General features: G+C 71.2%; 44 protein-coding genes, 2 tRNA genes and 1 pseudogene. 33 read left to right on the top strand and 14 right to left on the bottom strand.

Annotated elements, in window-relative coordinates:
* Positions 1 to 462: 462 nt before the first annotated feature.
* Positions 463 to 3,039: an aminopeptidase N gene (gene pepN, locus ACZ597_RS33485; protein ID WP_471338754.1), complete on the bottom strand. Its 2,577-nt coding sequence runs from the start codon at positions 3,037 to 3,039 to the stop codon at positions 463 to 465.
* Between the two features lie 138 nt (positions 3,040 to 3,177).
* On the opposite strand from pepN (ACZ597_RS33485), the gene ACZ597_RS33480 reads away from it, so the two are divergent.
* Positions 3,178 to 3,681: a DUF1203 domain-containing protein gene (locus ACZ597_RS33480; protein WP_471338752.1), complete on the top strand. Its 504-nt coding sequence runs from the start codon at positions 3,178 to 3,180 to the stop codon at positions 3,679 to 3,681.
* 54 nt (positions 3,682 to 3,735) lie between these two features.
* On the opposite strand, the gene ACZ597_RS33475 is transcribed toward ACZ597_RS33480, so the two are convergent.
* A complete protein-coding gene (locus tag ACZ597_RS33475; RefSeq protein WP_471338750.1) occupies positions 3,736 to 4,764 on the bottom strand; it encodes an aspartate-semialdehyde dehydrogenase in 1,029 nt (342 codons plus the stop codon).
* A 261-nt stretch (positions 4,765 to 5,025) separates the two neighbouring features.
* Between ACZ597_RS33475 and ACZ597_RS33470 the strand changes: the two genes are divergently transcribed.
* Positions 5,026 to 6,516 carry a M28 family metallopeptidase gene (locus tag ACZ597_RS33470; protein WP_471338748.1) on the top strand — a complete coding sequence of 497 codons (1,491 nt, stop codon included), beginning with the start codon at positions 5,026 to 5,028 and terminating at the stop codon, positions 6,514 to 6,516.
* A 79-nt stretch (positions 6,517 to 6,595) separates the two neighbouring features.
* On the opposite strand, the gene ACZ597_RS33465 is transcribed toward ACZ597_RS33470, so the two are convergent.
* Positions 6,596 to 9,931, bottom strand: coding sequence for a S8 family serine peptidase (locus tag ACZ597_RS33465; RefSeq protein ID WP_471338746.1), 3,336 nt, complete (start codon positions 9,929 to 9,931; stop codon positions 6,596 to 6,598).
* A gap of 274 nt (positions 9,932 to 10,205) precedes the next feature.
* Positions 10,206 to 10,772 carry a CGNR zinc finger domain-containing protein gene (locus tag ACZ597_RS33460; RefSeq protein ID WP_471338744.1) on the bottom strand — a complete coding sequence of 189 codons (567 nt, stop codon included), beginning with the start codon at positions 10,770 to 10,772 and terminating at the stop codon, positions 10,206 to 10,208.
* 143 nt (positions 10,773 to 10,915) lie between these two features.
* Here ACZ597_RS33460 and ACZ597_RS33455 point away from each other — a divergent pair, with 143 nt between their 5' ends.
* Positions 10,916 to 11,380, top strand: a complete 465-nt coding sequence (locus tag ACZ597_RS33455) for a VOC family protein (RefSeq protein WP_471338741.1) — start codon at positions 10,916 to 10,918, stop codon at positions 11,378 to 11,380.
* A gap of 23 nt (positions 11,381 to 11,403) precedes the next feature.
* Positions 11,404 to 12,300, top strand: coding sequence for a pyridoxamine 5'-phosphate oxidase family protein (locus ACZ597_RS33450; protein WP_471338739.1), 897 nt, complete (start codon positions 11,404 to 11,406; stop codon positions 12,298 to 12,300).
* Here the strand turns inward: ACZ597_RS33450 and ACZ597_RS33445 are convergent.
* Both ACZ597_RS33445 and pepN (ACZ597_RS33440) read right to left on the bottom strand, forming a co-directional pair.
* Positions 12,276 to 13,238 (bottom strand): hypothetical protein, encoded by a 963-nt coding sequence (locus tag ACZ597_RS33445; RefSeq protein ID WP_471338737.1) that lies wholly within the window; start codon positions 13,236 to 13,238, stop codon positions 12,276 to 12,278. The two genes, ACZ597_RS33450 and ACZ597_RS33445, sit on opposite strands and share 25 nt — an antisense overlap.
* Before the next feature lie 260 nt (positions 13,239 to 13,498).
* The gene (pepN, locus tag ACZ597_RS33440) at positions 13,499 to 16,054 is read right to left on the bottom strand and encodes an aminopeptidase N (RefSeq protein WP_471338735.1); all 2,556 of its coding nucleotides are present in this window, start codon (positions 16,052 to 16,054) and stop codon (positions 13,499 to 13,501) included.
* 125 nt (positions 16,055 to 16,179) lie between these two features.
* Here pepN (ACZ597_RS33440) and ACZ597_RS33435 point away from each other — a divergent pair, with 125 nt between their 5' ends.
* A complete protein-coding gene (locus ACZ597_RS33435) occupies positions 16,180 to 16,827 on the top strand; it encodes a mycothiol-dependent nitroreductase Rv2466c family protein (RefSeq protein ID WP_471338733.1) in 648 nt (215 codons plus the stop codon).
* A gap of 127 nt (positions 16,828 to 16,954) precedes the next feature.
* On the opposite strand, the gene ACZ597_RS33430 is transcribed toward ACZ597_RS33435, so the two are convergent.
* The 3 genes from ACZ597_RS33430 to ACZ597_RS33420 all read right to left on the bottom strand — a co-directional run bounded on the left by ACZ597_RS33430 (position 16,955) and on the right by ACZ597_RS33420 (position 20,729).
* Entirely contained in the window at positions 16,955 to 17,611 is a 657-nt protein-coding gene (locus ACZ597_RS33430) for a superoxide dismutase (RefSeq protein ID WP_405980679.1), read from the bottom strand.
* Positions 17,612 to 17,780: 169 nt separating this feature from the next.
* Positions 17,781 to 19,196 (bottom strand): amino acid permease, encoded by a 1,416-nt coding sequence (locus ACZ597_RS33425; protein ID WP_471338730.1) that lies wholly within the window; start codon positions 19,194 to 19,196, stop codon positions 17,781 to 17,783.
* Positions 19,197 to 19,340: 144 nt separating this feature from the next.
* A complete protein-coding gene (locus tag ACZ597_RS33420) occupies positions 19,341 to 20,729 on the bottom strand; it encodes an amino acid permease (RefSeq protein WP_471338728.1) in 1,389 nt (462 codons plus the stop codon).
* A gap of 313 nt (positions 20,730 to 21,042) precedes the next feature.
* On the opposite strand from ACZ597_RS33420, the gene ACZ597_RS33415 reads away from it, so the two are divergent.
* Positions 21,043 to 21,627, top strand: coding sequence for a biotin transporter BioY (locus tag ACZ597_RS33415; RefSeq protein WP_471338726.1), 585 nt, complete (start codon positions 21,043 to 21,045; stop codon positions 21,625 to 21,627).
* A gap of 86 nt (positions 21,628 to 21,713) precedes the next feature.
* Here the strand turns inward: ACZ597_RS33415 and ACZ597_RS33410 are convergent, their stop codons facing one another.
* Positions 21,714 to 23,180 (bottom strand): amino acid permease, encoded by a 1,467-nt coding sequence (locus ACZ597_RS33410; RefSeq protein ID WP_471338724.1) that lies wholly within the window; start codon positions 23,178 to 23,180, stop codon positions 21,714 to 21,716.
* A 220-nt stretch (positions 23,181 to 23,400) separates the two neighbouring features.
* Between ACZ597_RS33410 and ACZ597_RS33405 the strand changes: the two genes are divergently transcribed.
* Positions 23,401 to 23,889, top strand: coding sequence for a ribose-5-phosphate isomerase (locus tag ACZ597_RS33405; RefSeq protein ID WP_471338722.1), 489 nt, complete (start codon positions 23,401 to 23,403; stop codon positions 23,887 to 23,889).
* A 56-nt stretch (positions 23,890 to 23,945) separates the two neighbouring features.
* Positions 23,946 to 24,752: an Fpg/Nei family DNA glycosylase gene (locus ACZ597_RS33400; protein WP_471338720.1), complete on the top strand. Its 807-nt coding sequence runs from the start codon at positions 23,946 to 23,948 to the stop codon at positions 24,750 to 24,752.
* Positions 24,753 to 24,813: 61 nt separating this feature from the next.
* Here ACZ597_RS33400 and ACZ597_RS33395 read toward each other — a convergent pair whose 3' ends face one another.
* Complete coding sequence (locus ACZ597_RS33395; protein WP_471338718.1) at positions 24,814 to 26,055, bottom strand: GNAT family N-acetyltransferase; 1,242 nt, start codon at positions 26,053 to 26,055, stop codon at positions 24,814 to 24,816.
* A 117-nt stretch (positions 26,056 to 26,172) separates the two neighbouring features.
* Between ACZ597_RS33395 and ACZ597_RS33390 the strand changes: the two genes are divergently transcribed.
* The 5 genes from ACZ597_RS33390 (at position 26,173) to ACZ597_RS33370 (ending at position 30,494) form a co-directional block, all read left to right on the top strand.
* The gene (locus tag ACZ597_RS33390) at positions 26,173 to 27,315 is read left to right on the top strand and encodes a SpoIIE family protein phosphatase (protein ID WP_471338715.1); all 1,143 of its coding nucleotides are present in this window, start codon (positions 26,173 to 26,175) and stop codon (positions 27,313 to 27,315) included.
* 118 nt (positions 27,316 to 27,433) lie between these two features.
* Positions 27,434 to 28,222: an ABC transporter ATP-binding protein gene (locus ACZ597_RS33385; RefSeq protein ID WP_471338713.1), complete on the top strand. Its 789-nt coding sequence runs from the start codon at positions 27,434 to 27,436 to the stop codon at positions 28,220 to 28,222.
* A 75-nt stretch (positions 28,223 to 28,297) separates the two neighbouring features.
* Positions 28,298 to 29,683: a pyridoxal phosphate-dependent decarboxylase family protein gene (locus tag ACZ597_RS33380; RefSeq protein ID WP_471338711.1), complete on the top strand. Its 1,386-nt coding sequence runs from the start codon at positions 28,298 to 28,300 to the stop codon at positions 29,681 to 29,683.
* Positions 29,680 to 30,135: an HD domain-containing protein gene (locus ACZ597_RS33375; protein WP_471338709.1), complete on the top strand. Its 456-nt coding sequence runs from the start codon at positions 29,680 to 29,682 to the stop codon at positions 30,133 to 30,135. Before ACZ597_RS33380 ends, ACZ597_RS33375 begins: the two co-directional genes overlap by 4 nt.
* A 164-nt stretch (positions 30,136 to 30,299) precedes the next feature.
* Entirely contained in the window at positions 30,300 to 30,494 is a 195-nt protein-coding gene (locus ACZ597_RS33370; RefSeq protein WP_079426944.1) for a hypothetical protein, read from the top strand.
* Positions 30,495 to 30,590: 96 nt separating this feature from the next.
* Here ACZ597_RS33370 and ACZ597_RS33365 read toward each other — a convergent pair.
* Positions 30,591 to 30,661: transfer RNA gene (locus ACZ597_RS33365), tRNA-Gly, on the bottom strand.
* A gap of 178 nt (positions 30,662 to 30,839) precedes the next feature.
* Between ACZ597_RS33365 and ACZ597_RS33360 the strand changes: the two genes are divergently transcribed.
* The 5 genes from ACZ597_RS33360 (at position 30,840) to clpX (ending at position 35,586) form a co-directional block, all read left to right on the top strand.
* Positions 30,840 to 30,916: transfer RNA gene (locus ACZ597_RS33360), tRNA-Pro, on the top strand.
* A 188-nt stretch (positions 30,917 to 31,104) separates the two neighbouring features.
* A complete protein-coding gene (gene tig / locus ACZ597_RS33355; protein ID WP_471338707.1) occupies positions 31,105 to 32,484 on the top strand; it encodes a trigger factor in 1,380 nt (459 codons plus the stop codon).
* Positions 32,485 to 32,770: 286 nt separating this feature from the next.
* Entirely contained in the window at positions 32,771 to 33,388 is a 618-nt protein-coding gene (locus tag ACZ597_RS33350; protein ID WP_362467257.1) for an ATP-dependent Clp protease proteolytic subunit, read from the top strand.
* 103 nt (positions 33,389 to 33,491) lie between these two features.
* Positions 33,492 to 34,145, top strand: a complete 654-nt coding sequence (locus tag ACZ597_RS33345) for an ATP-dependent Clp protease proteolytic subunit (RefSeq protein WP_362467265.1) — start codon at positions 33,492 to 33,494, stop codon at positions 34,143 to 34,145.
* 154 nt (positions 34,146 to 34,299) lie between these two features.
* Positions 34,300 to 35,586, top strand: coding sequence for an ATP-dependent Clp protease ATP-binding subunit ClpX (gene clpX, locus ACZ597_RS33340; RefSeq protein ID WP_007264060.1), 1,287 nt, complete (start codon positions 34,300 to 34,302; stop codon positions 35,584 to 35,586).
* Positions 35,587 to 35,654: 68 nt separating this feature from the next.
* On the opposite strand, the gene ACZ597_RS33335 is transcribed toward clpX, so the two are convergent.
* Positions 35,655 to 36,701 (bottom strand): hypothetical protein, encoded by a 1,047-nt coding sequence (locus ACZ597_RS33335; protein WP_471338705.1) that lies wholly within the window; start codon positions 36,699 to 36,701, stop codon positions 35,655 to 35,657.
* 360 nt (positions 36,702 to 37,061) lie between these two features.
* Between ACZ597_RS33335 and ACZ597_RS33330 the strand changes: the two genes are divergently transcribed.
* Entirely contained in the window at positions 37,062 to 39,683 is a 2,622-nt protein-coding gene (locus tag ACZ597_RS33330) for a valine--tRNA ligase (protein WP_471338702.1), read from the top strand.
* A gap of 370 nt (positions 39,684 to 40,053) precedes the next feature.
* Complete coding sequence (locus ACZ597_RS33325; protein ID WP_471338700.1) at positions 40,054 to 41,202, top strand: sensor histidine kinase; 1,149 nt, start codon at positions 40,054 to 40,056, stop codon at positions 41,200 to 41,202.
* Here the strand turns inward: ACZ597_RS33325 and ACZ597_RS33320 are convergent, their stop codons facing one another.
* Positions 41,203 to 42,252 (bottom strand): rod shape-determining protein, encoded by a 1,050-nt coding sequence (locus ACZ597_RS33320; protein ID WP_471338698.1) that lies wholly within the window; start codon positions 42,250 to 42,252, stop codon positions 41,203 to 41,205.
* A 117-nt stretch (positions 42,253 to 42,369) separates the two neighbouring features.
* On the opposite strand from ACZ597_RS33320, the gene folC reads away from it, so the two are divergent.
* The 13 genes and pseudogenes from folC to ACZ597_RS33255 all read left to right on the top strand — a co-directional run.
* Positions 42,370 to 43,896, top strand: a complete 1,527-nt coding sequence (gene folC / locus ACZ597_RS33315) for a bifunctional tetrahydrofolate synthase/dihydrofolate synthase (RefSeq protein ID WP_471338696.1) — start codon at positions 42,370 to 42,372, stop codon at positions 43,894 to 43,896.
* A 7-nt stretch (positions 43,897 to 43,903) separates the two neighbouring features.
* Positions 43,904 to 44,263, top strand: coding sequence for a DUF4233 domain-containing protein (locus ACZ597_RS33310; RefSeq protein ID WP_471338694.1), 360 nt, complete (start codon positions 43,904 to 43,906; stop codon positions 44,261 to 44,263).
* A 64-nt stretch (positions 44,264 to 44,327) separates the two neighbouring features.
* Positions 44,328 to 44,738 (top strand): nucleoside-diphosphate kinase, encoded by a 411-nt coding sequence (ndk, locus tag ACZ597_RS33305; RefSeq protein ID WP_405980701.1) that lies wholly within the window; start codon positions 44,328 to 44,330, stop codon positions 44,736 to 44,738.
* 316 nt (positions 44,739 to 45,054) lie between these two features.
* Positions 45,055 to 46,074, top strand: a complete 1,020-nt coding sequence (locus tag ACZ597_RS33300; protein ID WP_030008578.1) for a rod shape-determining protein — start codon at positions 45,055 to 45,057, stop codon at positions 46,072 to 46,074.
* A gap of 167 nt (positions 46,075 to 46,241) precedes the next feature.
* Positions 46,242 to 47,192, top strand: coding sequence for a rod shape-determining protein MreC (gene mreC / locus ACZ597_RS33295; protein ID WP_471338692.1), 951 nt, complete (start codon positions 46,242 to 46,244; stop codon positions 47,190 to 47,192).
* 3 nt (positions 47,193 to 47,195) lie between these two features.
* Positions 47,196 to 47,891 carry a rod shape-determining protein MreD gene (gene mreD / locus ACZ597_RS33290; RefSeq protein ID WP_471338690.1) on the top strand — a complete coding sequence of 232 codons (696 nt, stop codon included), beginning with the start codon at positions 47,196 to 47,198 and terminating at the stop codon, positions 47,889 to 47,891.
* 16 nt (positions 47,892 to 47,907) lie between these two features.
* A complete protein-coding gene (gene mrdA, locus ACZ597_RS33285) occupies positions 47,908 to 50,070 on the top strand; it encodes a penicillin-binding protein 2 (protein ID WP_471338688.1) in 2,163 nt (720 codons plus the stop codon).
* Positions 50,071 to 50,079: 9 nt separating this feature from the next.
* Positions 50,080 to 51,279: a rod shape-determining protein RodA gene (gene rodA, locus ACZ597_RS33280; RefSeq protein WP_471338780.1), complete on the top strand. Its 1,200-nt coding sequence runs from the start codon at positions 50,080 to 50,082 to the stop codon at positions 51,277 to 51,279.
* A 113-nt stretch (positions 51,280 to 51,392) separates the two neighbouring features.
* Positions 51,393 to 52,916: a CYTH and CHAD domain-containing protein gene (locus ACZ597_RS33275; protein WP_471338686.1), complete on the top strand. Its 1,524-nt coding sequence runs from the start codon at positions 51,393 to 51,395 to the stop codon at positions 52,914 to 52,916.
* 72 nt (positions 52,917 to 52,988) lie between these two features.
* Complete coding sequence (locus ACZ597_RS33270; RefSeq protein WP_471338684.1) at positions 52,989 to 54,929, top strand: TIGR03960 family B12-binding radical SAM protein; 1,941 nt, start codon at positions 52,989 to 52,991, stop codon at positions 54,927 to 54,929.
* A gap of 240 nt (positions 54,930 to 55,169) precedes the next feature.
* Positions 55,170 to 56,177: a hypothetical protein gene (locus tag ACZ597_RS33265; RefSeq protein ID WP_471338682.1), complete on the top strand. Its 1,008-nt coding sequence runs from the start codon at positions 55,170 to 55,172 to the stop codon at positions 56,175 to 56,177.
* 109 nt (positions 56,178 to 56,286) lie between these two features.
* Entirely contained in the window at positions 56,287 to 57,066 is a 780-nt protein-coding gene (locus ACZ597_RS33260; RefSeq protein ID WP_471338680.1) for a TIGR03936 family radical SAM-associated protein, read from the top strand.
* Between the two features lie 234 nt (positions 57,067 to 57,300).
* Positions 57,301 to 57,671, top strand: a pseudogene (locus ACZ597_RS33255) (hypothetical protein); the annotation flags it as partial.

Raw genomic sequence — 57,671 nt, 5'->3', positions numbered from 1 at the left:
GCGCCCCCGGCTCGGAATCGCCGCGATGTGGGCCCGGATGCCCGGCGGGCCGGGGCGCGGCCCCTCGCCTCATCTCTGACAGGGCCGCTCCTGCTCCTCCTGCCCCGTGACCGTTCCTTTGGGGGCTTCCCGGCAGTCTTTCGGCTTTCCGGGGCGGGTCGGTCGGTCAAGGGTCGCCGAAGGCGATCACGAAGTGACGCGACGAAGGAGCGCCCTTGAGGGACCGGCCGACACGGAACGACGATGGGACTGACGGGAAACCCCCAAACGGCTGTGAGACCGCCCGAGGGGATACCGCCCCCCGGCCACCCACCCGCACCCGGGGGCGGGTGGGCAACTGCCGACCCGCCCCACGGGGTCGAGGGGGAGATAGCGGGCCCGCACCGCAAGCCCCGTACAGCACAGCCCCCGTCCCCCGCCCCCCAGCGGGGACGGGGGACGGGGCCGTGGCGCGACGGGCCGTCAGGCCCCCGCGGCCGCCGCGTCCGCGGACTGGGCCTTCAGGGCGCGCTCGACGCCCGAGCGGGACTCCGAGACCAGGCGGCGCAGGGCGGCGTTCGGCTCGGCCGAGGCCAGCCACGCGTCCGTCGCGTCCAGGGTCTCCTGCGAGACCTGGAGCGACGGGTACAGGCCCACCGCGATCTGCTGCGCGATCTCGTGGCTCCGGCTCTCCCAGATGTCCTTGACCACCGCGAAGTACTTCTCCGCGTACGGCGCGAGCAGCTCCCGCTGGTCGGTCTGGACGAAGCCGCCGATCACGGCCTCCTGGACCGCGTTCGGCAGGTCGGCCGACTCCACCACCGAGGCCCAGGCCTCCGCCTTGGCCTCCGCCGTCGGCCGCGCGGCCCGCGCCGTCGCCGCGTGGCGCTCGCCCGCGGCGGTCGCGTCCCGCTCCAGCTCCGCCGCGATGACCGCCTCGTCGGCGATGCCCGTGGCCGCCAGGCGCTCCAGGAACGCCCACCGCAGCTCGGTGTCCACGACCAGGCCCTCGACCTCCGCCGAGCCGTCGAGCAGCGCCGCCAGGTAGGTCAGCTGCCCCTCGGTGCGGGCCGTCGCCGCGAAGGCGCGCGCCCACGCCAGCTGGTGGTCGCTGCCCGGCTCGGCGCCGCGCAGGTGCTCCAGCGTGGCCTCGGTCCAGACGGTCAGGCCCTGGTCCCGCCACGCCGGGTCGGCGTACAGGTCGACGGCCAGCTTCACCTGGCGGTGCAGGGACTGCACCACACCGATGTCCGACTCCTTGCCGATGCCCGACAGGACCAGCGCCAGGTAGTCGCGCGTCGCGAGCTCGCCGTCACGCGTCATGTCCCACGCCGACGCCCAGCACAGCGCCCGCGGCAGCGACTCGGTGAAGTCGCCCAGGTGAGCGGTGACGTTGGCCAGCGAGATCTCGTCCAGCCGCACCTTCGCGTACGACAGGTCGTCGTCGTTGAGCAGCACGACCGCCGGACGGGCACGTCCCGCGAGCTCCGGCACGGCCGTCAGCTCGCCGTCGATGTCCAGCTCGATCCGGTCCGTGCGGACCAGCTTGCCGTCCTCCAGGTCGTACAGGCCGACCGCGATGCGGTGGGGCCGCAGCACCGGCTCGCCCTTGGCACCCGCCGGCAGGGCCGGGGCCTCCTGGCGCACGGCGAACGAGGTGATGCGCCCCTGCCCGTCCGTCTCGATCTCGGGCCGCAGCACGTTGATGCCGGCCGTCTCCAGCCACGCCTTCGACCAGGCGGTCAGGTCGCGGCCGGAGGTCTCCTCCAGCGCGCCCAGCAGGTCCGACAGGCGCGTGTTGCCGAACGCGTGCGCCTTGAAGTAGGCCTGTACGCCCTTGAAGAAGGCGTCCATGCCCACGTAGGCGACGAGCTGCTTGAGCACCGAGGCGCCCTTGGCGTACGTGATGCCGTCGAAGTTGACCAGGACGTCGTCCAGGTCGCGGATGTCGGCCATGATCGGGTGCGTGGACGGAAGCTGGTCCTGCCGGTACGCCCAGGTCTTCATGGAGTTCGCGAACGTCGTCCACGCGTGCGGCCACTTCGAGCCCTCGGCGTAGGCCTGGCAGGCGATCGAGGTGTACGTGGCGAACGACTCGTTCAGCCACAGGTCGTTCCACCACTCCATGGTGACGAGGTCGCCGAACCACATGTGGGCGAGCTCGTGCAGGATGGTCTCCGCGCGGACCTCGTACGCCGCGTCCGTCACCTTCGACCGGAAGACGTACTGGTCGCGGATGGTGACCGCGCCGGCGTTCTCCATCGCGCCCGCGTTGAACTCCGGAACGAAGAGCTGGTCGTACTTCGCGAAGGGGTAGTCGTACGCGAACTTCTCCTGGAACCAGTCGAAGCCCTGCCGCGTCACGTCGAAGATCGCGTCGGCGTCGAGGAACTCGGCGAGCGAGGGCCGGCAGTAGATGCCGAGCGGCACGGACTGCCCGTCCTGGCCCTCGTACGAGCTGTGCACCGCGTGGTACGGGCCGACGATCAGGGCGGTGATGTACGAGGAGATGCGCGGAGTCGGCTCGAACGCCCACACCCGGTCCTTGGGCTCCGGCGTCGGGGAGTTCGAGATGACCGTCCAGCCCTCCGGAGCCGTGACGGTGAACTGGAACGTTGCCTTCAGGTCGGGCTGCTCGAAGCTGGCGAAGACCCGCCGCGCGTCCGGCACCTCGAACTGGGTGTACAGGTACGCCTGCTGGTCGACCGGGTCGACGAAGCGGTGCAGGCCCTCGCCGGTGTTGGTGTAGGCGCAGTCCGCGACGACACGGAGCTCGTTGGCCCCGGCGGCGAGGTGGTCCAGCGCGATCCGCGAGTCGCGGAAGACGGCGGCCACGTCGAGGGACTTGCCGTTGAGGACGACCTCGTGCACGGCCGGTGCGACCAGGTCGATGAAGGTCCCGGCACCTGCCTCGGCCGACTGGAAGCGCACGGTGGTCACCGACGGGTAGGTGCCGCCCTCCTGTGCGCCGCTGAGATCGAGTTCGATCTCGTACGAGTCGACGGTGAGCAGCTTCGCCCGCTGCTGAGCCTCTTCACGGGTGAGATTCGTGCCAGGCACGCGTTCATCTCCTTTGATGGTGACGTTGCCCCGCCATCCTTCCACGCGGGCCCGGCCGCCGGGCGGGACTAATCCAGAGGCGAACACGAGGTCCGATTTCCGCCAGACCCGGCCGGACCGCCCGCGCACCCTGGACCCATGACCACGCACACGGCCCTCCCCATCCCGCCCGCCGCCCTCACGGCGCTGCGGGCCCGCGACGACGCCGGCCGGCCCTGCCTGCCGTACGAGGACCCCGAGGGCGGCGCCCCGCTGCGCTGCTGCCTGCGCCGCAGCCTGCCGGGCGAGCTGATCGCCCTCGTCTCCTACGCCCCGCTGCGGCGCTGGGCCGCCGGGGCGGGCGTCGACCCGGGCGCGTACGACGAACAGGGCCCGGTGTTCGTCCACGGCTCCGACTGCGCGGGTCCGTCCGCCGGGGGCGCGGCCGGCCACCCCTTCGCGAACGCCGGAGCGCTGCGCGCGGTCCGCCGCTACGACGCGGGCGGCCGCATCCTGGGCGGCCGCTTCCTCACGCTCCCGGAAGCCGCCGACGACGCGGTGGAGCAGGCCCTGTCGGAGGCCTTCGCCGACCCGCACACCGCCCTCGTCCACGTCCGCGCGGTCGAGCACGGCTGCTTCCTCTTCGAGGTCCGCAGGCCCTGACGCGCCGGAGGGGCGGCGCCCGGCGGCGCCGCCCCTCCGTTCACGACACGGGTGTCAGCCGCGCAGCTCCTCGGCGACGAGCTCCGCGATCTGGACGGCGTTCAGCGCGGCGCCCTTGCGGAGGTTGTCGTTGGAGAGGAACAGCGCGAGGCCGTTGTCGACTGTCTCGTCCACGCGGATGCGGCCCACGTACGAGGCGTCCTTGCCGGCGGCCTGGAGCGGGGTGGGGATCTCGGACAGCTCGACGCCCGGGGCGTCCTTCAGCAGCTCGTAGGCGCGCTCGACGCTGATCGGACGCTCGAAGCGGGCGTTGACCTGGAGCGAGTGGCCGGAGAAGACGGGGACGCGCACGCAGGTGCCGGAGACCTTGAGCCCGGGGATCTCCAGGATCTTGCGGGACTCGTTGCGGAGCTTCTGCTCCTCGTCGGTCTCGAAGGAGCCGTCGTCGACGATGGAGCCGGCCAGCGGCAGCACGTTGAAGGCGATGGAGCGCTTGTAGACGCCGGGCTCGGGGAAGTCGACGGCCTCGCCGTCGTGGACCAGCTTGGTCGCCTCGGATGCCACGGCCTTGACCTGGCCGTCGAGCTCGGCCACGCCGGCCACGCCGGAGCCGGAGACGGCCTGGTAGGTGGTGGCGATCAGGGCGGTGAGCCCCGCCTCCTCGTGCAGCGGGCGCAGCACGGGCATGGCGGCCATGGTGGTGCAGTTCGGGTTCGCGATGATGCCCTTGGGGCGGTTCTTGATCGCGTGCGGGTTGACCTCGGAGACCACGAGGGGGACCTCGGGGTCCTTGCGCCAGGCGGAGGAGTTGTCGATCACGACGGCGCCCTGGGAGGCGACCTTCTCGGCGAGGGCCTTGGAGGTGGCGCCGCCTGCGGAGAAGAGCACGATGTCCAGGCCCGAGTAGTCGGCCGTGGAGGCGTCCTCGATGGTGATCTCCCGGCCCTGCCAGTCGATGGTGGAGCCGGCGGAACGGGCCGAGGCGAACAGCCGCAGCTCGTCCACCGGGAACTTCCGCTCGGCGAGGATCCCGCGCATGACTCCGCCGACCTGTCCGGTGGCTCCGACGATTCCGACCCTCACGGTGACTCCTTCAAATACGTGGACGCTGGCGCGCGCGAGGCCATCATGCGTTCGACCCCACGAGGCTTGTCCAATCCATTGTCCGAGGTGCGGACAGTGTCGGAGCCGTGAACTCCCGTGACGAGTGTGTGACGGCCGCGTCAACGGACCCTTCAACGTCCGTTTTGCCTGGTCAAGGCCGGTTAGCTTCCGGTTCAGCCGTGATCGTTATCCGGACGCGGCGCACCAGAAGCCGAAACACCACCCTCGGGGAGATCCACCGTGCCGGACATCCGCCACCGCCACAGCCGCCGCCGGTCCATACCGGCCCTCGCCGCCCTCGCCGCGGCCGCCGTCGCCGCGCCCGTGCTGCTGACCGCCACCCCGGCCGGCGCCCACCCGCGAGAGGGCAGGCTGGCCCAGGAGCTGGTGGAGGAGGTCACCGCGCGCGGGGCCCACCGCCACCTGGCGAAGTTCCAGCAGATCGCCGACGCCAACGGCGGCAACCGCGCCGCCGGCACCCCCGGCCACGCCGCCTCGGCCGCCTACGTCCACGACACCCTGAAGAAGGCCGGGTACGAGGTCTCCTACCAGGACTTCGACATCTACGAGGCGCACACGAAGACGGAGAAGACCACCGTCCTCGGCGACCAGCCGCGCGAGCTGGCCACCGCGGCCTTCACCTTCACCAGGTCCACCCCGGCCGGCGGCCTGGCCGCCCCGCTCGCCCTCGCCCGCGTCGACGAGACCCCCGGCTGCACCGCCGACGACTACCCGGCCGGCGCCTTCACCGGGAAGATCGCCCTGGTCAAGCGGGGTGCCTGCACCTTCGTGGAGAAGCAGCGGGCCGCCGCCGCGGCGGGCGCGATCGGCGTGATCGTCTACAACCACAGCGGCACCGCCCCGGTCCGCGGCGGGTTCTCCTCCCCGGCCGAGGGGATCATCCCCAGCGCGGGCATCACCCTGGCCGACGGCGAGGCGCTGGCCGCGGCAGCCGCCGAGGGCGAGGTGAAGGTGCGCCTGGACCTGGACCAGGAGCACGTGAAGAAGACCACCCGCAACGTGATCGCCGAGACCCGGGGCGGCCGCGCCGACCGCGTGGTGACGGTCGGCGCCCACCTGGACTCGGTCCCCGAGGGCCCCGGCATCAACGACAACGGCTCCGGCTCGGCAGGCCTCCTCGAAGTCGCGCTCAAGCTCGCCGACGAGGGCGCCAACAAGAAGAACAAGGCGCCCGCCAACAAGGTGCGCTTCGCCTGGTGGTCGGCGGAGGAGCTGGGCCTGCTGGGCTCGGAGCACTACGTCGCGCAGCTGTCCGACAAGCAGAAGAAGGACATCGCGCTCTACCTGAACTTCGACATGATCGCCTCGCCGAACCCGGTGCAGTTCGTCTACGACGGCGACGACTCGGACAGGACCGGCGCGGGCGCCGGACCGGCCGGCTCGGCGCAGATCGAGGCGCTGATCAACGGCTTCCTGGACAAGAAGGGCAAGCCGCACGAGGGCAGTGACTTCGACGGCCGCTCCGACTACGGCCCGTTCATCGAGAACGGCATCCCGGCGGGCGGCACCTTCACCGGCGCCGAGGGCGTCAAGACCGCCGAGCAGGCCAAGCGCTACGGCGGCACGGCCGGGGCGGCGTACGATCCGAACTACCACGGGGCGGGCGACGACCTGAAGAACATCGACCTCAAGGCGTTCGACACCAACCTGGACGTGATCGCCCACGCGGTCGGCACGTACGCCGAGTCCCTGCGCACGCTGGGCAAGTAGGCGGCGCGACGGGGGAAACGGGAGGGGCGGTGCTCGGTCGAGCACCGCCCCTCCGTCATGCGTTCAGCAGGTCACACCGTTACGGGATGACCTTGTCGATCTGCACGCTGCCGGTGCCGGCGGCGGTGCCGCGGGCGTTGAGCAGCTGGACCTGGCCGAAGAACTGGCGGCCCTCGGGGGCCGCGCCCGTCACCAGGACGTTCGCCGAGACCTGCGCGGAGGCGCCGGTGGCGAGGTTGACCGCGGCGGCCTCGTCGACCTGGACGGAGCCCAGGGCGGCGGAGAAGTACACGTCGCGGTAGTCGTACGTGGTGGTGCCGGCCGGGATCGCGTAGCCGATGACCTTGATGGTGTAGGTGCCGGCGGCGGGCTTGAGCAGGCTCACGGACTCGTCGGAGTCGCCGTCGGCGGAGGAGCCGACCTTGACGCCGTCCTTGTAGACCTCGAGGTCGAGGTCGGCGGCGGTGTCCGAGGGCTTGTTGATCGCCACGTCCAGGCGGGAGGCGCCCTCACCGACGGTGACCTCGGTGGTCTTGGTCTCGCCGGCGGCGATGGTCGGCTTGTCGACCTTCGCGGAGCCGAGCGGGCCGCCCTGGAGCTTGCCGCCGGAGATGGCGGCGGCGTCGTTCTTCACGGTCCACTGGACCGGCGCCGGGGTGCCCTGCTTGACCTCGGGCAGGACCTTGACGGCCGGGTCGAAGCCCGCGCCGAGGACGGAGACGTCCAGCTTGAACGGGTTGTCGAGCAGCGGCGACGTACGGCGCGACTCGACCTCGATCTCCCAGACGCCCGGCTGCGGGTTCTCGTACGAGCGCAGGTCGGGGCGGCACTGGTTGGCCGGGTTGTCGTAGTTCGGGTAGCACTGGGTGGTCGCGCTGTCCTCGACGCCCGTGCCGTACGGGTGGATCGAGATGAAGCGCGTCTGGCTGCCCGCCGCGAGCCCGCCGAGGGCGACCTCGAGGGTCTTGGCGCCCTGCGGGACGGTCACGAAGTACGACTTGTGGCTGTTGCGCTGCACGGAGGACTTGTCCGAGAGCGTGAAGGACGGCTTCGCCAGCGGGGTGGCGGCGACGACCGTGGCCAGGATCTGCTTGTCGACGCCCTCGGTGGTGGGGTCGTCGAGCTGCAGGATGCCGCTGTGGACGCCGGCCGACTTGACGTTGGCCTCGACCTTGATGGTGACCGGCTTGTTCAGCGGCAGGGTGACGTAGTCGTAGCCGCCACCGCCGACGACCTTGAAGCTGCCGTCGTTGTTGCGCCAGCTGATGTTGTGCCGCGTGCCGTACTTGACGCCGGTGGTGCGGGTGACGACGACGTCGTAGACCTTCTTCTGGCCGACCTTGAGGCCGCCCTCGCGGTCGTAGACGCCGGTGCCGAAGCCCGGGGTCTTCAGGAACTGGTCGAGCGCGGTGTCGACCGGGGCCTTGACCGTGAACTCGTCGGCCTTGGCGCCGCGCTGGATGGACTCCCACGCCTTGGGGATGTCGATGAGACCGGCACCCTGTGCGTGGGCCGGAACGTCGTCGATCTTCTTGGCGGTGCTGGTCAGCGCCACGCGCAGGTTGGCCGGCGGCAGGGCGATCTTCGCCTGCTTGGCGGCCGAGATCAGCAGGGCGCTGGCGCCCGCCGCCTGCGGCGAGGACATCGAGGTGCCCTGGAGCATGCCGTAGCCGGCGGGGAGGTTGTAGCCGGCCTCCTTCACGGGCGCGCCGGGCAGCCAGGTCTGGATGGTGTTGATGGCCGCGCCGGGGGCGGTGATGGTCGGCGTGAACCCGCCGTCCTCACGCGGACCGCGCGAGGAGAAGGGGAACATGTTGTACTTCTTGGTCACGCCGGAGCCGTAGTTGGCGGCCCAGGTCTCCTTGGAGACCGCGGCACCCACGGAGACGACCTTGTCGGCGAGGCCGGGGTCGCCGATGGTGTTGACGCCCGGACCCTCGTTGCCCGCCGAGATGACGAGCTGGACACCGTAGGTGTCGATGAGGTTCTTGTAGAGCTCGGAGCGGGCGTTGTTGCCGTCGTTCAGCGCCGGCAGGCCGCCGATCGACATGTTGACGATGTCGACGCCGCGGTTGACGACGAGGTCGATCATGCCCTCGGTGAGCGCGACGTTGGTGCAGCCGCCGGACCAGGAGCAGGCGCGGGAGGAGACGAGCTTGGCGCCCGGCGCCTGGCCGTTCATCTGGCCGCCGAACAGGCCGTTGGCGGCGGTGATGCCGGCGACGTGCGAGCCGTGCTCGGACTCGATGATGCCGATGTTGACGAAGTCGGCCTTCTTGCCGACCCAGTCCCCGCCGAGCGGGTCCATCGGGACGTCCTTGCGGATCTCGATGGTGAACGGGATCCGCTCCGCGACCTCGGTCGCCGGGTTGTCCGTACCGAACCAGCCGATCTGGAAGCCGTCCTTGTAGGGCTTCATCGGCTCGTTGTTGGTGAAGTCGCCGTCCTGGTCGGTGTCGACGCGGACGGTGCCGGCGGCGGCGTCGTAGAGCATGCCGAACCGGTCGGTGGTGTCCCCGTCCCGGTTGACGTCGCCCTTCATGTCGCCGTTGGCGGTGATCGACTCGCTGAAGCGGCTCCACTGGAAGCTGCCCTCGGGGGCCTTCCAGCTCTGGCCGCCGGCGGTGAAGGCGCCGCCCGCGGAGGTGACCGGGGTGATCTGGGCGCGCCAGGTCCCGTCGTTGTCCGTGATCGGGTCGGTCGCGGTCACCCAGTCGACGATCTTGCGCTCGCCGGTGGTGGTCTTCTGCAGCGCGGGGTGGCTGACGTCGACGCCCGAGTCCATGATGCCGATGGTCACGCCACGGCCGTCGGCCTGCGGGTTCTTCTTGACGAAGTCCACCGAGCCGGTCTCGAACGAGGGGTTGTACGGGTTCTTGGCCGGGGTGTTCTTGTCCGGCGCCGGGTAGGCCTCGGCGGCGGTCTTCTTGGCCGAACCGTCCTTGCTCGCCTCGGGGCGCGGGTCCGGCAGCCGGATCTCGTGCCGCAGGTCCATGCCGTGCACGGACTCCAGCTTGGCGGCCGCCTTCAGCGCGGCCTCCGCCTTGTCGGTCGGCAGGGTGGCGCGTACGTAGCCGAGCTTGTCGTACGTCTGGCCGACAGAGGCGCCCTGGACGGCGTCGAGCTGGTCGGCGACCTGCTTGGTCTGGCCGGGGGCGGTCGCGACCATGACGGTGACGGTCGCGTCACCCTTGGCCTTGGCCTCCTGGAGCAGTTCGGCGTCGGCCGAACCGAGCTTCTGGTCCGCGGACTTGACCGGGGCGGTCGTCCACGGGTCGTCGCCGGCCGCCGCGAAGGCGGGCACCGCGCCGGTGGCGCAGAGGGCGGCCACCAGGCCCGCGGCCGCCGCGACGCGGGCCGCGCGCCTGGTGCCGGGTATGGCCCCGGTGGTGGAGCTGGGGGAGTCGAGGGTCATCAGCATCCCTGGCTAAGTGAAAGATACGGTCCGGATTTCGGTGCCGGATGACCGGTCAGCTTTGCTCAAGTGACAGCTGTTTGGGGAGGGTTGTCATTGACTGAGACCTGACATGGCGGGTTCCCGTCAGTGCGGAGTGTCCGCCACTGGGGACATGCCGGGGCAAGCCGGGGCGACTCGCAGTGCCCGGTGAGTTGATTTATCGACTTTCCGACCGTCTTGCGGGGAAGGATCGGCCTTCCGTCTCAAGACCGGTGTGACAGATTCCGACCGTTCAGCGCTCGCGCGTGCGCGCGTAGTGCCGCGAGGCCTTGGCGCGGTTGCCGCAGGCGGCCATGGAGCACCAGCGCCGGGTGCCGTTGCGCGAGGTGTCGTGGAAGTGCAGTACGCAGGTCTCCGAGGCGCACTTGTGGATCCGGTCGGGCGCGGTGGCCAGCAGGCCGAGGTAGTCGCGGGCGGCCGTCCAGGCCGGACCCCAGGAGGGGTCGGCGAACTCGGCGCGCTCGCCGGGGCCTTCGGCGGTGAGGGTGGCCCGGATCCGCCCGTGCTCCAGTACGGAGTCCACGAGGGAGCGCGCGCTCTCGTCGGTCGGGTCCGCGACCGCGCGGGCGATCGCCTCGCGCGCGGTCAGCAGGTGGACCAGGGTCGACTTGTCGGCGCGGAAGCGGTCGGCCAGGCCGGCGCTCTCCAGCCAGAGGGCCAGCCCCTCCAGCCGGCCCAGCCCGAAGGTCCCCGCGAAGAGGTCGGCGATCTCGCCGTCCAGCATCCAGCGCGTGTTCAGCAGGTCGAGGGAGACCGGCTCTCCGGTCAGCGGGCGCGGGTCCGTGGTCGGTGCCGTCATGTCCGTCTCCTCGCGTCGCTAACCCCTCAAGGGTACGTGACCGGTTGACGGGCTTCGCTCTAACCCTTAATCTCGATTTAGAAGGTTAGATCTTCGGGGCCCGGCATTCCCGGACCCCTGGAACCTCGGGGAAGGGAACCCTCATGTCGACCGCCACCACCACCGGCGCGCTCCGCACCGGCCACGTCGGCCTCAACGTCACCGACCTGGACCGCTCGCTCGCCTTCTACCGCGACGCCCTCGGCTTCGCGCTGCTGGGCGAGGGCAAGGAGGAGGGCCGCCGGTTCGCCTTCCTCGGGCAGGACGGCGAGCTGGTCCTGACCCTCTGGCAGCAGGCGGAGGGTCCGTACCGGCCGCAGGCCGCCGGACTGCACCACCTCGCGTTCTCGGCCGGCGCGATCGAGGAGGTCCGGGCGTACGAGGAGCGGCTGCGCGGCCTCGGCGTCGAGTTCGCGTACGAGGGCGTCGTCGCCCACCGCGAGGGCGCCGCCTCCGGGGGGATCTTCTTCCACGACCCGGACGGCACCCGCCTGGAAATCTCCGTGCCCACCGGGGCGCAGGGCGCTCCCGCCCCCACGGCGGATGCTCCGACCTGCGGCTTCTTCTAGAAACTCAAGGATTGGGGGCCGTCATGGGCCGGTACCACCAGGGCTCGCTGGCCGTCCAGGAACGGGTCGGCGTACGCGAGCTCGCCGAGCACGTCGGCCGCTCCATCGGCGCGGGCGTCCGCGACGTCGCGGCGGCCTTCCTCGCCCAGCAGCCCCACCTCGTCGTCGGCGCCGCAGACGGCGCGGGGCGGCTGTGGGCCTCGCTGCTCACCGGCGCGCCCGGCTTCGTACGGGCCACCGGGCCGGACCGGATCCGGGTCTCGGGGGGCCTCCCGGAGGGCGACCCGCTGGCCGGGGCGCTGGCCGCCGCCGGCACCCGGGTCGGCACGATCTCCCTCGACCCGCGCACCCGGCGCCGGATGCGGCTCAACGGGACCCTCGCCGTGACGCCCGGCGGTTTCGCGGTGGAGGCCGAGCAGGTGTTCTCCAACTGCCCCAAGTACCTGCAGAAGCGGCAGCCGCTGGAGCTGGTGGCCGACGGACCCGGTGTGGTGCGGCGCGGGGACGCGCTCACCGTCGGCCAGGAGCGGGCGGTCCGCGCCGCCGACACCTTCTTCGTGGCCACCACCGCCGAGGCGGACGGGGCCGACGCCAGTCACCGGGGCGGGATGCCGGGCTTCGTGGAGGTGCTCTCGCCGACGGAGCTGCTCTGGCCGGACTACGCGGGCAACGCGATGTTCCTGACCCTGGGCAACCTCGCCGCCGACGAGCGGGCCGGGCTGCTCTTCCCCGACTGGGAGGGCGGCGGGCTGCTCCAGCTGAGCGGGCGGGCCCGGACCGAGTACGGCCCCGGCGGGAGCCGCGCCGTGCGCTTCCGGGTGGAGGCGGTGGTGGAGGCCCTGCATCCCGGGCGGCTGCTCTGGAGCGCCCCGGAGTACTCCCCGGCCAACCCGCCTCACCTCGGCAGTACGACCAGGTAGGCGGCGGGCTCGCGGTCCCCGGACGCCGTCAGGGCGGTCCGGACGACCGCCGCCTGCTGCTCGGGCCAGTCGCGCAGCTTGCGGGGCGTCAGGTACAGGACGGTCACCCCCAGGCGCTCCAGGGTCTCCCGCTTGCGGACCGCCTCCGACCAGTCCTCGTCCTCGCCCTGGCGCGGCGCGCGGGTGTCGATCTCGATGGCGACGGCCTGCTCGGGCCAGTACGCGTCGACCCCGCCGAGGTGCGGGCCGCCGGGCAGCCGCAGGTCCACGTTCCAGACGGGCTCGGGGAGCTCGAAGCCGCGTACGAGCTGGTACAGCCGGTCCTCCGCGATGGCCCGGCCCTCCGCGAGGAGGGACTCGACGGCGTCGACGACGTGCGGCCGGGTCAGCAGCCGGGCCACCGTCAGCTCCCTTACGACGGCGGCCGGTTCGCAGTGTCCGCCGCGCACCGCCTCGCTGAGGATGCGGCGGACGGTGCCGGCGTCGGAGACCTGCGCGACGGCGTCGGCGACGGCCCGCGCCACCGGGGCCACCGGCAGCCCGGTCACCTCCATGGGGCGGGGCGGGGTGTGGGCGCGGACGATGCGGACGTCGCCGGTGGAGCGGAGGCGGCGGGTGTTCGGCACCAGCACGTCGATGTGGGAGAGGGCGAGCAGGGCGGGGGTGGCGGAGAACCGGTAGAGCGCGAGGGCGGCCAGCCCGGTGATCATGACCTCGCCGCCGCCGCGCCGGCCGGCGTACAGCAGGGCGGCGTGCAGCCGCTCCTCGCTGGTCGCGGGGCCGGAGTGGAGCAGGAACACCCCGGGCAGCACCTGCTGCCAGGGCCGCCCGGCTGCCTCGGAGGCGCTGACGCCGTGCTCGCGCAGCTGGGCGAGGGTCAGCACGCGGGGGCGGCTGGCGGTGAGGTGGGCGAGGGGGAGGGGTGCGTTCTGGTTCATGACGCGGTGATTCCCTCAGGCCATGGCCTTGCTAACCCCTGTTACACGCCCGTCGACAAATCCGGACAAGCCGGGGCTAAAGTACGGGCGTTCGAGTGCCGAAAGGGCCCGCTGCGTCTGATCACCCTATGACCTCACAGGTACCGCCGGCCGTGTGACCGGGCGAGGATTCAACCGGCTGACCGAGGTCGGCCGGGAACCACCGCACACGGGGGCGGCAGGGTGCGGGGCCGCCGGGCCCGCACCCTGCCGGACGTGGATCAGCCCGCGGCCGCGTCGCAGGCCTGGCCGCGCAGGGCACGGGCCAGGTCGTCGCGGGACTCCAGCACCAGCCGGCGCAGCGCGGGGGCCGCGTCCGGGCGGGCGGCGAGCCACGCGTCGGTGGCGTCGACCGTGCCCTGCGCGTCCTGGAGCATCGGGTAGAGCCCCTTCACCACGTGGATGCCGATCTGGATCGAGCGCTGCGCCCAGACCCGCTCGATCACCTCGAAGTAGCGCTCCGAGTAGCCCGCCAGCAGCTCGCGCTGCGAGCCCTGCTGCATTCCGTCGATGGTGGCCTCCACCAGCGCGTTCGACAGCGCGTCCGACTCCACCACCGCCGCCCACGCCTGGTCCTTGACCGCCGGGGACGGCCGGGAGGCCAGGCACCGCACCTGGTGCCGCTTGCCCGAAGCCGTGTCGTCCCGGGTCAGCTCGGCCTCCACCGCCGCCTCGTCCGCCGCACCGTGCGCCACCAGCGGCAGCAGGAAGTCCCAGCGCAGCTCCTGGTCGACCTCCAGCCCGTCGATCCGCGCCGTGCCGTCAAGCAGGCCCAGCAGCAGCTGGAAGTCGCCCTCGGTCGCGGCGCTCGCCGCGAAGAACCGGGCCCAGGTCAGCTGGTGCTCCGACCCCGGTTCGGCCAGCCGCAGCTCGTGCAGCGCGCCCGCCGCCAGGTCCCGCCCGGTCTGCTCGCGACGCTCCGCCGGCGTGTAGTGGGTCACCGCGCTCAGCGCCTGCGCGTGCAGCTGCTGGAGCACGCCGACGTCGGTCTCCCGGCCCGCGTGCGCCAGGACCAGCGAGACGAAGTCCCGCGCGGGCATGAGCGCGTCACGCGTCAGGTTCCACAGCGCCGACCAGCACAGCGCCCGGGCGAGGGGGTCCGTCAGGTCGCCCAGGTGCCCGCGCAGCGTCGCCAGCGAGGCCTCGTCGAAGCGGATCTTGCAGTACGTGAGGTCCTCGTCGTTGACCAGGACCAGGTCCGGCCGCTCCAGCCCGGCCAGTTCCGCGACCACCGTCCGGGTGCCCGACACGTCGGCCTCGGCCCGCGCGTAGCGTGCCAGCGACCCGTCCGCCTCCAGCCGGTACAGGCCCACGGCCACCCGGTGCGGACGGAGCTGCTCGCCTTCCTGGACCACCGCCAGCTCCGTCAGCCGCCCGGCCGCGTCGGAGGTCACCACCGGCGCCAGCGCGTTCACGCCCGCCGTCTGGAGCCAGGCCCGCGACCACTCGGCCATGTCCCGCCCGGAGACCTCCCCGAGCACCGACAGGAGGTCGTCCAGGGTGGTGTTCCCGTACGCGTGCGCCTTGAAGTAGCGCCGTGCGCCGTCCAGGAACGCCTCCCGGCCCACGTACGCGACGAGCTGCTTGAGCACCGCTGCGCCCTTGGCGTACGTGATGCCGTCGAAGTTCAGCTTCGCGGCCTCCAGGTCACGGATGTCGGCCGTGATCGGGTGCGTGGACGGCAGCTGGTCGGCCCGGTACGCCCATGCCTTGCGGCTGTTGGCGAAGGTGACCCAGGCCTGGTCGAAACGGGTGGCCTCGACGAGCCCGAAGGAGCCCATGAAGTCCGCGAAGGACTCCTTCAGCCACAGGTCGTCCCACCACTTCATGGTGACCAGGTCGCCGAACCACATGTGCGCCATCTCGTGCAGGATGACGTTCGCGCGCCGCTCGTAGGAGGCCTGCGTGACCTTCCCGCGGAAGATGTACTCCTCGCGGAAGGTCACCATCCCCGGGTTCTCCATCGCGCCGAGGTTGTACTCCGGCACGAAGGCCTGGTCGTACTTCCCGAAGGGGTACGGGTAGTCGAAGATCTCGTGGAAGAGGTCGAAGCCCTGCTTGGTGACGAGGAACACGTCGTCGGCGTCGAAGTGCTTCGCCAGCCCCTTGCGGCACATCGCGCCCAGCGGGATGGTCAGGTCCCCGCGCGTGTAGGTGTCCGTGACGTAGTGGTAGGGCCCCGCCACCACGCAGGTGATGTACGTGGAGATGGGCGCGGTCTCGGCGAAGCGCCGGGTCTGCCCCTCGCGGGACTCCTCGACGCCGTTGCTCCACACCTGCCAGCCCTCGGGCGCCGTCACCTCGAAGCGGTACGGCGCCTTCAGGTCGGGCTGCTCGAAGTTGGCGTAGACGCGGCGGGCGTCCGCCGGTTCGTACTGGGTGTAGAGGTAGACCTCGCCGTCCTCCGGGTCCACGAAGCGGTGCATGCCCTCGCCGGTCCGGCTGTACGCGCAGTTCGCGTCGACGACCAGGACGTTCTCGGAGTCCAGCCCCGCCAGCGCGATCCGCGCCCCGTCGAAGACGGCGGCCGGGTCCAGCGCGCGCCCGTTCAGGGTGACCGAGTTCACGGAGGGGGCGATCAGGTCCGCGAAGGAGGACGCGCCCGGGACGGCGGCCCGGAAGCGCACGGTGGTCACCGAGCGGAAGGTCCGGGGGCCCTCGGCCGGCTCGGCCTCGTCCACCGCGGACGTCAGGTCGAGGACCACCTCGTACCCGTCGACGGACAGCAGCTCGGCCCGCTCGCGGGCCTCGTCGCGGGACAGGTTCTCTCCGGGCACGTTGCACTCCTTCGTGCGTGATCACGGTCTTCGCTCGAATCCTCCCACGGGGAATGCGGGCGGTCCCGGCCTGGTTGGCGGATAGGAACATGCCCCGTGACGCCTTATGTGACTTGAGGAGAGCCATGACCGACACCCAGGTGCGCGAGAAGACGCCGGTCGACTTCTGGTTTGACCCGCTCTGCCCCTGGGCCTGGATGACCTCCCGCTGGATGCTGGAGGTGGAGAAGGTCCGCGACGTGGAAGTCCGCTGGCACGTGATGAGCCTCGCCGTGCTCAACGAGGACAAGCTCGACGAGCTGCCCGAGCGCTACCGCGAGCTGCTCGGCCCCAAGGGCTGGGCCCCGGTGCGCGTGGTGGTCGCCGCCCAGCAGAAGTTCGGCGACGAGGTCACCGGCAAGCTGTACACCGCCCTCGGCACCAAGATCCACAACGAGGACCGCGGCGCGACCCGCGAGGTCATCGCCGACGCCCTGGAGGAGGTCGGCCTGCCGGCCGAGCTGCTCGCCTACGCCGACTCCGACGAGTACGACCAGGTCCTGCGCGACTCCCACAACGACGGCATCGAGCGCGTCGGCCAGGAGGTCGGCACCCCGGTGATCTCGGTGCCCGGCGCCGACGGCGACGAGGTGGCCTTCTTCGGCCCGGTGGTCACGCCCGCCCCGCGCGGCGAGGCCGCCGCCCGCCTGTGGGACGGCACCCTGCTGGTCGCCTCGACCCCCGGCTTCTACGAGATCAAGCGCACCCGCACCAAGGGCCCGTCCTTCGAGTAGTCCGGCCCCGGCCCCGTACGCACAGAAGACCCCCGTGAGTCACGTCCTCACGGGGGTCTTCCGCTGAACACGCCCGCACGCGAAGGCTGAGAAGACGATCACGAGGCGGGCGGGTCTGGGGGTGCGATCAGCCCTTGGCGGGGATCAGCAGCGGGGTGTTCGCCTTGGCGTCGGCGTAGCGCTTGGCCACGTCCTGCCAGTTGACGACGTTCCACATGGCCTCGATGAAGTCCACCTTCTGGTTCTTGTACTGGAGGTAGAAGGCGTGCTCCCAGGCATCGAAGACCAGGATCGGCGTGCTGGCGACGCCCACGTTGCCCTGGTGGTCGTAGACCTGCTCGACGACGAGGCGGCCGCTGACGGGCTCGTACGCGAGGACGCCCCAGCCGGAGCCCTGCGTCGCGGAGGACGCGAAGGTCAGCTGCTTCTTGAACTTGGCGAAGGAGCCGAAGGACTCGGTGATGGCGTCCGCCAGGTCGCCCACGCCGTCGGCCGCGGTCGGCTCGCCGCCGCCCTCGCCGGTCTTCGGGCTGGCCATGTTGTTCCAGTAGATGCTGTGCAGGATGTGGCCGGAGAGGTGGAACGCCAGGTTCTTCTCCAGGCCGTTGAGGGCGCCCCAGTTCTCCTTGTCGCGCGCCTCCTCCAGCTGCTCCAGCGTGGTGTTGGCGCCCGTGACGTAGGCCGCGTGGTGCTTGTCGTGGTGCAGCTCGATGATCTGCGGGTTGATCACCGGCTCCAGGGCCGCGTAGTCGTAAGGAAGCTCAGGAAGCGTGTAGATGGCCATGCGTGTTGTCCGGTCCCCTCGGCGTGTCAATCGCTAATTGCAACTAATGCGCAACTGCACGCTAGCAGTATCTATTCCGGGCCACACGTAAGGGTTGCCTCTGTACGAAGAGAGGCGGACCCCGCGTCGCACACGGGGTCCGCCTCTTGGAGGAAGGGCTGTCGGGCCGTCAGCCGCGCGCCGCCCGGCGCTGCATCGCGTACCCGGTCGCGGCCAGGACCGCGGTCAGCCCGCCGGTGAAGACCACCTGCGTCCGGGTGTCCTCGCCCAGGACCATCAGCACCAGCACGCCGGCGACGCCCGCCAGCGCCACCCAGGTCAGGTACGGGAAGCCCCACATCTTCACGACCAGCTTCTCGGGGGCCTCGCGCTCCAGGCGCCGGCGCAGCACGAACTGCGAGACGGCGATGAAGCCCCAGACGATGAGGATGACCCCGCCGACCATGTTCAGCAGCCAGGCGAACAGGGTGTCCGGGTACCAGTAGGACAGCAGGACGGTGACGAACCCGAAGCCCGCGGAGGCCAGCACCGCCCGGCGCGGCACCCCGCCGGAGACCTTGCCCAGCGCCTTCGGGCCCTGGCCCCGGGCGACCAGGGAGTAGGCCATGCGCGAGGAGCCGTAGATGTTGGCGTTCATGGCGGACAGCAGGGCGATCAGGATCACCACGTTCATGATCTGGCCGGCGGCGGGGATGCCCAGGTGGTCCAGGGTCGCCGCGTACGGGCCGTGCTCGGTGACCGAGGGGTCGTTCCAGGGCAGCAGGGTGACGATCACCAGCATCGAGCCGACGTAGACGATCGCGATCCGCCACATGGTGGTCCTCACGGCCTTGGCCACGCCCTTGACCGGGTCCTCGGACTCGGCGGCCGCGATGGTCACCGTCTCCAGGCCGCCGTACGCGACCACCGAGGCGAGCAGGCCGACCAGCAGGCCGTCGACCCCGTTGGGCAGGAAGCCGCCGTCGTGCAGCAGGTTGCCGGCGCCGGGGGAGGAGGTACCGGGCAGCAGACCGAGGACGGCGAGCACGCCCAGGCCCAGGAAGAGCGCGATGGCGCCGATCTTGAGGGCGGCGAACCAGAACTCGAACTCGCCGAAGCGCGACACCGCGCCCAGGTTGGCGACGGTGAAGACCACCATGAGCACCAGCACCCACATCCACGACGGGGTGCCGGGGAACCAGCCCGCCAGGATGTGCGCCGCGCCGATCGCCTCGATGGCCACGCCCACGACCAGCAGGGTCCAGAACATCCAGCCCGCGGTGAAGCCGGCCCACGGCCCGACGGCCCGCTCGGCGTGCACCGAGAAGGAGCCGGAGGCCGGGTTGGCGGCGGACATCTCGCCGAGCATCCGCATCACGAACATCACGAGCAGCCCCGACACGGCGTACGCCAGCACGATCGAGGGGCCTGCGGCCGCGATGCCGGCGCCGGAGCCGACGAACAGCCCGGCGCCGATGACCCCGCCGAGGGCGATCATCGAAAGGTGGCGCTGCTTGAGGCCGTTGCCGAGGGGGGACCCGGCCTGCGCGGGCGAGGGCGCGGGGGCCCGCCCCTCGGGAGGTGCGGTGGTGGTGCTCTGACTCATGGGGTCAGTCTGCCGAGCGTCCGGTTATCGGACGTTCCTCGTCCATTATCCGGACACCGCTCTCACCGGACGTGACCGCCCGCCCCGGAAACCGGAACAGGCCCGGGACCGAAGTCCCGGGCCTGCCGCCTGCCTGCCGAACGGTCAGGACCGCCGGTCCCGGACCTCCCGGTACCACGCCACGAGCAGCACGAGGGCCGCCGCGCCCGAGGACCACAGCAGCTGCGGCCGCGCCGAGTCGTCGAACAGCATCAGCACCAGCACCGCCGCCATCCCCGCCAGCGCCGCCCACGTCAGGTACGGGAACGCCCACATCGGCAGCGTCAGCCGCTCCGGCATGTCCCGCTCCAGGCGGGGCCGAAGCCGCAGCTGCGAGACCGCGATCAGCGCCCACACGAACAGCAGCACCGCGCCGACCGCGTTGAGCATGTAGAGGAAGACCGTGTCCGGCCACAGCAGGTTCAGCACCACCGACACGAAGCCGAAGGCCACCGAAGCGAGCACCGCCCGCGTCGGCACCCCGCTGGCCGACACCTTCAGCAGCGACTTCGGCGCCTCGCCCCGCTCGGCCAGCGAGAACACCATGCGCGAGCCGCCGTACAGGTTGGCGTTCAGCGCCGACAGCAGCGCCACGAACACCACGATGTTCATGATCTGGCCGGCCGCCGGGATCCCGATGGAGTCCAGGACGGCGACGTACGGGCTCTCGCCCGGCTTCAGCGAGTCCCACGGCAGCAGGCTCACGATGATCAGCATCGAGCCGACGTAGAAGAAGAGGATGCGCCACACCGCGCTGCGCACCGCGCGGGACACGGACCTGGCCGGGTCGTCCGACTCGGCGGCCGCGATCGTGACGACCTCCAGGCCGCCGAAGGCGAAGACCACCGCGAGCATGCCGGCGATGACCCCGCCGACACCGGCCGGGAAGAAGCCGCCCTGCCCGGTCAGGTTGGCCATCCCCACCGGCTCGGTGTCGGGGAGCAGGCCGAAGACCGCCAGGGTGCCCAGGATCAGGAACAGCACGATGGCGCCGACCTTGAGGGCGGCGAACCAGAACTCGAACTCGCCGAAGTTCCGGACGGCGGTCAGGTTGCTGAGGGTGAAGACCACCATGAAGATCAGCACCCACAGCCACTGGTCGACCGCGGGCACCCACCCGTGCGCGATGTTCGCGGCACCGGTCGCCTCCACCGCGAGCACCACCACCAGCAGGAACCAGTACAGCCAGCCCGCCGAGAAGCCTGCCCAGCGCCCGAGGGCCTTCTCCGCGTACACGGAGAAGGAGCCGGAAGCGGGCATCGCGGCGGACATCTCGCCGAGCATCCGCATCACCAGCATCGCGAGCGCGCCGGCCAGCAGGTACGAGCAGATGATCGCGGGCCCGGCGATCCCGATGCCGGCGCCGGAGCCGACGAAGAGGCCGGCGCCGATCACGCCGCCGAGGCCCAGCATGGTCAGGTGGCGCTGCTTGAGACTGTGGCTCAGGGGTTCCGGGGGCAGCTCGGTCCCGGTGACGGACGGGTCTTCACGCATGAGCAGATTCGCACTCTCGGTAGGCAAGCGACGCCGGGGGCTGCGCAAGGGATGGGCGGGACGGGCAGGGTATGCAGGGGGATTGGCGGGAACCTACAGTCTGGCTGGAGTGAACCCCCGGGAGCAAAAAGGATGTGCCGTCGAATGTGCGCCGTGATCGGGATCACTTCACGTCGGGTGTAAGGCTGCATCTTTGTGCGGTCTCCACCAAACCGGACAGTATGGCTTTGTCCCGGTCGGTGGTGGGTCGGCCCTGTGGTGACGGCTAACGTCGCGGTGTCCTGCCCGACCACCCCACCTTCCGGAGCCTCCGATGAGCACCGTTTCCGCCTCCTTCCGGCCCGGCGCCGTCCTCGCCGACCTGCTGCCCGCGAGCCGCGTCAAGGACGCCGCCCTCGTCGTCGGCGGAGCCGCGCTCACGGGCCTGGCCGCGCAGATCTCCGTACAGGTCGACGGCCTGGCCGCCCCGATCACCGGACAGACCTTCGCGGCGCTGCTCATCGGCACCGCGCTCGGCGCCCGCCGCGGCTTCCTGTCGCTCGCGCTCTACACCCTGGCCGGCATGGCCGGCGTGCCGTGGTTCGCGGACGGTGCCTCGGGTGCGGGCGGCGCCACCTTCGGCTACGTCCTCGGCATGCTGCTGGCGTCCGCCCTCGTCGGCGCCCTCGCGCGGCGCGGCGGCGACCGCTCGGTGCTGCGGATGGCGGGCACGATGGTGCTGGGCTCCGCGGTGATCTACGCGGTGGGCGTGCCGTACCTGATGGCCGTCACCGGGATGTCCCTGGACGTCGCCGTCGCCAAGGGCCTGGTCCCGTTCCTCGTCGGCGACGCCCTCAAGGCGGCGCTGGCCATGGGCGCGCTGCCGGCCGCCTGGAAGCTGGCCGGCCACCGCGGCTGAGCACCCACGGCCCTGCCGCCGGTGCCTGCGCAGCAGCCCCGGACCGCGAGCGGGCGGTCCGGGGCTGCTGTCGTGTGCGGGGCCGGTCAGACGGCGTCGGTCACCGCGTCGGCCGCGGGCTCGGCGGCGAGCTCGCCCTTGCGGCGCGAGTTGCGCACCACGCCGACCGCGATCACGATGCCGGCGACGAGCAGGGAGTACAGCACCGTCTGGCGGTTGTCCTTGTCGTAGACCATGTAGCCGAGGACGAAGGTGATCATCGCGGCGGTGGCCCAGGTCAGGTACGGGAAGAGCCACATCTTCACCGTGAGCTTCTCGGGGGCCTCGGCGACGAGGATCTTGCGCATGCGCAGCTGGGTCAGGCAGATGACGAGCCAGACGAAGAGCGCGATCGCACCGGAGGAGTTCAGCAGGAAGCTGAAGACGGTGTCCGGGTTCGTGTAGTTGAAGACGACGGCGACGAAACCGAAGACGGTGGAGCCGAGGATGGCCGCCATCGGCACGCCCCGCTTGTTGACCTTGGCGAAGGCCTTGGGGGCGTCACCGCGCTCGCCCAGCGAGAACGCCATGCGGGAGGCGGTGTAGAGGCCCGAGTTCAGGCAGGACAGCACGGCGGTCAGGACGATCACGTTCATGATCTGGCCGGCGGCCGGGATGCCGATGGAGTCGAGGGCCGCGACGTACGAGCCCTTGTCGACGATCGACTTGTCGTTCCACGGCAGCAGGGTCAGGACGACGAAGATCGACCCCAGGTAGAAGACGCCGATGCGCCAGATGACCGAGTTGGTGGCCTTGGTGACGGCGCGGCGCGGGTCCTCGGACTCGCCGGCGGCCAGGGTGACGATCTCGCTGCCCATGAAGGAGAAGACGACCATCAGCACACCGGTGAGGACCGAGCCCCAGCCGTTGGGCATGAACCCGCCGGTGTCGGTGAGGTGCGCGAAGCCGGCGCCCGGGTTGTCCGAGCCGGGCAGGACGCCGAAGACGGCGAGCATGCCGACGATCACGAAGGCGCCGATGGCGACGACCTTGATGCCCGCGAACCAGAACTCGAACTCGCCGTAGGAGGCGACCGAGCCGAGGTTGGTGGCGGTCAGCACCGCCATGACGATCAGGGACCAGCCCCACTGCGGGATGGCGGGGATCCAGCTTTCGAGGATCACGGCGCCGGCGGTGGCCTCGACGGCCAGGACGACGACCCAGAAGAACCAGTACAGCCAGCCGATGGAGAAGCCGGCCCAGCGGCCCAGAGCGCGGTCGGCGTAGGCGGAGAAGGAGCCGGAGTTGGGGCTCGCGGCGGCCATCTCGCCCAGCATCCGCATCACGAAGACGACCATCGCGCCGACGAGGGCGTACGAGATCAGAATGGCGGGGCCGGCCTTGGCGATGCCGCCGCCGGAGCCGACGAAGAGGCCGGCGCCGATGACACCGCCGATGGCGATCATGGAGAGGTGGCGGTTCTTGAGACCGGCCTTGAGACCGTCGGAGGGCTGGGCGGAACCGGGTTCGCCGGTCGGGTCGCCTGCCTTCTGAAGGGTCGTCGTCGTGCTCATGGACGAATCCTTAGGGTTCTCGGGTGGAGAGTTCCGGCATTCAAACCCGATTTCCCGCCAGTACGGAAGACCTTCCTCCGATAGTTACCCAAGGCCCCCAACCCGGGATCAAGGTCCCGACCCCTCCTGTCTGCGTTCTTTGGGTTTACTTGAGGTTTAGAAGTGATTTATGCGACACCCCTCTGCCCTCTCCGGGGACCGCGCATGCCACACTCGACCCATGCGCGTGTATCTCGGTTCCGACCATGCCGGCTTTGAGCTCAAGAACCACCTCGTGGACTGGCTCAAGAACAACGGCCACGAGCCCGTCGACTGCGGGCCCCACATCTACGACGCCGTCGACGACTACCCGCCGTTCTGCCTGCGCGCCGCGGAGAAGACCGCCGCGGACGCCGACAGCCTCGGCATCGTGATCGGCGGCTCCGGCAACGGCGAGCAGATCGCCGCCAACAAGGTCAAGGGCGTCCGCGCCATCCTCGCCTGGAGCGTGGAGACCGCGAAGCTCGGCCGCGAGCACAACAACGCCAACGTCATCTCCGTCGGCGGCCGGATGCACACCCAGGACGAGGCCACCGGCTTCATCGAGGCCTTCCTGGCGACCCCGTACTCCGACGAGGAGCGCCACACGCGCCGCATCGACATGCTCTCCGCGTACGAGACCACCGGCGAGCTCCCCCCGATCCCGGCCCACCACCCGCAGGACCAGTAGGCCCCCGTGCCGCCGGACCCCCGTCCGGCGGCACGCACCGACGTAGGAGCGCCGCCGTGCCCGAGGGGCATACGATCCACCGCCTCGCCCAGGACCACACCGAGCGCTTCGCCGCCCGCCCGGTACGGGTGAGCAGCCCCCAGGGCCGTTTCGCCGAGAGCGCGGCCCTGCTCGACGGGCGGGAGCTGGAGGGCGCCGAGGCACACGGCAAGCACCTCTTCCTGGAGCTGGGCGACGCCTGGATCCACATCCACCTCGGCCTCTTCGGCAAGCTCGGTTTCGGCCCCGCCCCGGCCCCGCCGGCCACCGACACGGTCCGGCTGCGCCTGCTGAACGAGGACCACTACGCCGACCTGCGCGGCCCCACCGCCTGCGCGCTGATCGGCGAGGGCGAGAAGAAGGCGATACACGACCGCCTCGGCCCCGACCCGCTGCGCCCCGCCGACGATCCCGGCCGCGCCTGGACCCGGATCTCCCGCAGCCGGACCACCATCGCCGCCCTGCTGATGGACCAGAAGATCGTCGCGGGCGTCGGCAACGTCTACCGCGCCGAGGTCCTCTTCCGGCACGGCATCGACCCCTACCGGCTCGGCAGGGACCTCACCCGTGCCGAATGGGACGCGATGTGGGCCGACCTGGTGGTGCTGATGCGCGAGGGCGTCCGCAAGAACCGCATCGACACCGTCCGCGACGAACACCTCCCCGAGGCCATGGGCCGCCCGCCGAGGGTGGACGACCACGGCGGCGAGGTGTACGTCTACCGACGGGCGAACATGCCCTGCCACATCTGCGGGGGCGAGATCCGCACCGCCGACCTCGCCGCCCGCAACCTCTTCTGGTGCCCCGCCTGCCAGCAGCGCTAGCCGCGCGCGGTGTAGGGGGCATCTCCGCCCCGCGCAGCGGCACCGCACGCCGCCGTGCCGGCTAGAAGTTGTGCGGGAGCCAAGGGGCCACGTCGCCGGTGAAGGCCCGCGAGGCCTCCCGCAGCGCCCCCGCCCGCAGCTCGCGCACGCGCCCGGCCGCCGCCAGCGAGGTCAGCGTGACCCCGCCCAGGTACGCCGAGCCCAGCTCCCGCACCGACAGCGCGAGGTCCGCGGCGTCCTCCGAACGCACGCACCGCACCGCCCCACCGCCATCGGCACCGGCGGCCAGCCGCCACCGCCCCGCGTTCCACGGACAGAACGCGTCCTCCACCTCCAGCACCACGTCCACCCGGGCCCCGTACGCCCGCGCCTCCAGCGCCGCCGGCAGGTCCACGAGCCGCAGGTGCAGCGCGTCCCGCTGCTGCGCCCGGACCCGCCGGATGTCGCTGACCAGGTGCAGCAGCGGGTCGTCGACCGGCCGCCGGTACGCCCGTACGCGCCAGGTCAGGTCGATCTCGAAGAGGTAGCGCCACAGCGCCGCGTACACCGCCGGATCCGGCGCGTGCACCTCGCCGACCTCGACCTTGCCGTCCGAGCCGGTCAGCTCCCAGTCGGGCTTGACCCGGTAGCGCGCGTACCCGGTCACCCCGCCGTCCGGGTCCTCGGCCACCACGCACTTCAGCGGCGAGGCCCCGTCCCGGAGCTCCGGCACGTCCAACAGCGCCTGCCGCTCCCAGCCCGGCTGCCGCGCGAGCATGCCCGGGCGGCCCGCGACCAGGCCGGCGTAGACCCGCTCGCAGTCGGCGAGGGCCTTCTCCGGGTCCACGAGCCGCAGCCGCACCGCGTCCGTCCCCGGCGGCACGGAGAGGCGTACCCGGGTGGTGTCGATGTCGACGGCCGTGGAGTACGCGGCGGTGCCGTACCCGAAGCGGCCGTAGATCTCCGGCTCCGAGGCCGTCAGCACGGCGATCGGCTCCTCACCCGTACGGATGCCGTCCAGTTGGCGGCGCATCAGGGACGTGAGCACCCCGCGCCTGCGGTGGGTCGGCGCGACGCCGACCATGGTCACGCCCGAGGCCGGAACCAGGGCCCCGCCCGGCACCGAGAGGCGGAAACCGAAGGCCGACGCGGAGCCGACGCAGTCCTCGCCGTCCCAGACGCCGAGGGAGCGGTCGAGCTCCGTCAGCGACCGGAAGAGCTCCCGGGCCGCTGTCGGCTCGGTCACGCCACCGAACGCCAGTTCCAGATGATCGAACCAGACATCCCACTCATTCCGCTTCAAAACCCTCGTCTCAAGAGCCACGCCGTCATCCTCACTCGGGCCGTCCGCCGCAGTCGAAGGGTTTTCGCCCCGCGAAGTGCCATTGGTCCGGGGGTCCCCCTGCGCAGTCACAGCCAGGATGGATATGGTCCCGAAGCAATGGCCGGAGCGCGCGTGGAAACGTTCATGGCCCGGATGCGCATGCTTTCGCACCGGGCACGCACAGCCCTGCGCAAATCCGCCGTCGACTACTTCCGCGGGGACGCCTCCGACTGGCTCGCCTTCGCCGGCCTCCTCCTGACCGTCCCCGCCATAGCCTGCGGCACCCTGCTGATGCCCGTCTGGTTCTCCCCGTCGGCCCTGGTCCTGCCCATCGTCGCCGGCGGCCTCCTGCTGCGCCCCGCCAGCCTCCTCGGGCTGTACGCCGCCGCCGCGGCCGCCCTGATCGTCGAGGCCCTCGTCCTCGGCCCCTACACCCAGGGCCCCGCCCGGGTCACCCCCGGAACCGTGCTCGTGGTGGCCGCCTGCGGCTTCTTCGGTCTGGTCATCGCCCAGTTCCGCAGCCGCGTCGGCGTGCCCTGGAGACGCGGCGGCACCATGCTCTTCGACCTCCGCGAACGCATCCGGGTCCAGAGCAAGCTGCCCGCCCTGCCCCGCGGCTGGCACCGCGAGATGGCCCTGCGCCCGGCCGGCGGCCAGTCCTTCTCCGGGGACTTCGTCGTCGCCGCCCGCACCAACGGCGGCCGCACCCTGGAAGTCGTACTCACCGACGTCTCCGGCAAGGGAATGGAAGCCGGCTCCCGCGCCCTCCTCCTCTCCGGCGCCTTCGGCGGCCTCCTCGGCGCCCTCCCGCCCCAGCAGTTCCTCCCCGCCGCCAACGGCTACCTGCTCCGCCAGGACTGGGACGAGGGCTTCGCCACCTCCATCCACCTCGTCCTCGACCTGGAGACCGGCGACTACGAACTGCTGTCCGCCGGACACCTCCCCGCCCTCCAGCTCTCGGCGGGCACCGGCCGCTGGCAGGAGGTCGCCGGCGAGGGCCCGCTGCTCGGCGTCTACGACGGCGCCGCATTCGAACCCGCCCGCGGCAACCTGCGGCGCGGCGACGTCCTCATGCTCTTCACCGACGGCCTCGTCGAGACCGCCGACCGCGAGATCAGCGAAGGCATCGACCGCCTCACCGGCGAAGCCGACCGCTATGTCGCCGCCGGCTGGGACGGCGCCGCCTGGCACCTCATCGAGAAGGTCGCCAAGGACGTCAACGACGACCGCGCCCTCCTCCTCATCCGCCGCTCGCCCTGACACCCGGGGTGGGGCTTACCCCACCAGCCGCCCGCCGGGCCGCTCCATGGCCGCCGCCCCACGCCCCTCCGTAGCGTCGGGGACACCAACGGACACCGGTAACGGAAGGCGGCACACCATGGGGCTCAGGCGGACCAGGCGACACGACGCGGAGACCGGACCCGCCGTGGAGCTGAGCGGCGTACGGCGCGTCCACGGACGGGGCGCCGCCGCCGTACACGCCCTGCGCGGCATCGACCTCACCCTGCCGCGCGGCAGCTTCACCGCCGTCATGGGCCCCTCCGGCTCCGGCAAGTCCACCTTCCTCCAGTGCGCCGCCGGACTCGACGCCCCCACCGAGGGCTCCGTCCGGCTCGGCGGCACCGAGATCACCACCATGAACGAGAACGAGCTCACCGAACTGCGCCGCAGCCGCCTCGGCTTCGTCTTCCAGGCCTTCAACCTGCTGCCCTCGCTCACCGTCGAGCAGAACGTCCTGCTCCCGATGAGCCTCGGCGGCGGCCGCCAGGACCGGGCGCGGGCCGCCGAGCTGCTCGCCCGGGTCGGCCTGGACGGCAAGGGCCGGCGCCGCCCCGCCGAACTGTCCGGCGGGCAGCAGCAGCGGGTCGCCATCGCCCGGGCCCTGGTCACCCGGCCCGACGTGGTCTTCGCCGACGAGCCGACCGGAGCCCTCGACACCACCACCGCCGCCCAGGTCCTCGGCCTGCTCCGGGACGCCGTCGACTCCCTCGGCGCCACCGTCGTCATGGTCACCCACGACCCGGCCGCCGCCGCCCACGCCGACCAGGTGCTCTTCCTCGCCGACGGCCTCATCGCCGACCGCCTGCCCCGCACCCCCGCCGCCACGATCGCCGCCCGCATGACCACCCTGGCCGGCCGCCCGGCCCCGTCGTACACGGCGGCCTGACCGCCCCGCCCGTCCGGGCCACTCGGCGCCGATTGGCCCGGTCACCCCCGCCCGGGGACGTCTACCGTGCCGCCCATGGACCCCACGCTCGCCGCCGACCTCGCCCGCCTCCCCGAGCTCCTCGACGCCACCCGCCGCGCCGCCGCCGAGGCCCTCGCGACCCTGGACGACCGCCCCGTCGTACCGCCGCAGGACGCCCCGCCGCCGGCGCCGCTCCCCGGGCACGGCACCGGCACGGAAGCGGCCCTCGCCGAGTTCCGGGCCCGTTGGGAGCCCCGGCTCTCCGCCTCCGCCGGACCCCGCTACCTCGGCTTCGTCACCGGCGGCGCCACCCCCGCCGCCCTCGCCGGGGACTGGCTGACCGCCGCCCACGACCAGAACTCCAACTCCGCCATGGACGGCGCCGGCCAGCACCTCGAACGCGAGACCACCGGCTGGCTCCGCGAGCTCTTCGGCCTCTCCGGCGCCCACACCGGCACCTTCGTCAGCGGCGCCACCATGTCCAACACCGCCGGCCTCGCCATCGCCCGCGAGTGGCTCGGCGAACGCCTCGGCGTCTCCCCGGCCCAGGACGGCGTCGCCGCCCTCGGCCCCGTCCGCGTGCTGTCCGGCGCCCCGCACTCCTCCATCGCCAAGGCCCTGTCCGTCCTCGGCCTCGGCCGCGCCGCCCTCGTCCCGGTGCCCACCCTCCCCGGCCGGGAGGCCGTCGACCCCGCCGCCCTCGACCGGGCCCTCGCCGACGCACCGGGCCCGGCGGTCGTCGTCGCCAACGCAGGCACCGTCAACACCGTCGACTTCGACGACCTGCGGGCCGTCGCGGCCCTCAAGGACCGCCACGACTTCTGGCTCCACACCGACGCCGCATTCGGCGCCTTCGCCGCGCTCACCCCCGGGCACGCCCACCTCGTCGCCGGCCTCGACGCCTCGGACTCCGTCTGCGTCGACCTGCACAAGTGGCTCAACGTCCCCTACGACAGCGCCGTCCAGTTCACCCGCCGCCGCGACCTCCAGGCCCGGGTCTTCGCCAACTCCGCCGCCTACCTCGGCCCCCTCGGCCCCGACCCCGACCTCGTCCACCTCACGCCCGAGAACTCCCACCGGCTGCGGGCCCTCGCCGCCTGGTTCACCCTGCGCGCCTACGGCCGCGAGGGACACCGCGAGATCGTCGAAAGGGACATCGCCTGCGCCCGCTCCCTCGGCGAACGCCTCGACCGCGACCCGGCCTTCCGGCTGCTGGCCCCGGTCCGCCTCAACGTCGTCTGCTTCACCCTCGCCGCAGCCCCCACCCCCGAGCGGCTGACCGCCCTGCGCGAGGCCGTCGGCGCCGACGTCTTCGTCACGCCCACCGTCCTCGGGGGAACCGCCGGCCTGCGCGCCGCGTTCTCCAACTGGCGCACCACGCCGGCGGACGTGGACCGGGCCGCCGAGGCCCTGCGCACGGCAGCGAAGGAGATCGCATGACGGACCGCTCCCTGACCCTCGCCGAGGTGGAGGCCCTCGCCCGCTCCGCGCACGAGGGCCAGACCGACAAGGCCGGACGGCCCTACGCCGAGCACCTGGCGGCCGTGGCCGAAGGCGTCCGCCTGCGCGGCGGCAGCCCCGCCCAGCAGGCCGCGGCCTGGCTCCACGACTCGGTGGAGGACGACGCGCTCAGCCCGGCGCAGCTCGCGGCCGCCGCCCTCCCGCAGGAGGTCAAGGACATGGTCCTGGCCCTCACCAAACGCCGCGGGGAACCGGTCGGGGAGTACGCGGCCCGCATCCTCGCCACCCCCGGCGCCCTCCTCGTGAAGGAGGCCGACATCGCACACAACGCGGACCCCGTACGCCTGTCCGTGCTGGACGCGCCCACCCGCGACCGGCTGACCGCGAAGTACGCCCACGTCCGCTCCCTCCTCGGCATCACCGCACCCTGACGCCCGAAATGTGCCGGGTACGCGCCCGCTTGGCGGGAATGCCGTGATGGCTATTCGTCACGGGACGGATAGCGGGGGCCGGTTGGTGGGAGGATGGTGCATGTGGGGCGTGCAAAGCCGCGCGCGCCGGGCCGGCCAGGGGACGACCGAAGGTGTGATCAGTAGTGGCCATTTCGCTGTCAGTGGTGGTTCTGTTGGCGATCATCCTGGTGATCCTGATCCGCGGCAAGCACATGAAGGCCGGTCCCGCGATCGTCGCGGTCCTCTTCGGCTTCTTCCTCGCGTCCAGCTCCATCGCCCCGGACGTCAACCGCTTCCTGAACTCCCTCGCGGACACCATCGCGGGCATCAAACTCTGAGCGGGAGCCGTGCGCGGAAGCGGCGCGGCGGCCACGCGGAAACGACTCGGGGCCAGGTCCTGGAGAAGATCTCCGGCCTGGCCCCGAGCCATGAAGAGCGGGTGACGGGAATCGAACCCGCGTAGCTAGTTTGGAAGACTAGGGCTCTACCATTGAGCTACACCCGCAACACGCGCGCCGCAGGTCCGGGGACCGCGGCACGGACAGCATCCTAGCGGGTCGCGCGGGGGGAGTGCACACCGCTTTTCCCGCCGTGTCCCGGCCCGCCCCGCACGCGCGTGCGCCCGCCGGGTAAACCGGGGACGTCGGAGGGTCTCCGGGCATGTACCCTACGTGTCGCACCGACGGGGTGTGGCGCAGCTTGGTAGCGCGTCCGCTTTGGGAGCGGAAGGTCGTCGGTTCGAATCCGGCCACCCCGACCACCAGCACCACTCAGTACCGCCCGCCGACAGGGACCCTTCGGCAAGATCGCGTTGTGGGCTGATTGCCGCTTGCGGTTACTATGCAAGCTGCGTGCCCGTGTGTCTGATGCCGGGCCGAATCCGCCGAGGCCGCTGAATCGCAGCGGTCCGGCAGAACCCCAAGCAGTCAGCCACAAGGAGACCGAACCGTGAAGAGCGCCGTGGAGACCCTGAACCCGACTCGGGTTCGGCTCACTGTCGAGGTGCCCTTCGAGGAGCTCAAGGACAGCCTCGACGCGGCGTACAAGAAGATCAACCAGCAGGTCACGGTGAAGGGTTTCCGCAAGGGCAAGATCCCGAACCGCGTCATCGACCAGCGCTTCGGCCGCGGTGCGGTGCTGGAGGAGGCCGTCAACGACGCCCTCCCGAAGTTCTACACCGAGGCCGTCAACGAGGCCGACCTGAACCCGCTGGGCCAGCCCGAGGTCGACATCACGGAGCTGAAGGACAACGAGCTCCTGAAGTTCACCGCCGAGGTGGACGTCCGCCCCGAGATCGAGATCCCGGACTACACGGGCATCGAGGTCGAGGTCGACGCGGTCGAGGTCTCGGACGAGGACGTCGAGAAGTCGGTCGAGCAGCTGCGCGGCCGCTTCGCGTCCACCAAGGACGTCGAGCGCGCCGCCGCCGAGGGTGACGTCGTCACCATCGACCTGGAGGCCAAGGTCGACGGCGAGGTCCTCGCGGACGGCGTCGCCACCGACGTCTCCTACACCATCGGCTCGGGCGAGCTCCTCGACGGCATCGACGAGGCCGTCAAGGGCCTGGAGGCCGGCGGCGAGGCCACCTTCACCTCGCAGCTGAAGGGCGGCTCCGCCGAGGGCAAGGACGCCGAGGTCACCGTCAAGGTCACCAAGGTCTCCGCCCGCGAGCTGCCGGAGCTGGACGACGAGTTCGCCCAGATGGCGAGCGAGTTCGACACCCTCGAGGAGCTCAAGGCGGACAGCCGCAAGCGCCTCGAGAACATGAAGCAGTACGACCAGGCCACGCAGGCCCAGGAGCGCGTCCTGGAGAAGCTGCTGGAGCTCGTCGAGGTCCCGATCCCCGAGAAGCTCCTCGCGGACGAGGTCCAGACCCGCAAGCACAACCTGGAGCACCACCAGCTCGGCCAGATGGGCCTGGACCTCGAGAAGTTCCTCGAGATCCAGGGCAAGACGGTCGAGGAGTTCGACGCCGAGACCTCCGAGCAGGCCGTCAAGGGCATCAAGACCCAGTTCGTCCTCGACGCGCTGGTCAACAAGGAGAAGCTGGGCGTCAACCAGGAGGAACTCACCGAGCACCTCATGCGCCGCGCGCAGTCCTCCGGCATGTCCCCCGACCAGTTCGCCCAGGCCGTCGTCGAGGGCGGCCAGGTCCCGATGCTGGTCGGCGAGGTCGCCCGCGGCAAGGCCCTCGCGGTCGTCGTCGAGGCCGCCAAGGTCGTCGACACCAAGGGCGAGGTCGTCGACCTCTCCGACGACGAGGACGAGACCGAGACGGCCGCCGAGGTCGTCGAGGCCGCCGTCGAGGGTGACGCCGAGGCCAAGTAACACCTCTGGGAGGCGCCCTCGCGGAGCCCCCTGAGCAGTGCCCGGAAGGGCCCGGACGCAGCCGCGTCCGGGCCCTTCCGCGTCCCCTCGCGGGGCGCTCGGGAGCTTGCGCTCCGAGCGAACAGTTCGGGAAGCGGGATGGCGTTGTCCGACCTGCGCGTTAGGGTCCATGAATACGAGGGCACGGGAGTACCCGAAGCCGGCGGGCATCGCCCCCCGGTAGGTCCGCGCCCCAGAACAAGACGCTGAGACGGCAAGCGGCCGTCGGAGACGAGCAGGTGGATACGTGACGAATCTGAAGCCTTACGCCGCGGGTGAGCCGTCCATCGGTGGCGGCCTCGGCGACCATGTCTACAACCGGCTGCTCGGCGAACGCATCATCTTCCTCGGCCAGCAGGTCGACGACGAGATCGCGAACAAGATCACGGCGCAGCTCCTCCTCCTGGCCGCCGAGCCGGAGAAGGACATCTACCTGTACATCAACAGCCCCGGTGGCTCCGTGACGGCGGGCATGGCGGTCTACGACACCATGCAGTACATCCCGAACGACGTCGTCACCATCGGCATGGGAATGGCCGCCTCCATGGGCCAGTTCCTCCTCACCGGCGGCACGCCGGGCAAGCGCTTCGCGCTCCCGAACACCGACATCCTGATGCACCAGGGATCCGCCGGCATCGGCGGCACCGCCTCGGACATCAAGATCCAGGCCCAGTACCTGCTGCGTACCAAGCAGCGCATGGCCGAGATCACCGCGCACCACTCGGGCCAGACCGTGGAGGCGATCATCCGCGACGGCGACCGCGACCGCTGGTTCACGGCGGAGGAGGCCAAGGACTACGGCCTCATCGACGAGATCATCTCCGCCGCGTCCCTGGTCCCGGGCGGCGGCGGCACCGGGGCCTGACCCCGGCCCGGCGCGCGGCGTCCCGTACGAGGACCGTGCGCCCCGCCCGCCCGTGCCAGGCACCCACAGCCCGCAGAACGCCACCAGGACGGTGAACACCCAGATGCAGAACAACTTCTCCGCGAGCGGCCTCTACTCCGGCCCTCAGGTCGACAACCGGTACGTCATCCCGCGCTTCGTCGAGCGCACCTCGCAGGGCGTGCGCGAGTACGACCCGTACGCGAAGCTCTTCGAGGAGCGCGTGATCTTCCTCGGCGTGCAGATCGACGACGCCTCGGCCAACGACGTCATGGCGCAGCTGCTGTGCCTGGAGTCGATGGACCCGGACCGCGACATCTCGATCTACATCAACAGCCCCGGTGGCTCCTTCACCGCGCTGACGGCCATCTACGACACGATGCAGTTCGTGAAGCCGGACATCCAGACGGTCTGCATGGGCCAGGCGGCCTCCGCCGCCGCGGTCCTGCTCGCCGCCGGAACCCCCGGCAAGCGCATGGCCCTCCCGAACGCCCGTGTGCTGATCCACCAGCCCTCCGGCGGCACCGGCCGTGAGCAGCTCTCCGACCTGGAGATCGCGGCCAACGAGATCCTGCGCATGCGCGACCAGCTGGAGAGCATGCTGGCCAAGCACTCGTCGACGCCGATCGAGAAGATCCGCGACGACATCGAGCGCGACAAGATCCTCACGGCCGAGGACGCGCTCGCGTACGGGCTGATCGACCAGATCGTCTCGACCCGCAAGATGAACGCGGTCTGATCCTTGCCGCCACCCGGCGCGGCAGCACCGCGGGATTCCGCGATGTGAACCGCGTCAAGGGGGCCCCGAACGGGGCCCCCGGCAAGGTACCGTCGGATATGAGGCACCAGGAGCGCTGAACCAAAGCGTCTCCCAGGCGAAGGGGAAGCACCTCGTGGCACGCATCGGTGACGGCGGCGACCTGCTCAAGTGCTCGTTCTGCGGAAAGAGCCAGAAGCAGGTGAAGAAGCTCATCGCAGGACCCGGTGTGTACATCTGCGACGAGTGCATCGACCTCTGCAACGAGATCATCGAAGAGGAGCTCGCGGAGACCTCCGAGGTCCGGTGGGAGGAACTCCCCAAGCCCCGTGAGATCTACGAGTTCCTGGAGAGCTACGTCGTCGGCCAGGAGCCGGCGAAGAAGGCGCTCTCGGTAGCGGTCTACAACCACTACAAGCGCGTCCAGGCCGGCGAGAACGGCGGCGCGCAGGGCCGCGACGACGCGATCGAGCTCGCGAAGTCCAACATCCTCCTGCTGGGCCCCACGGGCTCCGGCAAGACCCTGCTGGCCCAGACCCTGGCCCGCATGCTCAACGTCCCGTTCGCCATCGCCGACGCGACGGCGCTGACGGAGGCGGGGTACGTGGGCGAGGACGTCGAGAACATCCTGCTCAAGCTGATCCAGGCGGCCGACTACGACGTCAAGAAGGCCGAGACCGGGATCATCTACATCGACGAGATCGACAAGGTCGCCCGCAAGAGCGAGAACCCGTCGATCACCCGTGACGTGAGCGGCGAGGGCGTGCAGCAGGCCCTCCTGAAGATCCTGGAAGGCACGACGGCCTCGGTGCCCCCGCAGGGCGGCCGCAAGCACCCGCACCAGGAGTTCATCCAGATCGACACGACGAACGTGCTCTTCATCGTGGGCGGCGCCTTCGCCGGCCTGGAGAAGATCATCGAGTCGCGTGCGGGCGCCAAGGGCATCGGCTTCGGGGCGACGATCCGCTCGAAGCGCGAGATCGAGGCGAGCGACCAGTTCCAGGAGGTCATGCCGGAGGACCTGGTGAAGTTCGGGATGATCCCCGAGTTCATCGGCCGCCTGCCCGTCATCACCTCGGTGCACAACCTGGACCGCGAGGCGCTCCTCCAGATCCTGGTGGAGCCGCGCAACGCGCTGGTGAAGCAGTACCAGCGCCTGTTCGAACTCGACGGCGTCGAGCTGGACTTCGAGCGCGAGGCCCTCGAAGCCATCGCGGACCAGGCGATCCTCCGCCAGACGGGCGCGCGCGGCCTGCGCGCCATCATGGAAGAGGTCCTGATGTCGGTGATGTACGAGGTCCCCTCCCGCAAGGACGTGGCCCGCGTGGTCATCACGGCCGACGTGGTCCGCTCCAACGTCAACCCGACGCTGGTCCCCCGCATCGTCCCGAAGGACCAGGGCCCGCACGAGAAGTCGGCGTAGCGGCAAAGGGCATACGAGAAGGGGCGCTCCCCACGGGAGCGCCCCTTCCGCGTACCCGCCGCCCGCGGTTACTTCTTGACGCGGGCGGTGTCGTAGAGCTTCGCGGTGAGGTCGGCGTTCTGCTCCAGGGTGTAGCCGGGCTTGCTCGCGAGGATGGCGGCGGTGTCGCTGGAAATGACCGTGGCCACGGTGCTGTAGTCGGCCCAGGCGCACACCGGGAGGGTCACCTCCTTCGGTCCCTTGGCGTTCGGGCCCTTCGAAGTGGCCTTGATCTCCTGGCACTTCAGGACGGCGCCATCGAACCCCGAGGGGGTGATCTCCTTCGGGCTGCCGATGAGCTGGACGTCCGACTTGCCGTCCTTGGAGAGCCTCAGCTGGAGCGCGGCGAATTGACCGTCGACGGTCTTCTCCGGGTCGGCGATCTCGCCGTAGACGCCGGTGAAGGCGAGGCCCTTGAAGGTGAGCGGGTTCTTCGGGTCGCCGACGAAGTAGTCCATGCCCACTTGCGTGGGGTTCTTGACGCCCGCGGCCTCGATGGCCTGCTTCTCCTGGTCGCTGAGCTCCTTGGCCTGGTACTTCGGGTCCTTCTGGAACTCGCCCACCGCCTGCGGGGCGACCAGCTTGTAGCCCTTCGTCTCGTCGGAGACCGAGCCGCCGGAGCCCAGGAACCACCAGGCGCCGCCCGCGATCACGGCGACGGCCACGGCCACCGCGATGACCGGGCCGGCCTTCGACTTCTTCGGCGGGGCCGGCGGCGGGGGGACGTACGCGGGCTGCGGGTGCTGGGGGGCCTGCTGCGGCTGCTGGTAGCCGTACGCCGGCTGCGGCGGTGGGGGCGGCGGGGTCTGGTAGCCGCCCTGCTGGGGGTACGAGGGATCCGCGGGCTGCTGGGGGTACGAGGGGGCCGCGGGCTGCTGCGGGTAGGACGGGGGTGCGGGCTGCTGCGGGTAGGACGGGGGTGCGGGCTGCTGGGGGTAGGACGGGGGCGGGGGCTGCTGGGGGTAGCCGTAGCCGGGCTGTTGCGGCTGCTGGCCGTACGGGTTCGGGGGCTGCTGGCCGTAGGGGCCCGGCTGCTGCGGCTGCTGGCCGTACGGCCCTGGCTGGTTGAAACTCATCCCGAGTCCCCCTGTGAGGTCTGCTTATCCGTTTCACACATCCTGGCGGAAGCGTCGCCCTCCCAGGGCATCGGGGTACCGGCCGTTACCGAACCACGACCACGCCGGTACTTCCATCGCGGCCCGCAGGGCACGGGTCCGCCCCGCGACGTCCTTGATCGCGACCGGGCCGTTCTCGGCCGGGACGGTGCGCCGCCCCGGCCGCCAGGGTGCCGCAGCGCGTCGCCCCGCCCGCGGGAGTGCCGGAACCCCGGATGACGGCCCCGTCGACACCCATGGCGTGCAGGCCCTGGGTCAACGGGAGTGCCCGCGGTGGAATGGATTCGTGACGGGGGCGGCACCCGCCGTATCCTGTGCCCCGTGACCGAGAACACGCAGACACCCAGTGCCCCCAACTCAGAACTGCCGACCGCGTACGCCCCGGCCGAGGTAGAGGGGAAGCTCTACGAGAGCTGGGTGGAGCGTGGCTACTTCACGGCCGACGCCGCGAGCGAGAAGCCCGCGTACACCATCGTCATCCCGCCGCCGAACGTCACCGGCTCCCTCCACCTGGGCCACGCCTTCCAGCACACCCTCATGGACGCCCTGACCCGCCGCAAGCGCATGCAGGGCTTCGAGTCCCTGTGGCTGCCCGGCATGGACCACGCCGGCATCGCCACCCAGAACAAGGTCGAGCAGCAGCTCGCCGAGGAGGGCAAGTCCCGCCACGACCTGGGCCGCGAGGAGTTCGTCGAGCGCGTCTGGCAGTGGAAGGAAGAGTACGGCGGCAAGATCCTCGGCCAGATGCGCCGCCTCGGCGACGGCGTCGACTGGTCGCGCGAGCGCTTCACCATGGACGAGGGCCTGTCCAAGGCCGTCCAGACCATCTTCAAGAAGCTCTACGACGACGAGCTGATCTACCGCGCCGAGCGCATCATCAACTGGTGCCCCCGCTGTCTGACGGCCATCTCCGACATCGAGGTGGAGTACCAGGAGGACGCCGGCGAGCTGGTCTCCATCAAGTACGGCGAGGGCGAGGACACCCTCGTCGTCGCCACCACCCGCGCCGAGACGATGCTCGGTGACACGGCCATCGCCGTCCACCCGGACGACGAGCGCTACAAGCACCTCGTCGGCAAGCTCATCAAGCTGCCGCTCACCGACCGCTCCATCCCGGTCGTCGCGGACGCGCACGTCGACCCCGAGTTCGGCACCGGCTGCGTCAAGGTGACGCCGGCGCACGACCCGAACGACTTCGCCATCGGGCAGCGCCACAACCTGCCCAACATGACGATCATGGACGAGCACGGCGTCATCACCGTCCACGGCCCCTTCCTCGGCCTGGACCGCTTCGAGGCCCGCTCCGCGGTCGTCGGCGCGCTGCGCCAGCAGGGCCGGATCGTCGCCGAGAAGCGCCCCTACCTGCACTCCGTCGGACACTGCTCGCGCTGCAGCACCACCGTCGAGCCCCGCCTGTCCCTCCAGTGGTGGGTCAAGGTCGAGACCCTCGCCAAGGCCGCGGGCGACGCGGTCCGCGACGACCGGGTCAAGATCCACCCGAAGGAGATGGAGAAGCGGTACTTCGACTGGGTCGACAACCTCAACGACTGGTGCATCTCGCGCCAGCTGTGGTGGGGCCACCGCATCCCGGTCTGGTACGGCCCGGACGGCGAGATCGTCTGCGTCGGCCCCGACGAGGAGCCGCCCACGGGCGAGGGCTGGACCCAGGACACCGACGTCCTGGACACCTGGTTCTCCTCCGGCCTGTGGCCCTTCTCCACCCTGGGCTGGCCGGAGAAGACCCCGGACCTCGCGAAGTTCTACTCCACCGACGTCCTGCTCACCGGCCACGACATCATCTTCTTCTGGGTCGCCCGGATGATGATGTTCGGCCTCTACGCCATGGACGGCGAGGTCCCCTTCAAGACGATCGCGCTGACCGGCCTGGTCCGCGACGAGCGCGGCAAGAAGATGTCGAAGTCCTTCGGCAACGTCGTCGACCCGCTCGACTGGATGGACAAGTACGGCTCCGACGCCGTCCGCTTCACCCTGGCCAAGGGCGCCAACCCCGGCACCGACGTCCCGATCGGCGAGGACTGGGTCCAGGCGTCCAGCAAGTTCGCCAACAAGATCTGGAACGCCACGCGCTTCGCGCTGATGAACGGCGCCACGATCGAGGGCGAGCTGCCGCCGGCCGAGCAGCTGTCGGCCACCGACCGCTGGATCCTCTCCCGCCTGAACAAGACGGTCGCGCAGGTCGACGGCTACTACGAGGACTTCCAGTTCTCGAAGCTCAGCGAGGCGCTCTACCACTTCGCGTGGGACGAGGTCTTCGACTGGTACGTCGAGCTGTCGAAGACGACCTTCTTCGCGGGCGGCGAGCAGGCGAAGGTCTCCAGCCGGGTCCTCGGCGAGGTCATCGACGTCATGCTGCGCCTCCTGCACCCGGTGGTCCCGTTCGTCACCGAGACCCTGTGGACCACGCTGACCGGCGGCGAGTCCCTCGTCATCGCCGACTGGCCCAAGGACAGTGGCTTCCGCGACGAGGCCGCCGAGACCGAGATCGAGAACGTCCAGAACCTCGTCCGTGAGGTCCGCCGCTTCCGCAAGGAGCAGGGCCTCGACGACAAGCAGAAGGTTCCGGCCCGCCTCGACCTGTCCGGTACGGCGCTCGCCGCGCACGAGGCGGCCATCCGCCAGGTGCTGCGCCTCCAGCCGGAGGGCGACGCCTTCAGCGCCTCCGCGACCCTCCCGGTCGCCGGTGCCACGGTGGCCCTCGACCTGTCGGGCACCATCGACGTCGAGGCCGAGCGCAAGCGCCTGACGAAGGACCTGGGCGCCGCCGAGAAGGAGAAGCAGCAGGCCGAGGCGAAGCTGGGCAACGAGGCGTTCATCGCCAAGGCGCCCGACAACGTCGTGGACAAGATCAAGGGCCGTCTCGCCAAGGCCGAGGCGGACATCGCCCGGATCCAGGCGCAGCTGGCCGGCCTGCCCGCCGCGTAGTCGCGTACGGAGTACGAAGGCCCCCGCACCGTTCGGAGACGGTGCGGGGGCCTTCGCGCGCGCTCGGAGGAGGCCGGTCCCGAAGCGGGTCACGACCAGCGCGGCCACCGCGAGGTACAGGGCGGCCGGGACCAGCCAGTGGGGGAGGGCGCGCAGCGGGGAGCCGGGGCGGGCCAGGTGCCGGGTGACGTACCAGAACAGCGGGATCATCACCGACGCCACGGCGGCCGGTGTGGGCGCGGGCGGGGCGAAGGTCGCCGGGAGGAGGGGCTTCGGTCCCCTTTCGGACGATAAGCGGAGTGCCGTATATCACTTCATCCCGTCCCATCCGCCGATCCGATCCCGGGCGCGGACCACGGATGATGGGGAGATGCACGTCAAGCCCGCCCCGTCGGCGTTCCACCGGCTCGTGGCCTCCGGCCGCCGGTTGGCCGAGGGCCGGGGCGCCTCACCGCGGGCGCAGGACGTCCTCACGGCGCTGAGCTGCCTGGCCCTGATGGCGCTGGACCTGCCCGGTCTGGCCGCCGCCGACAACTCCCTCAACGGGGCCGGGGCCGCCGTCGTGCTCACCGTGGGCTGCTCGACGCTGCTGCTGCGGCGCCGGGTGCCGTGGGCGGCGTACCTCACGGCCCTGGTGTTCATCGGCTGGCTGCACGAGCTGACCCTGATCCAGTTCGCGCTGTACTCCGTCGGCCGCTACCGGGGGCGCCGCGCCGCCGTCCTGGCCACCGTCGGGTACGTGGCCTTCGCGGTCTCGGTGTTCTGCGTGCCGGGCTGGCCCGAGCCGAGGGCCGCGACGCTCAGCTCCTTCCTCGGCCTGGTGGTGCCCATCGGGGTGCTCGCCTCGGCCGTCGGGATCGCCGCCTACCGGCACGACCTGGTGCGCGAGCTGGAGGCCAGGCGGGCCGAGTCGGCGGTGCAGAACGCCGTGCAGCAGGAGCGGACCTCCGTCGCCCGCGACGTCCACGACTTCGTGGGGCGGGAGCTGACCCTGCTGACGGTGCGCTCGGAGGTGCTGTCGATGCGGGCGCGGGAGACCCCGTACGCGAAGGATTTCGAGGAGCTGTCGGACACGGCCCGGCGGGCGCACCTGGTGCTCAACGAGATCATCGTGCAGCGCGGGGAGCGGGCCGCGACGCCCGGTGTGGACGGGCTGGCGGCGCTGGCGGAGGAGAGCGGGCGGGCCGGTTCGCCGGTCCGGCTGGCGATGGACCCGCAGGCGCACGCCCTGTCGCCGCTGCGACAGGCGGCGGTGTACCGGGTGGTGCAGGAGTGCCTGACCAACGCGGCCAAGCACGCCCGCGGCGAGACCATCGAGGTGTCGGTCCGGGCGGACGGCCCGCACGTGCGGATCGCCGTCAGCAACGGCCTGCCGGACGGCGCCCCGGGCCGGGCCCCGGTTTCGGCGGGCTCGGGTACGGCGAGCATGGCCGAGCGGGTCCGCAGCCTCGGGGGCACCCTGACGGCGACGCGGACGCCGGACTCGTACGAGGTGGTGGCGGTGCTGCCGCGCGGCTGATCAGGCCTTCGCGGGGGACAGCAGGCCGTTCAGGGTGTCGAGGTCCTCGACGCAGCGGCCGGAGCCGAGGGCCACGCAGTCCAGCGGGTCGTCCGCGACGAACACCGGGATGCCGGTGGCGGAGGCGATGCGCAGGTCCAGGCCGGGCAGCAGGGCGCCGCCGCCGGTGAGGACGATGCCGTGCTCCATGACGTCGCCGGACAGCTCCGGCGGGCAGTCCTCCAGGGTGGTGCGGACGGCGGCGATGATCGCCTCGACGGGCTCGTCGAGGGCGGCCCGGACGTCGGGCGCGGTCAGCTCCAGGGTCTTGGGCATGCCGCCGACCTTCTCCCGGCCGCGCACGGTGAAGGTGCGGGTCTCCAGCTCCGGCCGGTCCGGGACGGGCCAGGCGGAGCCGATGGCGACCTTGACGTCCTCGGCGGTGCGCTCGCCGATGAGCAGCGCGTGTTCCTTGCGCACGTAGTCCATGATCGCGGCGTCCAGCCGGTCCCCGCCGACCCGCAGGGACTGGGAGGTGACGATCCCGCCGAGGGAGATGACGGCGACCTCCGAGGTGCCGCCCCCGATGTCCACCACCATGGAGCCGCGCGCCTCGGCCACCGGCAGGCCCGCCCCGATCGCGGCGGCCATCGGCTCCTCGATGAGGTGGACGGTCTTGGCTCCGGCCCGGGTGGAGGCGTGGATGATGGCCCGCCGCTCGACGGGGGTCACGCCGGACGGCACGCAGATCACCATCCGGGTGCGGGGGCGGCGGCCGGGCACCGCCTTGCGCACGAAGTGCCGGATCATCTCCTCGGCGGCCTCGTAGTCGCAGATCACCCCGCCCTTGAGGGGGCGGATGGCGGTGATGGAACCCGGGGTGCGGCCGATGGTCTCCTTGGCCTCGGCTCCGACGGCCAGGGCGGTGGTGGTGCCGGCCTTGACCGCCACCACGGACGGCTCATTCAGGACGATCCCGTGGCCTCGGGCGTAGACGAGGGTGTTCGCGGTCCCCAGGTCCATCCCTATGTCGCGGCTGGAAGCGGTCGTGGTGGTGCTGGCCTGCGGCATTTGTTCCCCTATCTCCTGCCCGCAAGGCTTGCATAACGATCAGGTCGCTTTCGCGGCCGAAGGTCCCGAAACGGCCGGGCCGAAAGTCCTGCGGGGCCCCGTCCGTAGACTGGACCCGTGAGTGAGCAGCAGCCCGAGAGCCACGACCGCGACCGCGACCGTCCCTTCGACGAGTTCGACCAGATCGTGGCGGAAGAGTCCGACCGCGACCCCGACCTGGCGGTGATCGAGGCCGGCAGCCGTACCCTGCGCGCCCAGGCCGGGCCGCCCTCGGGCGACCCCGTGCCGTCCCGCCCCGAGGACCCCGAGGTGGCGAAGGCGCTGCAGGAGGTGGAGCAGGAGCTCGCCACCCGCTGGGGCGAGACCAAGCTGGAGCCGTCCGTCAGCCGGATCGCCGCGCTGATGGACGTGCTGGGCGAGCCGCAGCACGCGTACCCGTCCATCCACGTCACCGGCACCAACGGCAAGACCAGCACCGCCCGCATGATCGAGGCCCTGCTGAACGCCTTCGACCTGCGCACGGGCCGCTACACCAGCCCGCACGTGCAGTCGGTGACCGAGCGGATCAGCCTCGACGGGGCGCCGATCAGCGCCGAGCGCTTCGTCGAGACCTACCACGACGTGAAGCCGTACGTGGAGATGGTCGACGCGGCCGAGGAGTACCGGCTGTCGTTCTTCGAGGTGCTCACCGGCATGGCGTACGCGGCCTTCGCGGACGCGCCGGTCGACGCCGCCGTGGTCGAGGTCGGCATGGGCGGCAGCTGGGACGCCACCAACGTGATCGACGGGACGGTCGCGGTGATCACCCCGATCAGTCTGGACCACACGGACCGGCTCGGCTCCACGCCGGGCGAGATCGCCCAGGAGAAGGGCGGCATCATCAAGCAGGACGCCACCGTGATCCTGGCGCAGCAGCCGGTGGACGCGGCGCAGGTGCTGCTGAAGAAGGCCGTCGAGGTCGACGCGACGGTCGCCCGCGAGGGCATGGAGTTCGGTGTCGTCTCCCGCGAGGTGGCGGTCGGCGGCCAGATGCTGACCCTGCGCGGGGTGGGCGGCGAGTACGACGGCATCTTCCTGCCGCTGTACGGCGCCCACATGGCGCACAACGCGGCGGTCGCGCTGGCCGCCGTCGAGGCCTTCTTCGGCGTCGGCGGGGAGCACGCGCGGGAGCTGGACGCGGACACGGTGCGGCAGGCCTTCGCCTCGGTGACCTCGCCGGGCCGCATGGAGGTCGTGCGCCGCAGCCCGACGGTGATCCTGGACGCCGCGCACAACCCGGCGGGGGCCCGGGTCACCGCGGAGGCGGTCACCGAGGCCTTCGGCTTCAGCCGGCTGATCGGTGTCGTGGCGGCGAGCGAGGGCAAGGACGTCAAGGGCGTCCTGGAGGCCTTCGAGCCGATCTTCGCGGAGGTCGTGGTCACCGAGAACACCAGCCACCGGGCCATGGGCGCCGACGAGCTGGCGGCGGTGGCGGTCGAGGTCTTCGGGCCGGACCGGGTGCAGGTGGAGCCCCGCCTGGACGACGCGCTGGAGGCGGCCGTCACCCTGGCGGAGGAAGAGGCCGAATACGGTGGGGCCGGGGTCCTGGTGACCGGTTCCGTGATCACGGTGGGCGAGGCCCGCCTGCTGTTCAAGAAGGGCTGAGGGATCGATGCGCACGCTCTGCGCGAGCACGCTGATCGGTGAATTCTTCATCGTCGGCTTCGCGGGCCTGGTGGCCATGAAGAACCCGGACCTGACCCAGGCCCAGGTGTGGACGGTCTGCGGTGTGACGATGCTGGTGTCGTTGCTGCTGTGCGGGATGCTGTCGCGCCCCGGCGCGGTGCAGCTCGGCTGGGCGCTGCAGATCGGACTGATCGCGAGCGGCTTCGTGGTCCCGACGATGTTCTTCCTGGGCGCGGTCTTCGCCGGCCTGTGGTGGTGTTCGGTGCACTACGGCCGCAAGATCGACGCGATCAAGGCGAGCTGGGCGGCCCGGCAGGCGGAAGCCGCCGCTCCTGACGCTGCGTGACGGTTCACCGTTTCGGCCCTGTAGATTCGTCGCACCGCACCCGTTTGCCGCAAGGAGCCATCACATGACCCAGCGCACGCTCGTCATCCTCAAGCCCGACGCCGTCCGTCGCGGGCTGGTCGGCGAGATCATCGGCCGCATCGAGCGGAAGGCCGGCTGGACCATTCCGGCGCTGGAGCTGCGCACGCTGGACGCGGAGACCCTCGAAGCCCACTACGGCGAGCACAAGGGCAAGCCCTTCTACGAGCCCCTGATGGGCTTCATGGCGAGCGGCCCCGTCGTCGTCCTGGTCGTGGAAGGGGAACGCGCGATCGAGGGTGTCCGCCAGCTGGCCGGACCCACCGACCCGATCGCCGCGGCGCCCGGCTCCATCCGGGGCGACTTCGGCACCATCGTGCGCGAGAACCTGATCCACGCCTCGGATTCCGAGGAGTCCGCGGAGCGCGAGCTGAAGCTCTTCTTCCCGGCTCTCTGAGCGTAACGGAGCATTCCCGAGCGCGCTTTTCTGACGTGACATCAGCCAAATAGCGCTCATGACCTGGGGCGACCGAAGTAATTTCGGTCGCCCTTCGGTATTGCCGGAACAGAGCGGGAACGCATGGCAAGGGCACGACGTCACCACTAAGGGGGCGGGTTGCCCGTCCGGCGCCATCGCCGGAGTCCCGTCGCGCGGTACCGGTACTTGCGGCACTACGATGGGGCCTCCACCCACACACCCACCTCGCCGACCTGACAGCAGCCGCTATCAACTGGAAGGCCAGACGCTCCTCATGGGGAACAAGGGGAACAACATGTCGTTCATCGGCCGTGACATGGCGATCGACCTCGGGACCGCCAACACGCTGGTGTACGTGAGGGGCCGGGGAATCGTTCTGAACGAGCCGTCCGTGGTCGCCATCAACACGAACACCGGTGGAATCCTGGCGGTCGGCTCCGAGGCGAAGAAGATGATCGGGCGCACGCCCGGCAACATCGTCGCCGTACGGCCCCTCAAGGACGGCGTGATCGCCGACTTCGAGATCACCGAGCGCATGCTCCGGTACTTCATCCTCAAGATCCACAAGCGTCGCTACCTGGCGCGCCCGCGCGTCGTGGTCTGCGTGCCCTCCGGCATCACCGGAGTGGAGCGGCGCGCCGTCATCGAGGCGTCCACGCAGGCCGGCGCCCGCCAGGTGCACATCATCGAGGAGCCCATGGCCGCCGCCATCGGCTCGGGCCTGCCCGTCCACGAGGCCACCGGCAACATGGTCGTGGACATCGGCGGCGGCACCACCGAGGTCGCCGTCATCTCCCTCGGCGGAATCGTCACGGCGCAGTCCATCCGGGTGGCCGGCGACGAGCTCGACAACGCGATCATCCAGCACATCAAGAAGGAGTACTCGCTCCTCCTCGGCGAGCGCACCGCCGAGCAGATCAAGATCACCATCGGTTCGGCGTACGACCTCGACAAGGACGAGCACACCGAGATCCGCGGCCGCGACCTGGTCTCCGGCCTCCCGAAGACCGTCGTCATCTCCGCCGCCGAGGTGCGCAAGGCCATCGAGGAGCCGGTCAACTCCATCGTCGACGCCGTCAAGACCACCCTCGACAAGTGCCCGCCGGAACTCTCCGGCGACATCATGGACCGCGGCATCGTCCTCACCGGCGGCGGCGCCCTCCTGCGCGGCCTCGACGAGCGGCTGCGCCGCGAGACGGGCATGCCGATCCACATCGCCGAGGACCCCCTCGACTCCGTGGCCCTCGGCTCCGGCAAGTGCGTCGAGGAGTTCGAAGCCCTCCAGCAGGTACTGGACGCCCAGCCCCGGCGGTGATCAAACCCCCTCCAACGGGGCATGCGGAACACAAGGATCCGCCGTACGGGTGCTACCGCGCCCGTGCGGCGGATCGTTGATATACAGGCACAGTCCGGTGCAGCCCCGGCTCCGCCGGAGCGGCTCCGCCGCACGGGTTTTCTACGAGGAAGGCACGGCCGCCGCACGTGAGGGACACACGAGAGAGCCGGCTGCTCCTGGTGCTGCTGATCGCCATCGCGTTCGCATTGATCACGGTGGACATCAGAGCGGGCGAGGAGTCACCGGTCGACGGTGCCCGCAAGGCCGCCGCAGCGGTCTTCGGCCCGGTCGAGAAGGGCGTCGCGACCGCCGTCGACCCCGTCGCCAACGCCATAGGGGCCGTACGCGACTCCGACGAGCGCCACAACCGCATCACCCGCCTCGAACGCGAGAACACCCTCCTGAAGACCAGGATGGGCAGCGACGAACGGGCCAAGAGCCGCATCCGAGAACTCGACGAGATGCTCAAGCGGGCCGGCGCCGGACAGTACGGCATCAAGGGCGCCGAGGTCATCGCCATAGGAGCGGCCCAGGGCTTCTCCTGGACCGTCACCATCGACGCCGGCAGCAAGGACGGCATCGAACGCGACATGACCGTCCTCAACGGCGACGGACTCGTCGGCCGCGTCACCACCGTCGGCCCCGACACCTCCACCGTCCTGCTCGCCAACGACCCCGACTTCACCGTCGGCACCCGCCTGGAGCAGAGCGGCGAACTCGGCTTCGCCACCGGCCAGGGCGACCGCCCCCTGTCCGTCCAGATGCTCAACGGCCGCGCCAGGGTCAGCCCCGGCGACCGCCTGGTCACCTTCGGCTCCCGCGCCAACAAGCCCTTCGTGCCCGGCGTCCCGCTCGGCGAGGTCGTCCGCGTCGACCCCTCCAACGGCGGCCTCACCCGCACCATCCACATCCGCCCCTTCGTCGGATTCTCCCGCCTCGACATCGTCGGCGTGGTCGTCATGCCGCCCCGCGAAGACCCGCGCGACGCCGTCCTGCCCCCCAAGCCCGAACCCCCCAAGCCCACCCCCACGGTCACCGTCACGGTCACGCCCACCCCGAGCGTCTCCGGCCGGCCCGCGGACGAGGAGGAACGCTGAGCCATGCGCTTCAACCGGATCCTGCTCTCCGCCACCCTCGTCGTGGTCGCCCTCGTCATCCAGGTCACCATCCTGGGAAGGCTCCAGCTCCCCGGAGCCGTCCCCGACCTGATGCTGCTCACGGTCGTCGCCCTGTCCCTGGTGTACGGGCCCACCTCCGGCGCCATCCTCGGCTTCGGCGCCGGACTCCTCGCCGACCTGGCCCCGCCCGCCGACCACGCGGCCGGCCGCTACGCCCTCGTCCTGTGCGTCATCGGCTACCTCGTGGGCCTGGCCCGCCCCGACAACGGCCGCTTCCGCTCCGCCTGGGGCCCCATGCTCACCGTCCTCGCCGCCGCCGCCGGATCGATCATGCTCTACGTCGGGGTGGGCGCCCTGGTCGGCGACACCGCCGAACGCCACGTCGGCCTCGGCGGCCTGCTGTTCACCGCCGTCCTCTACGACCTCCTGCTGGCCCCCTTCACCGTGCCGTGGATCATGGCCCTGGCCCGCCGCGCCGAGAACGACCCGATGGCCGTCGAGGCCAACGGCGGACCGCCGCAGGGCGCCGACGTGTCCACCGGCTGGCTCGCCGGCGGCACCGGCCTCAGGATCGGCAGCCAGCGCGGCGGCCTGCGACTGCGCACCGCCCGCGGCCGCGCGAACCGGGCCGGCCGGATAAAGGGCGTCAAAGGCGTGAAGAACGTCAAGAAGCTGTGACGGGGGAGCACCAGGCATGACCAACATTCCCGAGACCGGCCGCACCCCCCGGGTGCAGATCCGGCTCGCCATCATCCAGATCCTCGTCTTCTCGCTGCTCATCACCCTCGGCGGCCGCCTCTGGTACCTCCAGATCCGCAACGGCCACGAGTACGCCGACGAGGCCCGCAGCAACCACGTCCAGCGCGTGGTGCAGCCCGCCGTGCGCGGAGACGTCCTCGACGCCCGCGGCGTCCCCCTCGCCGACAACGAGACCCGCCTGGTCGTCTCCGCGTCCCGCACCGAGCTCATGCGGATAAAGGACCGTGGCAAAGCCGTCCTGACCCGCCTCGCCGGAGTCCTCGACATGAAGCCGCAGGACGTCATGGACAAGATCCGGCTCTGCGACTCCCAGACCCCCAAGCCCTGCTGGAACGGCTCCCCCTACCAGCCGATCCCGGTCACCATGGAGGCCACCACCCAGCAGGCCCTCCAGATCCGCGAACGCCCCGAGGACTTCCCCGGCATCACCGCCGAACCCACCGCCGTACGCCGCTACCCGGCGGTCGGCGGGGGCCGCGCCGCGCAGGTCCTCGGCTACCTCTCGCCCGTCACCGACGACGAGATCCAGAAGGCCAAGGACACCGACTCGCCGCACCTGCGCTCCGACCAGGTCGGCCGCTCGGGCATCGAGCGCACGTACGACAAGGAGCTGCGCGGCAAGGCCCAGGTGACCTCCTACGAGGTCGACAACCTCGGCCGCGTCATGGGCGAGACGAAGTCCGACCCCGGCGTCGCCGGATCCACGCTCGTCACCAGCATCGACGCCCGCGTCCAGGCCGTCGCCGAGTACGAGCTCGCCGAAGCCATGAAGGTCGTCCGCAACGAGACCGACAACATCACCGGCCGCAAGTACGAGGCCGACTCCGGGGCCGTCGTCGTCATGGAGACCAAGACCGGCCGCGTCGTCGCCATGGCCTCCCAGCCCGACTACGACCCCAACGTCTGGGTCGGCGGGATCTCCGGCCAGGACTACGCGAAGTTCACCAGCAAGGACTCCAACTACCCCCTCCTCAACCGGGCCATCCAGGGCCAGGCCCCCGCCGGCTCCATCTTCAAGGTGGTCTCCGCGAGCGCCGCCGTCCGCGCCGGCTACGCCTTCGACGACAAGTACAACTGCAGCGCCTCCTACAACATGGGCGGCCGCAGCTTCGCGAACTTCGAGTCCAAGGGCCACGGCCCCATCACCCTCGGCGAAGCCCTCAAGTTCTCCTGCAACACCGTCTTCTACGCCCTCGGCCACAAGGAATGGCAGCGCGACGGCGGCCTCGAACCCAAGAGCCCCCACGACTGGTTCTACAAGACCGCCCGTGAGTTCGGACTCGGCTCCGAGACCCACATCGACCTGCCCAACGAGGTCACCGGCCGCATCCCCGACCGCCACTGGAAGCAGAGCTTCTGGGAGGCCAACAAGGACTCCTGGTGCAAGCAGGGCAAGAAGGGCGGCACCTACGTCGAGCAGATCGCCTACGAGAGCTGCCTCGAAGGCAACCAGCTCAAGGCCTACGACAGCATCAACTTCGCCATCGGCCAGGGCGACGTCCTCGTCACCCCCATCCAGATGGCCACCGCCTACGCCGCGATCAGCAACGGCGGCACCCTCTACAACCCCACCGTGGGCAAGGCCGTCATCAGCCCCCAGGGCAAGGCCGAGGAGATCAAGCCCCAGTCCCACGGCAAGCTGCCCGTCGACGCCAAGACCATCGCCGACCTCGACAGGGGCCTGCGCATGGTCGTCGAGCCCGGCGGCACCGCCGCCTGGAGGTTCATCGGCTGGCCGCTGGACAAGGTCCCGATGCGGGCCAAGACCGGTACCGCCCAGGTCTACGGCAAGCAGACCACCTCGTGGCTCGCGACCTACACCGACGACTTCACCATCGTGATGACGATCTCCCAGGGCGGCACCGGCTCCGGCGCCTCAGGCCCCGCCGTCCGCAACATCTACAACGCGATGTACGGCTTCACCATGGACGGCAAGGAGACCGGCAAGGCCCTCCTGCCCAAGCCGCAGGCCCAGCTGCCCACCGTCCACCCCGACGGCACCATCGACTCCCCCGAGATCAAGCCGTACGTGCCCCCGTCCCCGGAGGAGCTGGCGCCGCCCGCGCTCGCCGGCCCGCCGCCCCTGCGGCATGACTGAGACGTGATGATGCAGACCGCCAACAACTTCTCCGTATCCCGGTACGCGCCCCAGAAGGGCACGCTCGCCCGGCTGACGGCCCGCGACTCGGTCCTGCGACGGCTCGACTGGCCGATACTGCTGGCGGCGCTCGCCCTGTCCCTGATCGGTGCCCTGCTGGTCTGGTCCGCGACCCGCCACCGGGACACCCTCAACCAGGGCGACCCGCAGTACTTCCTCTGGCGCCACCTGCTCAACACCGGCATCGGCCTCGTACTGATGATCGGGACGGTCCTCCTCGGCCACCGCAACCTCCGCGGCGCCGTCCCGGTCCTCTACGGCCTCTCGCTCGTCCTCGTCACCGCCGTACTCACCCCGCTCGGCGCCACCATCAACGGCGCCCACGCCTGGATCGTCATCGGCGGGGGCTTCTCGCTCCAGCCCTCGGAATTCGTGAAGGTCACGATCATCCTGGTGACGGCGATGCTGCTCGCGGCCCGGGTCGACGCGGGCGACCTCGAACATCCCGAACACCGCACCGTCGTCAAGGCCCTGTGCCTGGCCGCCGCGCCCATGGGCATCGTCATGCTGATGCCCGACCTCGGATCCGTCATGGTCATGGTCGTGATCGTGCTCGGAGTGCTGCTGGCCTCCGGCGCCTCCAACCGGTGGGTGCTCGGCCTGATCGGCACCGGCACCGCCGGAGCGATCCTCATCTGGCAGCTCGGCGTCCTCGACCAGTACCAGATCAACCGCTTCGCCGCCTTCGCCAACCCCGAGCTCGACCCCTCCGGCGCCGGCTACAACACCAACCAGGCCCGCATCGCCATCGGCGGCGGCGGCCTGACCGGCTCCGGCCTCTTCAAGGGCCCGCAGACCACCGGACAGTTCGTCCCCGAACAGCAGACCGACTTCGTGTTCACGGTCGCGGGCGAGGAGCTCGGCTTCGTCGGCGGCATCCTGATCCTCGGCCTCCTCGGCGTCGTCCTGTGGCGCTCCTGCATGATCGCCCGCGCCACCACGGAGCTGTACGGCACCATCGTGGCCGCCGGGATCATCGCCTGGTTCGCCTTCCAGGCCTTCGAGAACATCGGGATGAACCTCGGCATCATGCCCGTCGCCGGCCTGCCCCTGCCCTTCGTCTCCTACGGAGGATCGTCGATGTTCGCCGTCTGGGTGGCCATCGGACTACTCCAGTCGATCAAGGTGCAACGCCCCCTCTCGGCGTAACCCCGCCCCTGGTGCCGCCGGGCAGGGCGGCACCGGGGCCGGAGCCGGGCCGAACCCGGCCGAATCCGCGGACGGCCCGCACGCCGTGAACCGTTCAGGACTAGATTCGATCCATGGCGGACACGAAGCGCGAAATCGAGCGGAAATTCGAGTTCACGAAACCCAAGGCGGAGCGGCGCGGGGTCCCCGACCTCACCGGCACGGCCGGCATCGCCGCCGTGGTCGACCGCGGCGTCGCAGACCTCGACGCCGTCTACTACGACACCCCCGACCAGCGGCTCGCCGCCGACGGCCTCACCCTGCGCCGCCGCACCGGCGGCCACGACGCCGGCTGGCACCTCAAACTCCCCGTCGCCCCCGGCATCCGCGACGAAGTCGCCGCCCCCCTCGCCGACACCGTCCCCGCCCCGCTCGCCGCCCTCCTCCGCTCCCGGGTCCGGAGCAGTCGCCTGGAACCCCAGGTCAGGCTGCTCTCCTCCCGCAGGATCAGCCACCTCCTCGACGCCGACGGCCGACTCCTCGCCGAACTCAGCACCGACGCGGTCACCGCTCAGCACGAGGACACCACCGCCACCTGGACCGAGGTCGAGGTCGAACTCGCCGACGGCACCGACCCGGGCCTCCTCGACGCCGTCGAGGACGCCTTCGGGAAGGCCGGGCTCAAAGTCTCCGACGCCCCCTCCAAACTCGCCCGCGCCCTCGCCGAGACCGGCAACGAGCCCCCCGCCCGCCCCGGTCCCGACCGGGCCGCCGACGGAACCGCCGGCGCGTACGTCCTCGCGTACCTGCGCCGGCAGGTCGACGCCCTGATCACCTACGACCCCGCCGTACGGCGCGGAGAACCCGACTCCGTACACCAGATGCGCGTGGCGTCCCGCCGCCTGCGCAGCGCCTTCAAGACCTACCGCAAGGTCCTCGACCGCGACGTCACCGACCCCATCGGCGAGGAACTGCGCCGGCTCGGCACGGAACTCGGCGTCGACCGCGACCGGGAAGTCCTCCACGACCACTTCCGCACCGCCGTCGCCGACCTCCCCCGCACCCTCCTCGCCGGACCCGTCCGCAAACGCCTCCGCACCTGGAACAGCACCCGCCGCTCCGCGTCCCGCCGCCTCGCCCTCGCAGCCCTCGACAGCCCCCGCCACCTCGCCCTCCTCGACACCCTGGAAGGCCTGCTCGCCGACCCTCCGCTGCTCCCCGGCGCCGGGAAACCCGCCGGCAAGGCCCTGCCGAAGGCGATGCTCCGCGACTACGGCCGACTCGCCTCCCGCATCGACCACGCCCTCTCCCTCGCCCCCGGGGAGGAGACCGACCACGCGCTGCACGACGCCCGCAAGGCCGCCAAACGCGCCCGCTACGCCGGGGAGGCGGCCGAAGCCGCCCTCGGGAAGCCCGCGAAGAAGTTCGCCAAGGCCATGAAGGCCGTCCAGAACCTGCTCGGCGAGCACCAGGACAGCGTCGTCGCCCGCACCGCCCTGCGCGACCTGGCCCACCAGGCCCACGGCGCCGGCGAACCCTCCTTCACCTGGGGCCTGCTCCACGGCCGCGAGGAGGCACGGGCGGAACGCAGCGAACGCGACCTCCCGGCCACCTGGGCCAAGGCCGCCGACCCCGGGCTGCGGGCCGCCCTCAAGTGATCATGGGGGCGGGGGTGTCCGGCCCTCAAGGTACGCTTGAGAGTCGCCCCCTGCCCGCTTCACGAAAGTCGCGTGATGTCCGAGTCGGTCTTCCCACAGCTCGAAGCTCTGCTCCCGCATGTGCAGAAGCCCATCCAGTACGTCGGTGGTGAGCTCAATTCCACCGTGAAGCCGTGGGAGTCCTGTGACGTCCGCTGGGCGCTCATGTACCCGGACGCCTACGAGGTGGGCCTGCCCAACCAGGGCGTCATGATCCTCTACGAAGTACTGAACGAGCGCGAGGGCGTCCTCGCCGAGCGCACGTACTCGGTGTGGCCCGACCTGGAAGCCCTGATGCGCGAGCACCAGGTGCCCCAGTTCACCGTCGACAGCCACCGCCCCGTCTCGGCCTTCGACGTGTTCGGCCTGTCCTTCTCCACGGAGCTGGGCTACACGAACATGCTCACGGCGCTGGACCTCGCGGGCATCCCGCTGGAGTCGAAGAACCGCACCGTCGACCACCCCATCGTGCTCGCCGGCGGCCACGCGGCCTTCAACCCCGAGCCGATCGCGGAGTTCATCGACTGCGCCGTCATCGGCGACGGCGAGCAGGCCGTCCTCGACATGACCGAGATCATCCGCACCTGGAAGGCCGAGGGCCGCCCGGGCGGACGCGAAGAGGTCCTGCTGCGCCTCGCGAAGACCGGCAACGTCTACGTGCCGGGCTTCTACGACGTCGAGTACCTGGAGGACGGCCGCATCGGCCGTGTCGTCCCGAACCGCTCCGGCGTGCCGTGGCGCGTGTCCAAGCACACCGTCATGGACCTCGACGAGTGGCCGTACCCCAAGCAGCCCCTGGTCCCGCTCGCCGAGACCGTCCACGAGCGCATGTCCGTGGAGATCTTCCGCGGCTGTACCCGCGGCTGCCGTTTCTGCCAGGCCGGCATGATCACGCGCCCCGTGCGGGAGCGAAGCATCACCGGCATCGGCGAAATGGTCGAGAAGGGCCTCAAGGCGACGGGCTTCGAGGAGGTCGGCCTCCTCTCCCTGTCCTCCGCGGACCACACGGAGATCGCCGACATCGCCAAGGGCCTCGCGGACCGCTACAGCGACGACAAGGTCGGCCTGTCGCTCCCCTCCACCCGTGTGGACGCGTTCAACGTGGACCTGGCGAACGAGCTGACCCGCAACGGCCGCCGTTCCGGTCTGACCTTCGCCCCCGAGGGCGGCTCCGAGCGCATGCGCAAGGTCATCAACAAGATGGTCTCGGAAGAGGACCTGATCCGCACCGTCTCCACCGCGTACGGCAACGGCTGGCGCCAGGTGAAGCTGTACTTCATGTGCGGCCTGCCGACCGAGACCGATGAGGACGTCCTCCAGATCGGCGACATGGCGGTCAACGTCATCGCCAAGGGCCGCGAGGTCTCCGGCCAGAACGACATCCGCTGCACGGTGTCGATCGGCGGGTTCGTGCCGAAGCCGCACACCCCCTTCCAGTGGGCCCCGCAGCTCTCGGCCGAGGAGACGGACGCCCGCCTCGGCAAGCTCCGCGACAAGATCCGCGGCGACAAGAAGTACGGCCGCTCCATCGGCTTCCGCTACCACGACGGCAAGCCGGGCATCGTCGAGGGCCTCCTCTCGCGCGGTGACCGCCGCATCGGCGACGTCATCCGCGCGGTCTACGAGTCCGGCGGCCGCTTCGACGGCTGGCGCGAGCACTTCTCGTACGACCGCTGGATGCAGGCGGCGGAGAAGACCCTGCCGGCGTACGGCGTGGACGTGGCCTGGTACACGACCCGCGAGCGCACGTACGAGGAGGTCCTGCCCTGGGACCACCTGGACTCGGGCCTGGACAAGGACTGGCTCTGGGAGGACTGGCAGGACGCCCTCGACGAGACCGAGGTCGAGGACTGCCGCTGGACCCCGTGCTTCGACTGCGGCGTGTGCCCGCAGATGCAGACGGAGATCCAGATCGGACCGACGGGCAAGAAGCTGCTCCCGCTGAGCGTGGTGGGCGGCAACCCCAAGTCGTGACGTCGAGTGAATGCCCCTGTCGCAAGACAGGGGCATTCACTGTTTCTTGAGCCCGGCCGTGAATCCGTCCCTGGTGACCACGAGCCGTTGGCGTACGTCATCAGGGACGACGAGCTCTGTGTGGACCTGAGGGGCGCGGCGCTGATGGAGATCGCGGCCCGAGCCCGGCGCACGGGGGCCATCGACTGGCCGGCAGGGCCCCGGCGCAACGGAAGGCGGGGTTCTGGTGTCCTTAGCGGCATGCAGATGGAGAAGGCACAGGCCGCGCCTGGTGGGGAAGGGTGTCTGACCGGGGTGGTCCGGGTGCCCGTGAAGGTCGTCGCCGTGCTCGTGGTGTTGCCGGTGCGGGCCCTGTGGGACCTGCTCGTGGTGGTGGCGCGGGGCGCGCGGCGGCATGTTCTGGCGCCGCTCGGGAACGCCGCCGGGTGGGTTCTTGTGCGGCTGTGGCGGTATCTGCTGCGGCCGCTGCTGCTCGTCCTCTTCTACTGGCCGTGGGTGGGGCTGTGGCGTTATGCCGTCGTGCCCGTCGGAGGGGCCGCCTACACCTGTCTGCTGCGGCCCCTCGGGCTCGGGACCGCGTGGCTGTGCGTGGCCTTCGGGCGGTACGTGCTGGTGCCGGCTGGCACCGGGATCGGGTGGGTGCTGCGGCACCTGGTGGTGGTGCCGACGGGGTGGCTGTACCGGGAGGTGCTGACGCCCGTCGGGCACGGGCTGCGGTGGCTGGTGCGCGGGCTCGGCATGCTGGTGTTCGTGTGGCCCTGGGTCGGCCTGTGGCGGTACGCGGTCGTGCCGGTCGGGCAGGGCCTGGTCTGGGTGTGGCGGCACACGGTCGTGCCGGTCGGGCACGGGCTGGTGTGGGTGGGGCGGCACGTGCTGCTGCCGCCGCTCTCCCTGCTGTGGCGGTACCTGCTCCTGCCGCTGTGGGCGGCCCTCGTCGGCGCCTGGCACATCGCCGGCCGCATCACCCGCGCCCTCGGCCGCGGGCTGCGCCTGCTGTGGCTCGCCTGCGTCGCCCGGCCCGCCGCGTGGGTGTACCGGCGGGTGGCCACGCCCGTCGGGCACGCCGTGCGCGAGGTGTGGCGTACCGCCCGCGCCGCGGTGCGGGAGGCACGGGCCGAGGTCCGTCGCGTGCTGTTCGGGGGGCCGCCGGGGGAACCGGCGAGGTCACGGGCGCGTACTCTGGGTAGTACGACAGCCGCCGACGCGGCACCCGCTCCCGAGATCTCCCCGCGCGAACAGCGGGGGTGAGCCGGTCGGGTCGACAGACCTCAGGGCGGCGCGCGAGCCGCGACGCCCCGCACAAGGAGAAGAACCACTGGGCAAGCGACAGCCCGAAGGCCCGCCTCCCGCACCGGTGGTGCAGCGCATCCGACTGCGCTACACCAAGCGTGGCCGCCTCCGGTTCACCAGCCACCGAGACTTCCAGCGCGCGTTCGAGCGCGCCCTGCGCCGCGCCGAGGTGCCCATGGCGTACTCGGCGGGCTTCACCCCGCACCCCCGCGTCTCGTACGCGAACGCCGCTCCCACCGGGACCGGCAGCGAGGCCGAGTACCTGGAGATCGGCCTCGCCGAGGCCCGTGACCCCGAGAAGCTCCGCGAGCTGCTCGACGAGTCCATGCCGGTCGGCCTCGACATCGTCGACGCCGTCGAGGCCCGTACCTCCGGGCTCGCGGACCGTCTGACTGCCTCCATCTGGGAGCTGCGCCTGGAGGGCGTGGAGCCCGCCGACGCCGCGCGCGCGGTGGAGGTCTTCCTCGCCGCCGAGGCGGTCGAGGTGCAGCGCCGCACCAAGAACGGCATGCGGACCTTCGACACGCGCGGCGCCGTCGTCAGTCTCGAAGCCCTTCCTGCCCAGGCTGATAGGCCGCTGGACAATGCCTGTGCGATACTGCGGCTGGTTGTTCGGCATTTGACACCTGCCGTGCGACCCGACGACGTCCTGTCCGGTCTCCAAGCTGTGGCCGACCTGGCGCCGCCGGTCCCCGCAGCGGTGACCAGGCTGGCGCAGGGGCTCTTCGACGAGGAGTCCGGCACGGTGACCGACCCGCTCGCGCCCGACCGCGAGGCTGTCACGGCCGCCCCACCCACGGCCGCCGTGAACGCCGACGCGAAGGCGCCGGAAGGTCCCGCCGCGTAAGGAACGCCGTCGTCGCGCCGCCCTGGAACTCGGGAGCCACCTGGGTCGGGCAGCGCACTGACCTGAAGACTTCCGCCAGGCCGTACGGACAACACGTACGGAACCGGCGGCCATGGACTACAGCTCCCGTGTGGCGAACGCGCCCCGGAGGCCGGCTCCGCGCACATCGCGCGGAGTCGTGCCGGACCGGACGTCAGCCGCGGCGCCCGGGAGCGTGACGGGAGAACCGCCCGCATGCTCGACAACGAAAACGAGAACACCCCCGCCGCCGACAGTGGCAGCCCCAGCGACAACCTGCCTCCGCGCAGGCGTCGCCGCGCGGCTTCCCGGCCGGCCGGCCCGCCCGGCGGCGCCGTCGCCGAGGCGCCCGTAGAGGCCGCGCCCGCCGCGGCGCCGGCCGTCGAGGAGGCTCCGGCCGCTCCGGCGCCGCGTGCCCGTCGCCGTGCGACCCGTGCCACCGCTGCTCCGGCCGCCGTGGCCGAGGCCGCCGAGGTCGTGGTGGAGTCCGCCTCCGCCCCCGCGCCGGTCGTGGAGGAGGCTCCGGCCGCTCCCGCGCCGCGTGCCCGCCGCCGTGCCACCCGCGCCGTCGCCGCTCCGGCCGCCGT

The organism is Streptomyces sp. NPDC040718 (genome assembly GCF_055593565.1).
This window is presented reverse-complemented; position numbering and strand designations above follow the sequence as displayed.

Coding starts and splice junctions, on each gene's coding strand:
- ACZ597_RS33375 (WP_471338709.1), top strand. CDS start 29,680: ATGACGGACCGCTCCCTGACCCTCGCCGAGGTGGAGGCCCTCGCCCGC.
- mrdA (WP_471338688.1), top strand. CDS start 47,908: ATGACCAACATTCCCGAGACCGGCCGCACCCCCCGGGTGCAGATCCGG.
- ndk (WP_405980701.1), top strand. CDS start 44,328: ATGACCCAGCGCACGCTCGTCATCCTCAAGCCCGACGCCGTCCGTCGC.
- ACZ597_RS33425 (WP_471338730.1), bottom strand. CDS start 19,196: ATGAGTCAGAGCACCACCACCGCACCTCCCGAGGGGCGGGCCCCCGCG.
- ACZ597_RS33435 (WP_471338733.1), top strand. CDS start 16,180: ATGACCGACACCCAGGTGCGCGAGAAGACGCCGGTCGACTTCTGGTTT.
- ACZ597_RS33480 (WP_471338752.1), top strand. CDS start 3,178: ATGACCACGCACACGGCCCTCCCCATCCCGCCCGCCGCCCTCACGGCG.
- ACZ597_RS33345 (WP_362467265.1), top strand. CDS start 33,492: ATGCAGAACAACTTCTCCGCGAGCGGCCTCTACTCCGGCCCTCAGGTC.
- ACZ597_RS33385 (WP_471338713.1), top strand. CDS start 27,434: ATGGGGCTCAGGCGGACCAGGCGACACGACGCGGAGACCGGACCCGCC.
- ACZ597_RS33450 (WP_471338739.1), top strand. CDS start 11,404: ATGGGCCGGTACCACCAGGGCTCGCTGGCCGTCCAGGAACGGGTCGGC.
- ACZ597_RS33410 (WP_471338724.1), bottom strand. CDS start 23,180: ATGAGCACGACGACGACCCTTCAGAAGGCAGGCGACCCGACCGGCGAA.
- ACZ597_RS33465 (WP_471338746.1), bottom strand. CDS start 9,931: ATGACCCTCGACTCCCCCAGCTCCACCACCGGGGCCATACCCGGCACC.
- ACZ597_RS33310 (WP_471338694.1), top strand. CDS start 43,904: ATGCGCACGCTCTGCGCGAGCACGCTGATCGGTGAATTCTTCATCGTC.
- ACZ597_RS33380 (WP_471338711.1), top strand. CDS start 28,298: ATGGACCCCACGCTCGCCGCCGACCTCGCCCGCCTCCCCGAGCTCCTC.
- ACZ597_RS33430 (WP_405980679.1), bottom strand. CDS start 17,611: ATGGCCATCTACACGCTTCCTGAGCTTCCTTACGACTACGCGGCCCTG.
- ACZ597_RS33335 (WP_471338705.1), bottom strand. CDS start 36,701: ATGAGTTTCAACCAGCCAGGGCCGTACGGCCAGCAGCCGCAGCAGCCG.
- mreD (WP_471338690.1), top strand. CDS start 47,196: ATGCGCTTCAACCGGATCCTGCTCTCCGCCACCCTCGTCGTGGTCGCC.
- ACZ597_RS33420 (WP_471338728.1), bottom strand. CDS start 20,729: ATGCGTGAAGACCCGTCCGTCACCGGGACCGAGCTGCCCCCGGAACCC.
- ACZ597_RS33325 (WP_471338700.1), top strand. CDS start 40,054: ATGCACGTCAAGCCCGCCCCGTCGGCGTTCCACCGGCTCGTGGCCTCC.
- ACZ597_RS33460 (WP_471338744.1), bottom strand. CDS start 10,772: ATGACGGCACCGACCACGGACCCGCGCCCGCTGACCGGAGAGCCGGTC.
- ACZ597_RS33390 (WP_471338715.1), top strand. CDS start 26,173: ATGGCCGGAGCGCGCGTGGAAACGTTCATGGCCCGGATGCGCATGCTT.
- ACZ597_RS33445 (WP_471338737.1), bottom strand. CDS start 13,238: ATGAACCAGAACGCACCCCTCCCCCTCGCCCACCTCACCGCCAGCCGC.
- ACZ597_RS33405 (WP_471338722.1), top strand. CDS start 23,401: ATGCGCGTGTATCTCGGTTCCGACCATGCCGGCTTTGAGCTCAAGAAC.
- rodA (WP_471338780.1), top strand. CDS start 50,080: ATGCAGACCGCCAACAACTTCTCCGTATCCCGGTACGCGCCCCAGAAG.
- ACZ597_RS33455 (WP_471338741.1), top strand. CDS start 10,916: ATGTCGACCGCCACCACCACCGGCGCGCTCCGCACCGGCCACGTCGGC.
- ACZ597_RS33275 (WP_471338686.1), top strand. CDS start 51,393: ATGGCGGACACGAAGCGCGAAATCGAGCGGAAATTCGAGTTCACGAAA.
- ACZ597_RS33300 (WP_030008578.1), top strand. CDS start 45,055: ATGTCGTTCATCGGCCGTGACATGGCGATCGACCTCGGGACCGCCAAC.
- ACZ597_RS33320 (WP_471338698.1), bottom strand. CDS start 42,252: ATGCCGCAGGCCAGCACCACCACGACCGCTTCCAGCCGCGACATAGGG.
- ACZ597_RS33265 (WP_471338682.1), top strand. CDS start 55,170: ATGCAGATGGAGAAGGCACAGGCCGCGCCTGGTGGGGAAGGGTGTCTG.
- ACZ597_RS33415 (WP_471338726.1), top strand. CDS start 21,043: ATGAGCACCGTTTCCGCCTCCTTCCGGCCCGGCGCCGTCCTCGCCGAC.